The sequence below is a fragment of the Celerinatantimonas yamalensis genome, from assembly GCF_046054155.1.
Lineage (GTDB): Bacteria > Pseudomonadota > Gammaproteobacteria > Enterobacterales > Celerinatantimonadaceae > Celerinatantimonas > Celerinatantimonas yamalensis.
Map to the genome: position 1 here is coordinate 1 of NZ_JBEQCT010000002.1, position 57,671 is coordinate 57,671.

At 45.1% G+C, this 57,671-nt stretch carries 46 protein-coding genes and 2 tRNA genes; 15 read left to right on the forward strand and 33 right to left on the reverse strand.

What is annotated here, in order from left to right; genetic code table 11:
- On the reverse strand, window positions 1–2,828 hold a 2,828-nt coding region (gene smc, locus ABUE30_RS04650), incomplete at its 3' end, for a chromosome segregation protein SMC (protein ID WP_408622543.1).
- A 97-nt stretch (window positions 2,829–2,925) separates the two neighbouring features.
- Between smc and cysZ the strand changes: the two genes are divergently transcribed.
- From cysZ to crr, 5 genes are all read left to right on the forward strand, one after another.
- Window positions 2,926–3,708 (forward strand): sulfate transporter CysZ, encoded by a 783-nt coding sequence (gene cysZ / locus ABUE30_RS04655; RefSeq protein WP_408622544.1) that lies wholly within the window; start codon window positions 2,926–2,928, stop codon window positions 3,706–3,708.
- A 115-nt stretch (window positions 3,709–3,823) separates the two neighbouring features.
- On the forward strand, window positions 3,824–4,789 hold the full coding sequence (gene cysK, locus ABUE30_RS04660; RefSeq protein WP_408622545.1) for a cysteine synthase A: 966 nt from the start codon (window positions 3,824–3,826) through the stop codon (window positions 4,787–4,789).
- 468 nt (window positions 4,790–5,257) lie between these two features.
- A complete protein-coding gene (locus tag ABUE30_RS04665; RefSeq protein ID WP_408622546.1) occupies window positions 5,258–5,515 on the forward strand; it encodes an HPr family phosphocarrier protein in 258 nt (85 codons plus the stop codon).
- A gap of 43 nt (window positions 5,516–5,558) precedes the next feature.
- On the forward strand, window positions 5,559–7,286 hold the full coding sequence (gene ptsI, locus ABUE30_RS04670; protein ID WP_408622547.1) for a phosphoenolpyruvate-protein phosphotransferase PtsI: 1,728 nt from the start codon (window positions 5,559–5,561) through the stop codon (window positions 7,284–7,286).
- 40 nt (window positions 7,287–7,326) lie between these two features.
- The gene (gene crr / locus ABUE30_RS04675) at window positions 7,327–7,836 is read left to right on the forward strand and encodes a PTS glucose transporter subunit IIA (protein WP_408622548.1); all 510 of its coding nucleotides are present in this window, start codon (window positions 7,327–7,329) and stop codon (window positions 7,834–7,836) included.
- 511 nt (window positions 7,837–8,347) lie between these two features.
- On the opposite strand, the gene ABUE30_RS04680 is transcribed toward crr, so the two are convergent.
- On the reverse strand, window positions 8,348–9,625 hold the full coding sequence (locus ABUE30_RS04680) for a transporter permease (RefSeq protein WP_408622549.1): 1,278 nt from the start codon (window positions 9,623–9,625) through the stop codon (window positions 8,348–8,350).
- A gap of 482 nt (window positions 9,626–10,107) precedes the next feature.
- Here ABUE30_RS04680 and ABUE30_RS04685 point away from each other — a divergent pair, with 482 nt between their 5' ends.
- Window positions 10,108–10,362, forward strand: coding sequence for an Lpp/OprI family alanine-zipper lipoprotein (locus ABUE30_RS04685; protein WP_408622550.1), 255 nt, complete (start codon window positions 10,108–10,110; stop codon window positions 10,360–10,362).
- 44 nt (window positions 10,363–10,406) lie between these two features.
- Here ABUE30_RS04685 and ABUE30_RS04690 read toward each other — a convergent pair whose 3' ends face one another.
- Window positions 10,407–11,450, reverse strand: coding sequence for a L,D-transpeptidase family protein (locus ABUE30_RS04690; protein WP_408622551.1), 1,044 nt, complete (start codon window positions 11,448–11,450; stop codon window positions 10,407–10,409).
- A gap of 33 nt (window positions 11,451–11,483) precedes the next feature.
- Window positions 11,484–13,631, reverse strand: coding sequence for a polyribonucleotide nucleotidyltransferase (pnp, locus tag ABUE30_RS04695; RefSeq protein ID WP_408622552.1), 2,148 nt, complete (start codon window positions 13,629–13,631; stop codon window positions 11,484–11,486).
- A gap of 270 nt (window positions 13,632–13,901) precedes the next feature.
- Here pnp and ABUE30_RS04700 point away from each other — a divergent pair, with 270 nt between their 5' ends.
- On the forward strand, window positions 13,902–14,087 hold the full coding sequence (locus ABUE30_RS04700) for a YgaP family membrane protein (protein WP_408622553.1): 186 nt from the start codon (window positions 13,902–13,904) through the stop codon (window positions 14,085–14,087).
- A gap of 72 nt (window positions 14,088–14,159) precedes the next feature.
- Here ABUE30_RS04700 and rpsO read toward each other — a convergent pair whose 3' ends face one another.
- The 13 genes from rpsO to rlmE form a co-directional block, all read right to left on the reverse strand.
- Entirely contained in the window at window positions 14,160–14,429 is a 270-nt protein-coding gene (gene rpsO, locus ABUE30_RS04705) for a 30S ribosomal protein S15 (RefSeq protein ID WP_408622554.1), read from the reverse strand.
- A 93-nt stretch (window positions 14,430–14,522) separates the two neighbouring features.
- On the reverse strand, window positions 14,523–15,461 hold the full coding sequence (gene truB / locus ABUE30_RS04710) for a tRNA pseudouridine(55) synthase TruB (protein WP_408622555.1): 939 nt from the start codon (window positions 15,459–15,461) through the stop codon (window positions 14,523–14,525).
- Window positions 15,461–15,859: a 30S ribosome-binding factor RbfA gene (rbfA, locus tag ABUE30_RS04715; protein WP_408622556.1), complete on the reverse strand. Its 399-nt coding sequence runs from the start codon at window positions 15,857–15,859 to the stop codon at window positions 15,461–15,463. Before rbfA ends, truB begins: the two co-directional genes overlap by 1 nt.
- 68 nt (window positions 15,860–15,927) lie before the next feature.
- Window positions 15,928–18,651: a translation initiation factor IF-2 gene (gene infB, locus ABUE30_RS04720; protein ID WP_408622557.1), complete on the reverse strand. Its 2,724-nt coding sequence runs from the start codon at window positions 18,649–18,651 to the stop codon at window positions 15,928–15,930.
- A gap of 26 nt (window positions 18,652–18,677) precedes the next feature.
- Window positions 18,678–20,174: a transcription termination factor NusA gene (nusA, locus tag ABUE30_RS04725; protein ID WP_408622559.1), complete on the reverse strand. Its 1,497-nt coding sequence runs from the start codon at window positions 20,172–20,174 to the stop codon at window positions 18,678–18,680.
- A gap of 12 nt (window positions 20,175–20,186) precedes the next feature.
- A complete protein-coding gene (gene rimP, locus ABUE30_RS04730; protein WP_408622560.1) occupies window positions 20,187–20,645 on the reverse strand; it encodes a ribosome maturation factor RimP in 459 nt (152 codons plus the stop codon).
- A 144-nt stretch (window positions 20,646–20,789) separates the two neighbouring features.
- Window positions 20,790–20,866 (reverse strand) — tRNA-Met (locus ABUE30_RS04735).
- 58 nt (window positions 20,867–20,924) lie between these two features.
- A tRNA-Leu gene (locus ABUE30_RS04740) sits at window positions 20,925–21,011 on the reverse strand.
- 7 nt (window positions 21,012–21,018) lie between these two features.
- Window positions 21,019–21,393 carry a preprotein translocase subunit SecG gene (gene secG / locus ABUE30_RS04745; RefSeq protein WP_408622561.1) on the reverse strand — a complete coding sequence of 125 codons (375 nt, stop codon included), beginning with the start codon at window positions 21,391–21,393 and terminating at the stop codon, window positions 21,019–21,021.
- Window positions 21,394–21,561: 168 nt separating this feature from the next.
- Entirely contained in the window at window positions 21,562–22,899 is a 1,338-nt protein-coding gene (gene glmM, locus ABUE30_RS04750; RefSeq protein ID WP_408622562.1) for a phosphoglucosamine mutase, read from the reverse strand.
- 4 nt (window positions 22,900–22,903) lie between these two features.
- Entirely contained in the window at window positions 22,904–23,728 is an 825-nt protein-coding gene (folP, locus tag ABUE30_RS04755; RefSeq protein WP_408622563.1) for a dihydropteroate synthase, read from the reverse strand.
- 65 nt (window positions 23,729–23,793) lie between these two features.
- Window positions 23,794–25,737 (reverse strand): ATP-dependent zinc metalloprotease FtsH, encoded by a 1,944-nt coding sequence (gene ftsH, locus ABUE30_RS04760; protein WP_408622564.1) that lies wholly within the window; start codon window positions 25,735–25,737, stop codon window positions 23,794–23,796.
- Between the two features lie 235 nt (window positions 25,738–25,972).
- Window positions 25,973–26,602, reverse strand: a complete 630-nt coding sequence (gene rlmE / locus ABUE30_RS04765) for a 23S rRNA (uridine(2552)-2'-O)-methyltransferase RlmE (RefSeq protein ID WP_408622565.1) — start codon at window positions 26,600–26,602, stop codon at window positions 25,973–25,975.
- Between the two features lie 177 nt (window positions 26,603–26,779).
- On the opposite strand from rlmE, the gene yhbY reads away from it, so the two are divergent.
- Window positions 26,780–27,076, forward strand: coding sequence for a ribosome assembly RNA-binding protein YhbY (gene yhbY, locus ABUE30_RS04770; protein ID WP_408622566.1), 297 nt, complete (start codon window positions 26,780–26,782; stop codon window positions 27,074–27,076).
- Between the two features lie 49 nt (window positions 27,077–27,125).
- Here yhbY and ABUE30_RS04775 read toward each other — a convergent pair whose 3' ends face one another.
- From ABUE30_RS04775 to carA, 4 genes are all read right to left on the reverse strand, one after another.
- Entirely contained in the window at window positions 27,126–28,043 is a 918-nt protein-coding gene (locus ABUE30_RS04775; protein ID WP_408622567.1) for a formate/nitrite transporter family protein, read from the reverse strand.
- Window positions 28,044–28,625: 582 nt separating this feature from the next.
- Window positions 28,626–29,105: a transcription elongation factor GreA gene (gene greA, locus ABUE30_RS04780; protein ID WP_408622568.1), complete on the reverse strand. Its 480-nt coding sequence runs from the start codon at window positions 29,103–29,105 to the stop codon at window positions 28,626–28,628.
- A 132-nt stretch (window positions 29,106–29,237) separates the two neighbouring features.
- Window positions 29,238–32,459 carry a carbamoyl-phosphate synthase large subunit gene (carB, locus tag ABUE30_RS04785; protein WP_408622569.1) on the reverse strand — a complete coding sequence of 1,074 codons (3,222 nt, stop codon included), beginning with the start codon at window positions 32,457–32,459 and terminating at the stop codon, window positions 29,238–29,240.
- An 18-nt stretch (window positions 32,460–32,477) separates the two neighbouring features.
- Window positions 32,478–33,605 carry a glutamine-hydrolyzing carbamoyl-phosphate synthase small subunit gene (gene carA / locus ABUE30_RS04790; protein ID WP_408623182.1) on the reverse strand — a complete coding sequence of 376 codons (1,128 nt, stop codon included), beginning with the start codon at window positions 33,603–33,605 and terminating at the stop codon, window positions 32,478–32,480.
- 784 nt (window positions 33,606–34,389) lie between these two features.
- Here carA and ABUE30_RS04795 point away from each other — a divergent pair.
- From ABUE30_RS04795 to ABUE30_RS04825, 7 genes are all read left to right on the forward strand, one after another.
- On the forward strand, window positions 34,390–35,619 hold the full coding sequence (locus tag ABUE30_RS04795; protein ID WP_408623183.1) for a dicarboxylate/amino acid:cation symporter: 1,230 nt from the start codon (window positions 34,390–34,392) through the stop codon (window positions 35,617–35,619).
- A 502-nt stretch (window positions 35,620–36,121) separates the two neighbouring features.
- Window positions 36,122–37,873, forward strand: a complete 1,752-nt coding sequence (locus ABUE30_RS04800; RefSeq protein ID WP_408622571.1) for an ABC transporter substrate-binding protein — start codon at window positions 36,122–36,124, stop codon at window positions 37,871–37,873.
- Between the two features lie 372 nt (window positions 37,874–38,245).
- Window positions 38,246–40,003, forward strand: coding sequence for an ABC transporter substrate-binding protein (locus ABUE30_RS04805; RefSeq protein WP_408622572.1), 1,758 nt, complete (start codon window positions 38,246–38,248; stop codon window positions 40,001–40,003).
- Window positions 40,004–40,010: 7 nt separating this feature from the next.
- A complete protein-coding gene (locus ABUE30_RS04810) occupies window positions 40,011–40,964 on the forward strand; it encodes an ABC transporter permease (protein WP_408622573.1) in 954 nt (317 codons plus the stop codon).
- Between the two features lie 9 nt (window positions 40,965–40,973).
- Complete coding sequence (locus ABUE30_RS04815) at window positions 40,974–41,861, forward strand: ABC transporter permease (RefSeq protein ID WP_408622574.1); 888 nt, start codon at window positions 40,974–40,976, stop codon at window positions 41,859–41,861.
- Between the two features lie 2 nt (window positions 41,862–41,863).
- Window positions 41,864–42,889 carry an ABC transporter ATP-binding protein gene (locus tag ABUE30_RS04820; protein ID WP_408622575.1) on the forward strand — a complete coding sequence of 342 codons (1,026 nt, stop codon included), beginning with the start codon at window positions 41,864–41,866 and terminating at the stop codon, window positions 42,887–42,889.
- Window positions 42,890–42,918: 29 nt separating this feature from the next.
- The gene (locus ABUE30_RS04825; protein WP_408623184.1) at window positions 42,919–43,905 is read left to right on the forward strand and encodes an ABC transporter ATP-binding protein; all 987 of its coding nucleotides are present in this window, start codon (window positions 42,919–42,921) and stop codon (window positions 43,903–43,905) included.
- A 78-nt stretch (window positions 43,906–43,983) separates the two neighbouring features.
- Here ABUE30_RS04825 and dapB read toward each other — a convergent pair whose 3' ends face one another.
- From dapB to ABUE30_RS04885, 12 genes are all read right to left on the reverse strand, one after another.
- The gene (gene dapB / locus ABUE30_RS04830; RefSeq protein ID WP_408622576.1) at window positions 43,984–44,805 is read right to left on the reverse strand and encodes a 4-hydroxy-tetrahydrodipicolinate reductase; all 822 of its coding nucleotides are present in this window, start codon (window positions 44,803–44,805) and stop codon (window positions 43,984–43,986) included.
- Window positions 44,806–44,961: 156 nt separating this feature from the next.
- A complete protein-coding gene (locus ABUE30_RS04835; RefSeq protein WP_408622577.1) occupies window positions 44,962–45,966 on the reverse strand; it encodes an ABC transporter permease in 1,005 nt (334 codons plus the stop codon).
- Window position 45,967: 1 nt separating this feature from the next.
- Window positions 45,968–46,849 carry an ABC transporter ATP-binding protein gene (locus ABUE30_RS04840; protein ID WP_408622578.1) on the reverse strand — a complete coding sequence of 294 codons (882 nt, stop codon included), beginning with the start codon at window positions 46,847–46,849 and terminating at the stop codon, window positions 45,968–45,970.
- A 302-nt stretch (window positions 46,850–47,151) separates the two neighbouring features.
- On the reverse strand, window positions 47,152–47,769 hold the full coding sequence (locus ABUE30_RS04845) for an FKBP-type peptidyl-prolyl cis-trans isomerase (RefSeq protein WP_408622579.1): 618 nt from the start codon (window positions 47,767–47,769) through the stop codon (window positions 47,152–47,154).
- A gap of 101 nt (window positions 47,770–47,870) precedes the next feature.
- A complete protein-coding gene (locus ABUE30_RS04850) occupies window positions 47,871–49,259 on the reverse strand; it encodes a phospholipase C (protein ID WP_408622580.1) in 1,389 nt (462 codons plus the stop codon).
- The gene (locus ABUE30_RS04855) at window positions 49,246–49,767 is read right to left on the reverse strand and encodes an iron transporter (protein ID WP_408622581.1); all 522 of its coding nucleotides are present in this window, start codon (window positions 49,765–49,767) and stop codon (window positions 49,246–49,248) included. Before ABUE30_RS04855 ends, ABUE30_RS04850 begins: the two co-directional genes overlap by 14 nt.
- A complete protein-coding gene (locus tag ABUE30_RS04860; RefSeq protein WP_408622582.1) occupies window positions 49,764–50,288 on the reverse strand; it encodes an iron transporter in 525 nt (174 codons plus the stop codon). Before ABUE30_RS04860 ends, ABUE30_RS04855 begins: the two co-directional genes overlap by 4 nt.
- Window positions 50,289–50,304: 16 nt before the next feature.
- On the reverse strand, window positions 50,305–51,693 hold the full coding sequence (locus ABUE30_RS04865; RefSeq protein ID WP_408622583.1) for a 4Fe-4S binding protein: 1,389 nt from the start codon (window positions 51,691–51,693) through the stop codon (window positions 50,305–50,307).
- A 60-nt stretch (window positions 51,694–51,753) separates the two neighbouring features.
- Window positions 51,754–53,241: a phospholipase C gene (locus tag ABUE30_RS04870; protein WP_408622584.1), complete on the reverse strand. Its 1,488-nt coding sequence runs from the start codon at window positions 53,239–53,241 to the stop codon at window positions 51,754–51,756.
- Window positions 53,242–53,574: 333 nt separating this feature from the next.
- Window positions 53,575–54,720, reverse strand: a complete 1,146-nt coding sequence (gene dnaJ / locus ABUE30_RS04875; protein ID WP_408622585.1) for a molecular chaperone DnaJ — start codon at window positions 54,718–54,720, stop codon at window positions 53,575–53,577.
- 88 nt (window positions 54,721–54,808) lie between these two features.
- Window positions 54,809–56,734 (reverse strand): molecular chaperone DnaK, encoded by a 1,926-nt coding sequence (dnaK, locus tag ABUE30_RS04880; protein ID WP_408622586.1) that lies wholly within the window; start codon window positions 56,732–56,734, stop codon window positions 54,809–54,811.
- Window positions 56,735–57,257: 523 nt separating this feature from the next.
- Complete coding sequence (locus ABUE30_RS04885) at window positions 57,258–57,638, reverse strand: peptidoglycan-binding domain-containing protein (RefSeq protein WP_408622587.1); 381 nt, start codon at window positions 57,636–57,638, stop codon at window positions 57,258–57,260.
- Window positions 57,639–57,671: the final 33 nt, after the last annotated feature.

The window sequence follows — 57,671 nt, forward strand, 5'->3', positions numbered from 1 at the left end:
TCTGCGGCTAAGTTCACCGCACCAATGCGTTTGATTTGACGCGCTAACGCATCTAATTCAGCGGCATAATCGATCGTCATGTCAATCTCATCCAGTGCTTGTGGGCTTAATGTCACTCCGGCCTCAGCTAATTGTTCAAGCAGGACACGTCGACGCGTTAATAGCTCCTGACTGGCTAACTGTTGTTGCTGAAATAATTGCTGTTGCTGCTCTTTTTGGCTTTGCAGCGTTTTGTGATCTAAACTCAATTGCGTCAATTGCTGTTGGTACTGCTGGCGTTTCCCCTCTAACTGCTCATGTTGAACTTGTTGCTCTAATTGCAATTGGCGCAGTGTTTCAGCTTGCTGAAGCAATTGCTCTAAATCAACGCCTTGCTGAGCAGATTCAGCAAGCTCAGCGAGTTCAGCTTGTAACTGCTTCAACTGTTCGCTTCTATCCTTGACCCATTCGCTGATTTGGCTGAGCTTTGCGTGTTGCTGTTGCAGCTTCAGTTGGAGCTGATGCTGATTACGCTCTATCTGTTGACTCTGAGCATTGAGCTGTTGGTGATGCTGCGTGCATTGCTGCGCGATTTGCTCGACGTTCAAATACTGTTGCTGTTGCTGTTCAAATTGCCACTGCAATTCTTCGAGCTGTTCAGCCAACATATCAACCTGCGCTTGCGACTCTTGCAATTCATCTTGTGCTTGTTGATATTGCGCGTGCAGCACTTCTTGTTGGGTTTGTTGATGAGCATGGCGCTGCTGCGCTAAAGCTACCTGCTGCGTTAGTTGCGCCTGCTGCGCACGGCCTGTTTGCAGCGCTTGTTGAGCGATTTCAAGCTCTGCTTCAATTTGTTGTAACTGTTCTTTGGCAACTGTAAGGGTTTGTTCAGCCTGTTGCTGGCTGGGCTCGAGGGTCTGCAATTGCTTGTCGAGTTGTTCTAAATGCGTTTGCTGAGCCAAAATCGACTGATGGTCATCGGCACCCAATACGTTTTGCCAATCACGCCCAAACCATTCACCTTGCGCGGTAATCAGCGATTGATGGGGAGCTAACTGATCTCGCTCTTGCAGCGCTTGCTGTTTGCTAGACACACAGCGAACCCCACGAAGCAGTATTATTGGCGCGCCTTGCACATGATGGACAAGTGCATTTTGAGGTTCATTATCAGGCACGCTTACATCAGCCCAAATCGCCAGATCCGCTTGCTCACGCTTTCGTTGATCAGTTTCAGCGAATAACCAAGGGCCTAATACTTTTTCAACTGCCAACTCCCACCCAGGCGTTATCGATAATCGCTCTCTAAGCGGATGGGATGCGACATATTGCTGTTTGGCTAGCGAATCGAGTAGTTGCTGCAATGACTGTCGCTCGGTACGTTGCTTAAACAGCTGTTGATTGAGCTTTAGTAAGTGTTCACTTTTTTGTTCAACCTCTGTTTGACAATTCTTCTGACACGCACTGAGCTGCAAAACGGTTGTATGTTGTTGCTGAACTTGTCGCTCAGCTTGTTGTAGTTGCGAGTCAAGCTCACCTAACTCATCTTCAAACAAGTTAGCGTGCTCATTGCATTGCACTGAGAGCTTTTGTAATTGCTGTTGTAATCGCTGCTGCAAGTGCTGGGCACCACGCTGTTGTTCTTGACGTGTTGCTAACTGCTGGCGCAGCTGTTGACTTTGATGATCGGCTTCACTTTTACGGGCGCTAGCTTGTTGCTGCGCGTCATCAGCCTGTTGCAAGGTGTCATTGAGTTCATCCAATTGCTGCTCACCAATGGCAAACTCTTGCTCTAGGGTGTCGATGTGCGCGGTTAGTTGCGGGACTTGCTGTTGGCGAGTGGCAAGTTCTTGTTGCAACTGTTCAATACGCTGTTGGTAACTCTGTTCTCGAGTTATACGCTGTTTTTGGTTGGCTTGTTGAAAGAGCAATTGCTCTTCACAGCGCGCGAGTTGAGCGGCACTTTGAGCTTGCTCTTGGCGAAAGCTATCCAGTTGCTCGATAAGTTCACGCTGCTCTTCACTGACCAATAAATGCTGATTATCAAGTTCGGTCAGCTTAGCATCCAACATAGCCAGTTGCTGGTTTTGTGTAGACTCTTCGCTATTTTTTTGATCAAGAGCTTGGTCCAAACGACGCAGCTGAGCTAATGATTGCTGCTGTTGTAATTGGCGCAGACGATCACGTAACTGACGATAGCGCATAGCCGCTTGTGCTTGCACACGAAGCTTGTCCACTTGCGCGGTTAATTCACTCTCGATATCATTCAATCGCAGCAGATTTTCTTCAGTATGACGAATGCGATTTTCGGTTTCTCGGCGGCGCTCTTTATAACGAGAAACACCAGCGGCTTCATCAATAAAGACTCTTAAATCCTGAGGTTTGGATTCAATTAATCGGCTGATCATGCCCTGCTCAATAATCGCGTAACTGCGCGGGCCAAGACCGGTGCCTAAAAACAGATCCGTAATATCTTTTTTACGACAGCGAGTACCGTTCAAAAAATACAGATTTTGGCCATCACGCGTCACCTCACGGCGCACCGCCACTTCATTGTACGCACCATATTCTCCACCTAATCGACCACTTTCATTATCAAACGCTAATTCAACAGAGGCTTTCGATGCAGCCGCTCTGCGGGTTGAACCATTAAAAATAACATCAGTCATGGCATCGCCGCGCAAGTTACGCGCCGAGCTTTCGCCGAGAACCCAACGCACAGCATCAATGACATTTGACTTCCCGCAGCCATTTGGCCCGACGACCCCAGTCAACTGCCGAGGAAACGGAATTTTCGTTGGTTCAGCAAACGATTTAAAACCCGCTAAGCGAATTGACTTTAAACGCATAACACCCTAATACATGTATATTCATTCGAGCGACTTTACCAGAGCCATCCAAGGTTTGTAATATGATAGTCCATTTTACTTAACGGAACTGCCCACAATGCAGGATTTATCCCGGACTCATCTCTCGGGTGCCCACTATTTCGTCCAAGGCTGGCGATTGGTGAGCCGACCTGGACTGCGACTTTTTGTCATCATTCCTCTATTAGTGAATACACTACTATTCGCAGGAGCATTTTACTGGCTATTTGATCGACTACAATACTGGATCGAACAAATTACCTTAGCACTCCCAACTAGTTTACATTGGCTGGATTGGTTGATTTGGCCGCTTGCAGTCATTGCAATTATCTTTGTATTTTCGTTTATTTTTGCCAGTGTCGGCAACTGGTTGGCCGCACCGTTTAATGGCATTTTAGCTGAACGAACTGAACTATTGCTAACAGGCCAGCCACTTCCAGAGGCTAAACTCAGTGAGCTGCTCACTGACATTCCTCGCACCTTGCTTCGAGAATGGCAAAAATTTTGTTACTGGCTACCACGTTCCCTCGTTTTAGTCTGCGCTTTTTTTATCCCCGGATTAGGTCAAACAGTTATTCCTGTGCTTTGGTTTGTGTTTAGTGCATGGATGATGGCTATTCAATATATTGATTATCCTTTTGATAACCATAAAATCGCCTTTCGACCGATGCGTGCACAGCTATCACGTAATCGCCTAGGGAACTGGCTGTTTGGTGCATTGGTCACGGTGGCAACGTGGATCCCACTGGTAAACTGGGTCGTTATGCCCGCTGCAATTTGCGGAGCAACAGCCCTGTGGGTGGACTATTATCGCGATGAAGAACAATCGCCACTTCGACGCGTTCCATGGCTTGAGCACTAGCTCAGCCCGTTATTATCTCTTTATTACATATGATTATAACTAAAGCTTCCTTCATTTATTAATTGAAGGCTTTATCCTAGGTAGTTATGTAAAGCATCATGAAAGGGTATGTCCAATGAGCAAAATTTATGAAGATAATACGCTAACCATCGGCCACACACCGTTGGTTCGATTGAATCGCGTCACTAAAGGCAATGTCTTAGCCAAGATCGAATCACGCAACCCAAGTTTTAGTGTCAAATGTCGTATTGGCGCTAACATGGTTTGGGATGCCGAGAAAAAAGGGCTATTGGGTCCGGGCAAAGAACTGGTTGAACCAACCAGTGGCAACACTGGGATTGCATTGGCCTTTGTCGCAGCCTCTCGTGGCTATCCAATCACTTTAACGATGCCAGCAAGTATGAGTCTTGAGCGACGTAAACTACTCAAAGCGCTTGGTGCAAATCTAGTGCTCACTGAAGGTCCTAAAGGGATGAAAGGGGCCATAGCCAAGGCTCAAGAGATTGTCGATAGTGACAGTAAATATATTATGCTCGGCCAATTTGATAATCCAGCTAACCCACAAATCCATGAACAAACAACTGGCCCTGAGATTTGGGATGACACAGATGGCGAAGTTGATGTGTTTATCGCTGGCGTCGGCACTGGGGGTACTTTGACAGGAACCTCGCGTTATATCAAAAAAACCCAGGGTAAAGCGATTCTCAGCGTTGCCGTTGAACCGACTACATCCCCGGTGATTACCCAAGCAAAAGCAGGTGAAGAACTCAAGCCTGGTCCACACAAAATCCAAGGTATTGGACCTGGTTTTATACCCGCGAACTTGGACTTAGACTTAGTTGACCGAGTCGAGCAGGTGAGTGACGAAGAAGCTTTTGCGATGGCACACCGACTCATGGAGGAGGAAGGGATCTTAGCCGGTATCTCATCTGGCGCAGCTGTTGTGGCAGCCGCACGCATCGCCGAAGAACCAGAATATGCTGACAAAACAATTGTGGTCATTTTACCCAGTGCAGCCGAGCGTTATTTAAGTAGCCCATTGTTTGCTAATATGTTTACTGAAGAAGAAAATCTGCAGTAATTTTATGCCAAATGATCAAAAGCCAATCCATCAAAGGGTTGGCTTTTTTGATCGAGCTCTCAATATTGTCATTTAATCTTTTAATTTTGCCACGTGAACATGGCGCAAAATGCCCGTTCCCATTCACTTAGCTTTATCACTCAAACTGTTTGTGATCACATTCAATAACCACTATACTTTTCGCCCAGCGGCAGGCACTACCTGCATTGTCAACAGCAGATAGGCTCGTCTACACAGACAATATGATGGGCTTCATCATTGTTGAGCAAAACAAAAAATTTGTTAAAAAATAACGTTTGCAGTGATTCAACATCGCTCATCGATTGCTTATATTTTGATGTAGATTAAGCACTACTAGGCTAAATATCGTTATTTTACTACATACTTTCTTACAGTTATGAGTTTGTCATGCTCAAATTGTTTGATAATAACATCAATATAGCCGATAACTAAAATAGAGGTACACCTATGTTTGAGAAAAACGTTGTTATTACCGCAGAAAATGGACTACACACCCGCCCTGCAGCCCAGTTTGTTAAAGAAGCAAAATCGTTTAGTAGCGATGTTTCTGTTATCAGTGGTGGCAAATCTGCCAGCGCGAAAAGCTTGTTTAAATTGCAAACTCTCGGGTTGACCAAGGGGACTGAAATTACGATTCGTGCCGAAGGTTCTGATGAAAAAGATGCAGTAGCAAAATTAGTTGCATTGATGGATGAATTAGAATAGTTCCTCCCATCTTTTTATCGTTCAGTTTATAAAGGTTTAGGTTATGATATCAGGAATTCCAGCTTCACCAGGCATTGCTTTCGGAAAGGCACTTTTGCTGAGTGAAGATGAAGTAGTTATTAATCAACACCCCATTAAGTCCAGTGAAGTCAAAGCTGAAATTAAGCGCTTCTTGGATGCCAGAGATAAAACAGCAGCCCAGCTAGAAGAGATCAAGACCATGGCTGGTGCAACCTTCGGTGCAGAAAAAGAGGCCATTTTCGAGGGACATATTATGTTACTTGAAGATGAGGAACTGGAAGAAGATATCAAAACCTTCATCCAAGATGAACTTGCATCAGCGGATCGCGCAATCAATGCAGTGATTGAACAAAATGCTCAAATGCTCGCCAACTTGGATGACCCTTATTTGCGTGAACGAGCAACAGATTTTCGCGATATTGGGTCACGTCTGGTTAAAAATGCGCTGGGAATCGATATTGTCTCTTTGAGTTCTATCAAAGAGGAAGTGATCTTAGTGGCTGGGGATTTAACCCCATCAGAAACCGCTCAAATCAATCTGAATAAAGTATTAGGGTTTGTAACCGAGCTCGGTGGCCGAACTTCCCATACATCAATTATGGCTCGTTCGTTAGAACTTCCTGCAATTGTAGGTACCAATGATATTACCAATAAAGTTAAAAATGGAGATATTCTGGTATTAGATGCGGTTAATAATGAAATACTGATTAACCCTAGCAACGAGCAGTTAGAATCTTATAAAAAACGCCAAATCGAATTTCTAGCCGAGAAAGAAGAGCTCGCTAAACTTAAAGATCTACCCGCAATTACATTGGATGGTCATCGAGTTGAAGCCTGTTCTAACATTGGCAGCCTTAAAGACGTCAAAGGTGCAGAGCGTAACGGAGCTGAAGGTATTGGCTTGTACCGCACTGAATTTTTGTTTATGGATCGTGATAGTCTGCCAACTGAAGACGAACAGTTCAAAGCTTATAAAGCAGTTGCTGAGAGCATGCCAAACCACCCGATCATTATCCGTACTATGGATATTGGTGGGGACAAAGATCTGCCTTATCTCAACTTGCCAAAAGAGATGAACCCATTTCTTGGCTGGCGCGCAGTACGAATCTTCTTTGATCGTCCTGAAATTATGCACACTCAGTTACGAGCACTACTTCGAGCTTCTGCATTTGGTAAAATTCGGATCATGTTCCCAATGATCATCTCTGTCGAAGAGATCCGTTTTTTAAAAGCCGAACTCAACAAACTGAAAGTACAACTGCGTGACGAAGGTAAATCGTTTGACGATACCATTGAAGTCGGTATCATGGTCGAAACGCCAGCCGCAGCGGTCATTGCACACCACCTGATTAAAGAGGTTGATTTCTTTAGTATAGGTACCAATGATCTAACTCAGTACACATTAGCAGTTGATCGTGGTAATGAACTGATTTCGAAAATGTATAATCCATTATCACCGTCTGTACTCAACCTGATCAAACAGGTCATCGATGCATCACACGCTGCTGGCAAGTGGACTGGCATGTGCGGTGAATTAGCTGGTGATGAGCGGGCGACTATTCTGTTACTAGGTATGGGCCTTGACGAATTTTCAATGAGTGCGATCTCTATTCCACTGATTAAAAAATTAGTCCGTAATACCAATTACGAAGACGCAAAACAGTTAGCCGAGCAGGCTCTTGCTGCCGCAACAGCAGATGAAGTAGCAGACCTGATGGATGAATTTATTAAACAAAAAGCGGTTTGCTAGTTGCCATTGATAAAATCGCATTGACTTGAGGAGCTTAAACATGGGGCTGTTCGATAAGCTGAAAAAATTAGTTTCAGAAGAGAATACCAACGAATCAGGATATGAAATCATTGCACCATTATCTGGAGAGATAGTGCCAATCGAAGATGTTCCTGATGTGGTTTTTGCTGAGAAAATTGTAGGTGACGGGATTGCAATTAAACCATCAGGGAACAAAATTGTTGCGCCTTGTGATGGAACGATTGGTAAAATTTTCGAAACCAACCATGCATTTTCATTAGAATCTGACAATGGTATTGAGCTGTTTGTGCACTTTGGTGTAGATACAGTTGAGCTCAAAGGCGAAGGATTTACACGTATTGCGCAAGAGGGCCAGAAAGTCAAACAAGGTGATACTATCATCGAATTCGACTTAGCTTTGCTCGAAGAGAAAGCAAAATCTGTACTGACACCTGTTGTTATCTCAAACATGGATGAAGTTAAAAGCCTTCAAAAAATGTCAGGCACAGTCACTGTTGCTGAAACTGTTGTGTTGCGTGTGACTAAATAATCAAAGAGTTCACCGATAGAACATATCAAGAGATACGATACAAATAATTTTAGTATCTCTTGATTCGTGGCATAAAAAAATCCAGTGCTTTTGTCACTGGATTTTTTATGTCTGCATAACGCCCACATTGGCGTTGCAAGACCCGTAAGCGATACGTATGGGTATCTTACCTTCAAATACATAGAACGCCTGCTGAGACCCTTTAGGACGATTTAACGAGCTAGCGCAAGCGTGCGATTTGCTTAGAACATGTTGCCGTTTCTCGATTAGATTTATTCGTTCTGACAACGTGCTGCCCGTGAAATGAAAACGATGTTGAGTGACTCCCAAGTGACGAACAAGTAGCAGGCAAAAAGAGTAAAAATAGATCCTTGTCAGAGAATCTTCAGGCTGTGTTTAGCCTGCATTCGATCTACCGTGATCACTCATTTGTTAACAGAAACGATCATACCGCCCCCGCCTTGCATCAAAATCCATCAATTGGCTGAAAAATCCTCTACATCAACACAGCCTAAAACACGGCCCAATTGACCATTGCAGCAGCTAACCACATCACGACCATATAACGAAAATTCAAACGCAACACGCTACGACTCGTCGTCTGATAACGACTGATCATCGCAAGTCCCACGCCAGATAGCGGGCTTGATGCTGTTCCTGTCCCCCACACCGATAAGAATAAAAACGCTAATTGATCGGGATTAGCACCTAGCGGCACAAGCAAAGGACTGATCAGTGACACACTCACAACTGGATGCACGCCAACCAACGACACTAAAATCATTCCGCCACTCACAATTAAAAACATCAGGGGAGTGAAAGCATTCGCGTCAAATTGTACCAAGCTGGGATAGACATGCAGAATAACCGCAACACCGCTGGAGAATACACCTGCAGCTAAAAAGAGAGCAAACTGACTGGCAACGTTAGATAAACGTCCTTGGATGTAGTCAGATAACACGCTTACACGCGACTGACCTCGCATAAACACAACCGCCCCTAAAGGCGCTATCAGCGTAATAAGAGTCAAAATATGCACTTGTTGGTAGAGATGATGCAACGCCAAGACTGCAATGGCTAGAATCACCGGCATCACTAAACTATCAGCACGTAGCGGATACCCTTTGAACTGCTCAATCTTATGACGACTCACCTCCCAATAGGTCATTAATATCATCGGAACAACCAACAAGAGCCCTGGAATCACTGTGTGCGACCACTGCGCGCCAGGGGCATATGTCATAGCAACCCCAGCGGCAACAAAAAAGGGCGACCAATACGCACCGGCACAAAATCCGCGCATCATCACTTGTACTTGTCGATCATCAAGCTTGCCATCGCGTGCAAGCCTATCGCCAACCACAAAGATAATCGATAGATTAATAATCGACCCCAGCAGATGGCACGATAATAAAGTCGACCAAAATCCCTGCTTCCCCATCGGCTGTGATTGATCTTGCTCGGTGGGGTTTGTTAATGACAAAAACGACACGGCGACAAACATGGCCAACAGTGGCAGATTACGTGTTACAGCTTGAAAAATCGCCAAAGAAGCCCCATGCATCGCCCCCCAAATGAGCATCAATAAGCCACTGCCCAAAAGTAGTCCAGATTGCTGATGCGATGACTTAGACAAAGTCGGCCAACACATAATGACCGCACTCCAAGCACATAGCGCTGATAACAATGCAGCACTGGGGAAAAATGAATGGCAAAGATAAAACACCGCGGTGGACAGAATCAGCCAACCGGCTAGCGAGGTTTGAAATAGTGAACGTGTATGCAACATAAATTTTTATTTAACCCGCCGAGGAAAGCCCGCAGACTCGTGTTCTAGCCATCATGAAAAATAACCGTTCTCACAACAACCATTCGCCTAGTATGAAAGAATTCATAATCGCTAATTATTCTTAAGCTTTCAATGACTTTTCGATCAACAAAAGTTCGAATAGGCATCATTTAAAAAGCTAATTTGACAACTATGCCAGTCCCGCGACTTTCGGTTTTAATAATAAACTCAAAAAATAGTAGATATTTTATGAAATTTGTCAGATTAGGCCGCTTAAAATTGACTTTATGCGCTAGAGCTATCATCATCTTAAGAGGCGCTGTTCACGAGGAAACATGCACGAGGGTTATTATCTATCGATTGTGACTCATTGCTTATCACCGGTGAGGTCAAAGCAATCGTGATGAAAATCATGAATAACCTGAAGTAGGCCTATTCATATTTAATGGTACATTAAGCTTTTTGATAAAGGATAAAAAACAATGAAAAAGACTATATTAATCGCCATCGCACTGGCAGCTCCTCTATTATTAGCAGGTTGTTCAAATACATCTCAAATCAAAGCAATGAACAGCAAACTTGACTCACTGTCCGATCAAGTATCAGCACTGCAAGCTGAACAGAGTACTCTGTCAAGCGATGTAAATGCAGCAAAAACCGCAGCCCAAGAAGCAAAATCAGAAGCTGCTCGTGCCAACCAACGTATCGATCATATTGCTAAATCATATACTAAATAGTTCGGCAATTCAGCGTGTTAGCCATCGGCTAACACGCCCATTTTTTAATCATTCACTGCACGACCAACTAGCTCAGGATACCCTGAACGCTGCGTAAGAACTTTCACTAGCTGTTGTTGATCAATACCTTTCTTAGTAAGAAATTTTAAAATTTTCGGGTCAGTGGGAATGCTCACTGCTTGGGTTTGATCGGCTTTTGCCTGACTTAATGGCCGAGTCACCTCAAGATATAATTGGCCGTTTGGCTCACGACTATATTGTACTGGTTGATTGATGATCCGCACCATCATACCGACATGAGCTTGTGAAAAAAGATATTGAATATTACGAGGAAACAATCGAATACATCCTGAGCTAACTCGCAGCCCTACCCCAAAGCTTTTATTAGTACCATGAATAAGATACTCACCATTACCATAGCCTAAACGCATCGCATAATCGCCCAGCGGGTTATTGGCTCCTGCTGGCACCACTTGAGGAAGAATAACTCCTTTCATTGCATATTCTTGACGAATATGTTCGGTTGGCGTCCAAGTTGGATTGGGAATCTTTTGCGCAATATGTGTCGTTGTGACTGGTGTATTCCACCCAATGCGACCAATGCCAATTGGAAAAACATCGACTTGATGAAACTTAGGCCGAAAATAAAATAGTTGGAGCTGAGCAATATTAACAACAATGCCTTGCTGCTTGCCTTCAGGTAATAATGTCTGCAATGGGATCAATAACTTTTTCCCCACCTTAGGTAAAAAAGGGTCAACACCAGGATTTGCAGCCATTAACGCCAAAAAGCCAATATCATAATGGTTGGCAATAGACGCAATCGTGTCACCCTGATGAACCACATACTGGGTATTTGTACCAATTAAACGACTATTGTCTATCGGTAGTGTATAGGTTCGAGCAAACAGACAACTACTCCAAAGGGAAATCAAAATCAAACAAACTCGCAACAGCATATAGACACTCTCTTTATCGGGACCGAGTAATAGCGTTTTATCATATAGAATTAATGGTTTTTTCGCCACGCTAATTGCGCTAACAGCGGTGTAATAGATACCATATTCAGAGCAAAAAAAACCCGTCATAAAGACGGGCTTTTCAATTCGATACGCAATCAATTAGTCATTACTATTTTCTTCATCTTGATTGTCTTGCGGAGCAGTTGCTTCTTGCACAGGCTCAGGTTTTGGTGAAGCTTCTTTCATGCTTAAACGAACCCGCCCTTGACGGTCGACTTCCAGCACTTTCACTTTGACTTCATCGCCTACATTGAGGTAATCAGCTACTTTATTAACACGCTCATGAGCAATCTGGGAAATATGCACTAAACCATCTTTACCCGGTAAAATTTGCACAAAGGCGCCAAAGTCAGCTAAGCGAACCACTTTACCTTGATACAACTGGCCCACTTCCACTTCAGCTGTTAACTGCTCAATACGAGCAATAGCAGCTTTGGCTTGATCGTTATCAGTTGCTGCAATTTTGACTGTACCATCATCGCTAATTTCGATAGTTGTGCCTGTTTCTTCAGTCAACGCACGGATGGTTGCACCACCCTTACCGATGACATCTTTAATTTTCTCAGGGCTAATTTTAAGCGTATGAATGCGTGGTGCAAACTCAGATATATCATCGCGAGCACCGCTAATCGCTTCATCCATCACACTTAAGATGTGCATCCGCGCACCTTTGGCTTGGCTTAGCGCAACCTGCATGATCTCTTTAGTGATACCTTCGATTTTGATATCCATCTGTAAGGCAGTTACGCCATCAGTTGTCCCAGCGACTTTAAAGTCCATATCGCCAAGATGATCCTCATCACCAAGAATATCAGACAGAACCACAAAGCGATCGTCTTCTTTCACAAGCCCCATGGCAATACCTGCCACTGATCCTTTAATAGGTACACCAGCATCCATCAATGCTAACGATGAACCACATACAGATGCCATTGAACTAGATCCATTAGATTCTGTAATCTCGGAAACGACACGGACTGTGTATGGGAATTCATCAGCACTTGGCATTACTGCCGCAACACCACGCTTCGCTAACCGGCCATGACCAATTTCGCGGCGTTTTGGTGATCCCATCATGCCTGTTTCACCAACACAATATGGAGGGAAGTTATAGTGCAACAAGAAGTGATCAGTACGTGTTCCTGTGAGCTCGTCGATCATCTGTGCATCGCGCTGAGTTCCCAACGTACAAGTGACTAATGCTTGCGTTTCACCACGAGTAAATATGGCACTACCATGTGTGCGAGGCAGTACACCTGTTGCCACATTCAATGCACGAACCATATCAGCTTCACGACCATCGATACGTGGTTCACCAGCTAAAATACGGTTACGTACTACAGCTTTTTCAACTTTAGCCAGCTCATCGCCAATCTCCATTGCATCCAGTGTTTCATCTTCACTGGTCAGCTGCTCAATCACTGCTTTTTTAATTTCGCCAACCGCTTCGTAGCGGGCAGCTTTTTCAGTGATGCGATACGCTTCACCTAACTTTTCTTCAGAAAGAACTTTAACTTTATCAGCCAAAGAAACATTTTTCTCTGGTGAATGCCAATCCCAAGCTGGTTTCGCAGCTTCGCTAGCCAGTTCATTGATAGCCTGAACAACTACTTGCAACTGCTCATGGCCGTACATAACGGCACCCAACATGACATCTTCTGGCAATTCTTGTGCTTCAGATTCAACCATCAAGACTGCATTTTTGGTCCCAGCAACTACCAAATCTAACTGACTTTCAGTCAGCTCTTCGACAGTTGGGTTAAGAATATAGTTGCCATTGATAAACCCAACACGCGCAGCACCAATTGGGCCATGGAATGGGATACCCGATAAGGCTAATGCAGCTGATGCACCAATTAAGGCTGGAATATCAGGTTGAACAAGTGGATTAACCGACATAACGGTTGCAACAACTTGAACTTCGTTGACAAATCCTTCTGGGAATAATGGTCGAATCGGACGGTCAATTAAACGCGCAATCAGAGTTTCGCCTTCCGATGGGCGACCTTCACGTTTAAAGAAACCGCCTGGAATACGACCTGCTGCGTAGGTCCGTTCTTGATAATTAACTGTCAGGGGGAAGAAGTCTTGTCCAGGCTTCGGTTCCTTTTTGCCAACGACAGTAACAAAAACCGCTGTGTCGTCAACGGTAACCATGACCGCGGCATCTGCCTGGCGAGCGATTGCGCCCGTTTCCAGAGTGACAGTATGCTGGCCATATTGAAATTTTTTAACAATAGGATTCACGTGAATTTCCTTCGTTTGCGCTTTAATCTTTCTCTCATTTCGCGGCTAGTATAATGCATCTATTGGATAAAAGATAATCTTAACCACGATTGCCGTTTCCATATATTGTATCAACACCATCTGCTGCATTGATAGCATTACAGTGGTTGTCACGATAAATGCCACATAGCACATTTTCTAACCATAACGATATAAATAAAAACATTAAATTAGAAAATTCTTATATAATGAAGACTGAATAGTACTGATACATCACAACAGGACAAGAAGATGATACAAGCAAATGTCGGTGGTTGGGATAAATACTTGCGGATTGTAATCGGTGTCGTATTGATAGGCTTAATGGCGCTCGGCTATATTGGTCTATGGGGTTGGATTGGCGTCGTACCTATCCTCAGTGCAGCCTTTAACTACTGCCCATTGTACCAGTTAATTGGGTTTTCAACCCATCACTGAAATACAGATCAAAATAATTCATTAAAAAAGAGGAGCTCATAGCTCCTCTTTTTAATCCGAAAGGGGCGCAAATTAACGGCGCAGACCCAAACGCTCAATCAAAGTTTGATAGCGCGTATCATCTTTACCTTTCAGGTAGTCCAGCAAATTACGACGCTGACTTACCATACGCAACAAACCACGACGGCTGTGGTGATCGTGAATATGAGTTTTAAAATGACCTTGCAGATGATCAATCTGTGCAGATAATAACGCAACCTGAACTTCTGGAGAACCGGTATCGCCTTCACCACGTGCAAAATCAGCAACGATTTTTGCTTTTTCTTCAGTACTTAGTGACATGGACTAACTCCTAATTAAGTGAATCGATGTCAACGCCAATCACTAATTCAGCGCTAACAGGACGCAGTATTCTAGTCGCTTTGTACGCTTAGATCAAGACTCGAAGACAACCAATCGCTTAGGCGTCACAAGACCATCATCATTAACCTCACCAATCCCGATAAAACAATGACTGGGTCCCATATACATTCGCAACGGTTGCCCAATCGGAGCACTTGGCACCATCACTGCTTGACCATGTAACAGATAATCGCCCATGACCTCATCAACTTCAACTTGCGCTAAACGTGACACGGCACTATCCATTGGCAATAGTAATTGATCAAGCAACTGTTCGGGGACAATATCTTGTTGTTGCGCTTGCTCAAACTGTGAATTTAAATCTTCCAGACTAATCACTTGTTCTGCTGGATAATCCGCCACATGAGAGCGATGCAGCGCCGCCACATGCGCCCCGCAACCTAATAGTTCACCTAAATCATCCACGATAGTGCGAATATAGGTACCTTTGCTACAGTGGATATCCAAACGCAGCTCATCACCTTTAAAATATAGCTTTTCGATACTGTAGACGGTTATCGGCCGTGACTCACGCGGGATCTCAATACCTTCTCGAGCGTACCAATACAGTGGTTTACCTTGATATTTTAGAGCCGAATAGATAGATGGGATCTGCTCGATATCTCCCATAAATGTCGGTAAAGCTGCTTGGATATGCGCTTCAGTCACATCAACAGGGCGCGTCATTACCACGTCACCGTCAGCATCGGATGTATTGGTACGAATACCAAGTTTTGCAGTGACTTGATAGCGCTTATCCGAATCCAATAAGTACTGGGAAAACTTAGTCGCTTCGCCTAAGCAGATCGGTAACATCCCTGTGGCCAAAGGGTCTAACGCACCAGTATGACCCGCCTTTTGAGCAAAAAAAATCCGTTTGACTTTTTGCAGCGCAAAATTAGATGTCATACCTGATGATTTATCCAGTAACAGAATACCATTAACTTTACGTCCACGGGTCCTGCGTGCCATTAATTATCCTCGTCACTCGAATTATGCTGCTGCTTCTTACGACGATCATCACTCACCGCTTGAGTAGCTAGATTAGACATTCGCATCCCTTCAACGAGTGATTTATCATAAGCAAAACGCAATTCAGGAACCGCACGTAAACGCATCGCTTTGCCCAATAGTAAACGGATATAAGGTTTGGCTTCCTCAAGAGCCACAAGCCCTTGTTGAATACCTTCTTCACTATCATCTAAGAATGTTACAAACACTTTGGCATACGCCAAATCACGGGTTACATCCACCGATGATACAGTGACCAGCCCTAATCGAGCATCTTTTATTTCCCGTTGCAAAATCATTGCAACTTCTTTTTGTACTTGCTGAGCCACCCGCTGTGGCCGGCTAAATTCTCTTGCCATGGTCTTCACCTCAGACATAAATGGGGGCATTAAAGCCCCCATTTTTTTGCTCAATCGTCCAGTGTAGATTATAAACTACGTTGAACTTCAACAGTCTCAAAGACTTCGATCTGGTCGCCAACACGGACATCGTTGTAATTTTTCACCCCGATCCCACATTCCATGCCATTACGAACATCATTGACATCGTCTTTATATCGACGTAATGATTCCAGCTCACCTTCGTAAATCACCACGTTTTCACGAAGCACACGAATTGGGCTATTTCGTTTCACAACACCTTCAGTCACCATACAACCGGCAATTGCACCAATTTTAGGTGATTTGAACACATCGCGAACTTCAGCCAATCCGATGATTTGTTGACGAAATTCAGGTGATAACAGCCCTGTCATGGCTTTTTTCACTTCGTCGATGAGATCATAAATCACACTATAATAATGCAGATCAACGTGCTCGCTTTCAATCACTTTACGTGCAGCCGCATCAGCTCGCACATTAAAACCAAAGACTAAACCATCAGATGCAGCCGCTAATGTTGCATCTGTTTCAGTGATCCCACCGACGCCACGGCCAATGATATTCACTTTCACTTCATCAGTAGACAAGCCAGTCAATGAATCAGCAATCGCTTCAAGAGAGCCCTGAACATCCGCTTTAAGTACGATGTTCAGCTCTTGAACCTCGCCTTCAGTCATATTCGCGAACATATTTTCCAATTTCGCTTTTTGCTGACGAGCCAACTTCACTTCGCGGAATTTGCCTTGACGATACAGCGCAACTTCGCGAGCTTTTTTCTCATCGCGAACAACTGTTGCTTCATCACCTGCTGATGGCACACCAGAAAGGCCTAAGATCTCAACTGGAATAGATGGCCCAGCTGTTTCAATATCATTACCATGCTCATCTTTCATGGCCCGAATGCGACCATATTCAAGACCACATAAGATGATGTCGCCTCTATTAAGTTCGCCTTGTTGAACCAAAATAGACGCCACTGGACCACGACCTTTATCTAAGCGTGATTCGATCACGACTCCAGATGCAGGACCTGTTGAAATCGATTGCAATTCCAGCAAATCAGCTTGCAATAGCAATGATTCAAGCAATCCATCGATCCCTTCACCAGTTTTCGCAGAAACATGCACAAATTGGGTATCACCGCCCCACTCTTCAGGAATGACATCTTGCTGAGCCAATTCATTTTTAACACGATCGAGATCCGCTTCTGGTTTATCAATTTTGTTAACCGCAACAACAATTGGCACACCAGCAGCACGAGCGTGTTGAATAGCTTCAACAGTTTGTGGCATCACACCATCATCTGCAGCAACAACCAGAACGACGATATCTGTCGCTTGCGCACCGCGAGCTCGCATAGCTGTAAACGCAGCATGTCCGGGAGTATCAAGGAAGGTTACCAGTTGGCCACCGTCAGTCTTAACTCGATAAGCACCGATATGTTGGGTAATCCCACCGGCTTCACCCGCTGCGACTTTGGCACGGCGAATATAATCAAGTAAAGAGGTTTTACCATGGTCAACGTGGCCCATAATGGTCACAACAGGGGCACGTGCAGTCAGTACACCATCACCAGCAGAGGCTTCTTGAAGCACTTCAACTTCTAAGGCATTTTCTTTGACTAAGACCACTTTATGGCCCATTTCTTCGGCAACTAATTGTGCAGTTTCTTGATCAATCACCTGATTAATGGTCACCATAGCGCCCATTTTCATCATGGTTTTGATCACTTCAGTTGCTTTAACAGCCATTTTATTGGCTAACTCTGCAACAGTGACCGTTTCGCTGATACGCACATCACGTTCAACTGGTTGGGCCGGCTTATTAAAGCCATGTTGCATTGTGGTTGGTGCCACAACTTGGCGACTACGGCGTTTGCCGCCTTTGCGGTTACGCTGATTACGGCCACCATTATTACCATTTACAGGGGCACCGCCTTTGTTGTCTTCTTTAACTGGCGTTGCCGCTTTTTTCTTCTTACGTCGAGGCCGTTTTTCATCTTTCAGAGCCTCTTCATCTTCCGCTTCACGTGCATAAGTTGAGGTTGTGAAATGATAATCTGCACTTTCCTCAGCTTGTTTACGTTTTTTCTCTTCTTCTTCCCAACGTTTAGTGTTCTCTTCAGCTAAACGCTTGGCTTCTTCGGCTTTGCGTTTGGCTTCCTCTTCAGCTTTAGCGAGTGCAGCTTGTTCTTGTTCAGCTTTTAGTCGCTCTTGCTCTTCACGTTTTGCTTTCTCTGCTGCTGCCACTTCTGGATCAGCCTCCGCCTGTGCTTTATCGGCTTTTGCCTGTGCGTCTTTACGCGCCTTTTCAGCCTTCGCTTTAGCTGCTTGAGCTTCTTGACGCGCTTTTTCTTCTACTTCCCGTTTCACTTTGGCTTCAGCTTCCAAGCGAGTTTGCTCTTCTTTAGCTTTCGCTTCGGTTTCTAAACGTGCTTGTTCTTCAGCTTCCGCTTTTGCTTGCTCGTCAACAGCACTACGTTTTACATAGGTGCGTTTTTTGTGAACTTCCACTTGGACGTTACGAGCCTTACCGCCAGAACTTGGGATACTCAGAGTACTTTTAGTTTTACGTTTTAAGGTCATCCGGCTTGGTTGACTCTCTTCCCCATGTTTTTGCTTGAGGTGTTCAAGTAGCTTCGATTTTTCATCTTCAGCCACCATCTCATCAGCCGCCTGTTTTTTAATGCCGGCATCGGCAAATTGTTTAATCAAGCGGTCAACGGTTGTACCCACGTCGTCTGCGAGTTGTTTTACTGAAACTGCTGTCATATGGCGAAATTCCTCCGTCGACGTTATTATTCTTCATCGCCAAACCAACAAATTTGTCGGGCGGCCATAATCAATTCACCTGCTTGAGTTTCACTTAGCTCTTCAATGTCTGCGATCTCATCAACCCCTTGCTCAGCAAGATGTTCTAACGTTGTCACACCACGTAAAGCTAATTCATAAGCCAACTCACGAGACATTCCGTCCAATGCAAGCAGATCTTCACTTGGCTTATTATTCCCTAATGATTCTTCTTTGGCTAATGCTTCAGTCACTAATACCGCTTTAGCGCGATCACGCAGCGCGTTGACCATGTCTTCATCCATCCCTTCGATGGCAAGAAGCTCATTGACTGGTACATAAGCCACTTCTTCAAGCGTACTGAACCCTTCATCAACCAATACAGCTGCGAAATCTTCATCAACGTCTAAACGATTCTGAAATAACTCAACTGATTTTTGTGCTTCCGCTTGATGCTTGGTGTGCATATCTTCAACGGTCATCACGTTCAGTTCCCAGCCAGTCAACTGCGCAGCTAAACGGATGTTTTGACCATTTCGACCAATGGCTTGAGCCAAGCTATCCGGTTCAACTGCGATATCCATTGAATGATTATCTTCATCCATAATAATGGACGCAACTTCAGCTGGTGCCATTGAGTTGATCACATATTGCGCAGGATTATCATCCCAAAGGACAATATCAACCCGTTCATTGGCCAGTTCACTTGAAACAGCTTGAACGCGAGCACCACGCATCCCGACACAAGCACCAACAGGATCAATCCGTTTATCATTCGATTTCACGGCAATTTTAGCACGAGCACCAGGATCACGAGCAGCGCCTTTGAGTTCAATCATCTCTTCGGCTATCTCTGGCACTTCAATACGGAATAGTTCGATCAGCATCTCCGGCTTTGTCCGGCTTAAAAACAGCTGAGCACCGCGCGCTTCTGGTTTAACTTCATAGAGTAGGGCTCGGATTCGATCACCAGGGCGAAAAGCTTCGCGTGGAAGTAAATCTTCACGGTGTAAAACGCCTTCAGCATTGTTCCCTAAATCGACAACAACGTTCTCACGACTGACTTTTTTAACCACGCCAGTATGCAATTCACCCACTTGGTCGATGAACTGTTCAACGATCTGGGCACGCTCAGCTTCGCGAACTTTCTGCACAATAACTTGTTTAGCCGTTTGGGTAGTAATGCGATCAAATGTTACTGATTCAATCGAATCTTCGACATAACCACCGATATTTAGCTCAGGTTCGTCGACGCGAGCGGCATCCAGTGTAATTTCTCGATACGGGGCTTCAATTGCAGCTTCATTAGCAACGACTTGCCAGCGGCGAAATGTTTCAAAATCACCGCTTTTACGATCAATTTTAACGCGAACGTCAACGTCGCCTTCGTATTTCTTTTTAGTGGCGGTTGCAAGGGCTATTTCTAACGCTTCAAAGATTTTTTCCCGAGGGACTGCTTTTTCGTTGGAAACAGCATCAACAACCAATAAGACTTCTTTATTCATTCCCGAGCCTCTTTAATCAAACTGAGGGATTACATGCGCTTTTTGGACATTACTTAGCGCAATTCGTTGCTGCTTATTTTCTACATCTAGAGTGATTATTTCACCCTCAACAGCTAATAATTTCCCTTTCCATTTACGCCGGTTCTCGACAGGCATCCGCAATTGCACAAAGATATCATCACCGACCACATCTTGATAATGCACTGCTTTAAATAAGGGCCTTTCCAATCCTGGCGATGAAACCTCCAGGTTATACTCGGTGCTGATTGGATCCTCGACATCAAGGATCGCGCTCACCTGATGACTGACAGCTGCACAGTCGTCTACTGTAATGCCCTGCTCATGGTCGATATATAAGCGCAGTATGGAATGTTTACCTGCGTTAACAAACTCAACCCCTATTAATTCATAACCTAACGCATCTACAGCAGGCTCAAGCATTTCGGTTAAGCGTTGCTCAATCGTTGCCAAATTCCCCTCCAGAAAAGAAAAAAGGGCCAAAAAGCCCAGAGATAAGACACAAAAGCGCGTCAAGAAGATAACAAAAAGCCCCGAAAAAATACGGGGCTTAGAGTAACAACGAACTCTTTGTGCCTCCCGAGCTTACCTCGAGATTGGTTGCGGGGGCCGGATTTGAACCAACGACCTTCGGGTTATGAGCCCGACGAGCTACCAGACTGCTCCACCCCGCGTCCGAAACTGGCCGAATTATACCATTCTACCAGCCATATTAAAAGAGTTGTCTATATTTGGTGCCGAGAGCGGGACTTGAACCCGCACGCCCAATTGGGCACTACCCCCTCAAGATAGCGTGTCTACCAATTCCACCACCTCGGCTAGAGAATTACTCTGGTACTTGTTCAGCTGGCGAAGTTTTCTCTTTTTTCGAAGAGGTTGCCGCTGGTGCTTTGGTCGATGCAGCTTGAGTAACTTTTTGAGTGCTCACAGGTGTTTTACCTAGATCCTGCCACTCATTGCTACCCATTGTACTTTTTGTCGACAAATGCCCTAAAGCCAGACTAATTACAAAAAATAATGTTGCTAATACTGCGGTGCTACGAGTTAAGAAGTTTCCAGACCCTGACGAACCAAATACAGTATTTGATGCTCCGGAACCGAATGAGGCTCCCATGTCGGCGCCTTTACCCTGCTGAATCAACACTAAACCAATAAGGCCTAATGAGACAAGCAGATATACACCTAATAAAATGTTGTACATTGCTTATACCTTTTTATTGGACTTGCAAGCATCTGCAAGGCACTAACCAGCTATCCATATTGCTGATTACCGAAGCGGGCTGAATATTAACGAACCCAACGCACCTTGACAAGTAAATGTTGCAGAAAAATCTCAATCACACGTTCGTTCGATGAAATTATGTGCAACTTAGCCACAATTATGCGCAACAACCCCAGCAATAGCCTCGGCTAATCGAATAACTTGGCGTTGATCTTGCCCTTCAACCATCACCCGCAGCAGTGGTTCTGTACCTGATTTACGCAAAAGTACCCGCCCCGTTTCGCCCAGTTCACGCTCAGCTTTCGATACGGCGGCTAAAACATCAATACTCTCGAGCGGATTTTGCTCGCCTTTAAAGCGCACATTCACTAGCAGCTGTGGATAAAGACGCAGCGTTCCTAACTGCTCACGCAATGTGTGGTTGTCATGGCGCATCGCGGCTAATACTTGCAATGCGGCCACAATTCCATCACCCGTTGTTGTATGATTTAAGCAGATAATGTGACCTGAGTTCTCACCGCCGAGCATCCAGTTGTATTCCCCTAGACGCTCCATCACATAACGGTCCCCTACTTTGGCGCGAACAAATGGAATGTCTAATTGACCAAGCGCTTGCTCCATCGCCAAATTGGTCATTTGGGTGCCAACTACCCCGCCTTGAAGTAACCCTAAGCGCTGGTAATATTCGGCAATAATATAGATCAATTCATCGCCATCGACCTGTATACCCTGATGATCTACCATCATGACGCGATCCCCATCACCATCAAAAGCAATCCCTAAATCAGCTTGATGAACAAGAACCTGCTCACTTAATGCCCGCGTATCGGTGGCTCCACAGTTCGCATTAATATTCAAGCCATCGGGTTGCACGGCATAGGGAATCACTTGTGCACCTAATTCTGTAAATACGGAAGGGGCAATGTGGTAAGTAGCGCCATTGGCACAGTCGACCACAATTTTAAGCCCTTTAAGATTCATCACATTCGAAAAAGTGCTTTTACAAAACTCAATATAACGACCGGCTGCATCGACAATACGTGATGCTTTACCCAATTCAGCTGATTCGACACAGCTCACTGGTTTGGCTAGCTGTGCTTCAATGGCATGTTCAACATCATCGGGTAATTTAGTCCCTTGTGCAGAAAAAAACTTAATCCCATTATCATAATAAGGATTATGTGAAGCACTAATCACAATACCTGCGTCAGCATTAAAAGTACGCGTGAGATATGCGACCGCAGGCGTTGGCATCGGGCCCATAAAACTAGCATTTACCCCAGCAGCGGCAAGCCCAGCCTCGATGGCTGACTCTAACATGTAGCCGGAGATACGCGTATCTTTACCAATCAATACTCTACGTCGCCCTTGTTGACTTAATACCTGTCCTGCAGCCCAGCCAAGCTTAAGGGCAAAATCTGGCGTGATTGGAAATTCACCTACTTTGCCTCGAACGCCATCAGTTCCAAAATATTTTCTGCTCATTGTCTTAATTCAAATCCATACATTGATAAGCTACTTTTAATACATCTGCTGTTTCTCGAACATCATGAACGCGCAAAATAGCAGCACCTTTGCTCGCCGCAATACAGGCGCCAGCCAGACTTGCAGCGAGTCGTTCATCGACTCGGCGATCGAGCAACTGCCCAAACATACTTTTACGTGAAACGCCCACCAACAGCGGGTAACCTAGCTGATGAAAATTTTCAAGATGGCGCAACATTGCAAAATTATGCTCAACTGTTTTACCAAAGCCAAAACCCGGATCCAGAATGATATGTTCTGGGTTCATACCATTTGCGATCACCGCATTGCAGCGCTTTTCTAAGTAGTCTACCACCTCTGTAACAATATCATGATATTTTGGCGAATTTTGCATTGTTTCTGGGCGACCCTGCATATGCATCAGACAAACGGACACATTCGCTTGAATAGCCACATCAACAGCACCGGGCTCAAGCAGCGCATTAATATCATTAATCAGATCTGCGCCCGCCAAACAAGCTTGGCGCATCACTTCACTGTGACGCGAATCAATTGATACCAAGCAGCCTAGCTCTTGTTTGATCGCGTTGATTGCACCAATTGTGCGTTGCAGTTCTTGATCAATCGACACTTCTGCGGCACCCGGGCGAGTAGACTCCCCACCAATATCGATAATATCAGCGCCATCAAGCAACATTTGCCGCGCGTGGGCCACGGCGCGGTCTTGTGCTAAATACTGGCCACCGTCAGAAAACGAATCGGGTGTACAGTTCAAGATCCCCATCACCACTGGTCGCTCAAATGTCTGATTAGCAATCGTTAAATTCATTGATTAATTTCTCCAACAAAAAAGCCCTGTATAAGACAGGGCTTTCATAGCTGTTCAATATAAAACTATTGAACTAGATTTTCATCTGGTTTGTTATCGCCTACTGAAGGCTTGGCTGGTTCACTGTCATCTGACTGAACATCAGGTTTGGCACTTGGCGGCGGCTGATCGTTACCACTTTTATCTTCCCAATCAGCGGGTGGACGAGGTGTTTTATGCTCCATCAAATCATCTAACTGATGTGCATCGATCGTTTCATATTTCATCAGTGCATCTTTCATTGCATGCAATATATCAATATTACTTTCGAGCAATTTTTTCGAACGATTGTAATTACGATCAATAACCAGACGGATCTCTTCATCAATTGCACGAGCCGTCTCATCTGACATATGTTTCGATTTTGCGGCGCTGCGCCCTAAGAAGACTTCACCTTCTTCTTCAGCATATAACAATGGCCCCATTTTTTCTGAAAGACCCCATTGGGTGACCATCTTACGAGCAATCTCAGTGGCGCGTTCAATATCATTGCTTGCCCCCGTTGATACGCTCTCAACCCCATAAATAATCTCTTCGGCTAACCGGCCACCATACAAACTGGAGATCATGCTCTCTAAATGACGCTTACTATGACTGACGCGATCTCGCTCTGGCAAATACATCGTCACACCCAAAGCACGACCACGAGGAATAATACTCACCTTATAAACAGGATCATGGTCTGGCACTAAACGACCAATAATCGCATGTCCAGCTTCATGGTAGGCGGTCATCTCTTTAGACTCTTCAGTCATCACCATGGATCTGCGCTCAGCACCCATCATGATTTTGTCTTTCGCCTTTTCAAACTCATCCATTGCAACCGCGCGTTTATTCCCGCGAGCAGCAAACAGAGCGGCTTCATTGACTAAGTTCGCTAAATCAGCACCAGAGAAGCCCGGTGTTCCGCGAGCAATCACACTAGCATCAACACCATCACCTAACGGTACTTTACGCATATGCACTTTAAGGATCTGCTCACGGCCTCGTACATCTGGCAGACCAACAGTTACTTGACGGTCAAAACGGCCGGGACGTAACAATGCAGGGTCTAATACGTCAGGTCGGTTGGTTGCCGCAATCACGATGATCCCTTCATTCCCCTCAAAACCATCCATCTCAACGAGCATCTGGTTCAGAGTTTGTTCACGCTCATCATGACCCCCCCCTAAACCGGCACCACGTTGGCGACCAACGGCATCGATTTCATCAATAAAGATGATACACGGCGCTGATTTTTTCGCCTGTTCAAACATATCACGAACACGCGATGCCCCTACCCCAACAAACATTTCGACAAAGTCAGAACCAGAGATGCTAAAGAACGGTACTTTAGCCTCACCTGCAATCGCTTTGGCCAATAATGTTTTACCGGTACCAGGAGGCCCCACCAGTAAGACCCCCGTTGGAATTCGCCCGCCTAATTTTTGAAAGCGAGTTGGATCGCGCAAATAATCGACTAATTCAGCAACTTCTTCTTTTGCTTCATCACAACCTGCAACATCAGCAAAAGTAGTTTTAATCTGGTCTTCACCCATCAATCGCGCTTTGCTCTTACCAAACGACATCGCACCTTTGCCACCGCCGCCTTGCATTTGACGCATGAAGAAAATCCAGACCCCAATCAACAAAATCATTGGGAACCAAGAAATGAAAATAGATGTCAGTACGCTAGGCTCTTTAGGCGCTTGACCAATCACTTTTACGTTATGATTCAGGAGATCGTTTAGGATATCCCGATCCGGCATCGGCATAATCGTTGTAAATTGCTCACCAGTTCGTTTCACCCCTTGAATCTTTTGACCGTTAATCCGAACTTGCCGGATTTGATCTTGGGATACATTTTTGACGAACGTCGAGTAGTCCTCTTGTTGCGCGCTGGAGGTATCCGGGCTGAAACTTTGGAAAACTGACATCAGCACAACGGCTATGACCAGCCACAAAATCAGATTTTTCGCCATGTCACTCAAGACTAAGACCTCTGTAGGTAGGTAATGAATAAAACTACATCTGTTAATAACAATGTAGCCTACTATAGTTTGAATCCGCTAGCCATACTATCGGCTTTATGAAAAGACGTTTCCATCACTATTTAATCGCCTGATGGCCACTTTCACCATTATGGCACGGTAAATGACAATGATATCATGTTTAAATCGGTGAGTCTGGTAAGCCAAACTCATCGCCACGCATGGATCATGCAGGCTATAATTTAAACCCATTGGCAACAATATAAACTTCCCTTGAACGGGCCCGAGATGAATCCGGTTTACGTGTCTTAACACTGCTAAATAGTGCTCGAACATCACTCAGATACGCTTCAAATCCCTCGCCTTGGAATACTTTCACCACAAAGCTACCTTTAAGTGCCAATACATCACGACACATATCCAAGGCTAATTCGACTAAATACATTGAGCGCGCTTGATCCACACCTAAATTACCACTCATATTAGGCGCCATATCTGACATGATCAGATCAACTTTTTGCTCGCCCACTCGAGCTAAGATCGCGTTGAGCACTTGCTCATCGCGAAAATCACCTTGCAAAAAGTCAACACCGGCAATGGGGTCCATCGGCAATAAATCGCAGGCTATCACTCGGCCGGTCCCATCCAACTGCCCTGCGGCATATTGAGACCAGCCGCCTGGAGCTGCACCTAAATCAACAACGGTCATACCAGAGCTAATTAACTTATCCCGCTGTTGGATCTCTTCTATCTTAAACACTGCCCGCGAACGCAGCCCTTGTTTTTTCGCTTGTTGCACATAATGATCATCATGATGTTCACTGAGCCAGCGTGAAGAACTTGCAGAATGTTTTTTCTTTGCCATATTTTAACAGTACCAAAAACTTCCAGCGAGAAGACCAAACGAGCGCCATCTCAAACAAATATCGGTGTAGAATAACGTCTACTGATAGTGTAGCTCAAGCTTTGTATCGACTTTTCCAGTTGGATGTCTGTATAGATGGCGGTAAAATGCAATTTTTCAACCCTTACAAGTGAAAAGATGCCATTAACTAATAAGCAAAAACAGTATTTAAAAGGTCTAGCCCATACACTCAAGCCCGTCGTATTACTAGGCAGCAACGGCTTAACGGAAGGTGTGATCGCCGAAATCGACAGTGCACTCGGTCATCACGAGCTGATCAAAGTCAAAGTTCCAAGTGAGGATCGTGATCTTAAAACCCAGATTATCGAAACCATTGCAGTGAATTGCCAAGCGATCCTTGTGCAAAAAATAGGAAATATCGCAGTTTATTATCGTCCAAGCGAAGAGCCTAAAATCGAGCTGCCTCGCAACTAATGTGCCGCAAGGTGGCGGCAGTCCATTGACTGCCGCTTCTGGACAACGTTTACTCGAGCGATTGCGTCTTACGGATATGGGCATAATTGAGTAATGCGACAAAAACGCTGCCGCCGATCAGATTTCCGACCACGGCGACTCCAATAAAGCGCGCAACTTCACTCAGATGTAGCGAATGCCCAATTAAATATGCGGTAAAAATTTCCACAGAACCAGCAATCGAATGATGCAATCCACCAATACCAATAACAAATGTAACGATGTAGATCACCACGATTTGGCTAAGCATCGGTGCGGTAGACATAATTAACCATGCCCCTAGTGCCATGAGCCATCCAGCCAAAATAGCACTGACTAATAACGCACGGCTTTGATAAGCGACCAAATGGTGGCCGATTGCTAAATAACCATCTCGAGCATGGATAACCGGCTCAGCTGCATCTAAAAGACATGCAATTAACAGTGCCCCAGCGAGGTTTCCCAGTAAAACAATTGCCCAGAGTCTAATGAGACGAGCAATGGAGCTACGCTGATCTAAAACAGGATAGACCGCTGTCGCGGTATGTTCGGTAAATAGCTGCGTACCACTCATAATGCACATCACAAACCCAAGCGGGTAAACAAATGCAGTAATCAAACGCGCTGATATGGACCAATGCAAACTGTCAACTTGGTCTTGCACAATAGCGACCGACATCGCGGTAAAACCGAGAATTAAACCTGCAGCCATCGCTGACAAAAACAACGATAAAGATTGCCGACCCAGCTGCTCGAGCCCTTCATTAATGGCACTTTCAAGAATGTCATCGGGATGACGACGAGATTGGTCAGTGCGTTTAATAATCACTGGGACATAATCACGGTCTTCAACCAGTCGTTCGCGTTCACGCCCCGTATGGGTACGCCCTGCATCATCGCCAGACGTTGGCTGAAGGATCGGGTCATTTTGCTTTGAGGTATGATTCAAACACATCTCCTTAGGTTAACCAGTCCGTGCCAAATATCTATACCACTATCGCGCGCATCATGAAACATTGCCGACGCCCCGCCAGAGCAAAGAAACAGGCTAATGGATCAACATTGCTCAACGGTGAGCGCAATAGCATCTTCGCCCTCACAATATCAATATTAAATTGCAGTAGCGAATATACGAATCTCTGAATAAGCATAACCTCAGCGTTTCAATAGCGCCAATTTGATCATGAGGTTGCATTGGCATTTTGAAATGAGATTGGGCCGATTTTCGCTCGTTTTACTCGCAAAATGAGAAACGATGCTGAGTGAGCCTAAATGAGTAGAGCAATGATGACTAAAAGAGTAAGGGCAAAATCTGCGCAAAGACCCTTCGAGCAATATTTAGGGGCATATCGACTGCATTCTCATCCGTTTATGCCGAATAAAGATAAACACGAGCGTTTATTTACATACCAGCCCATCGACTCACAATACAGACGGCCCTGAACCATCAACACTAGATATAAAAAAACGCCATCAAAATGGCGTTAAGTTAAAAGGGCAAAAAAAACGGCCAAATGGCCGTTTTTATAGACTAAGCAATATACTGCACATCTGTAATTTCATATTCTACAACACCACCAGGTGTTTTAACTTCGACCACGTCATCGAGATTTTTACCAACTAAGCCTCGAGCAATCGGCGAATTCACTGAAATCAAATTTTCTTTAATGTTCGCTTCATCATCGCCGACAATACGATAAGTCACTTGCTGCTCATTATCTAGATTCAATAAGGACACTGTTGAGCCAAAAATGACTTTACCATTATTCGGGATCTTACTGATATCGATCACTTGTACATTCGATAACTTACTTTCGATCTCCTGAATACGCCCTTCACAAAAACCTTGCTGCTCACGCGCAGCATGATATTCAGCATTTTCTTTTAAGTCGCCGTGTGCACGAGCTTCAGCAATTGCCGCAATAATTTCGGGGCGACGAACGGATTTTAAGAAATCCAACTCTTCACGTAATTTCTGTGCACCTTGCACAGTCATTGGGATCTGATTCATGTTATGCCCTTTCTTATAAATACAAAAATCTGGAAGATGTTGCCATCTTCCAGATCAAATCTTATCAACTTGATAATTTAGTTTACCGTGAATCCGCGAGAGGGTGAAGCCCCCCCGAGGACGTGCATCGTTTTATGGTTTAATACGTTGATGCAATTCTTGAATCGATGTCACCTTAGAACGATTATCAGCATTATGAGCCAAGCACGTTGCAAATGCACCATTGAGGGTCGTCGAATAATTCACTTTTTCTTGCAAAGCTGCACGGCGCAACTGTTTCGAATCCAAGATCGCTTGGCGTCCTTCGGTGGTGTTCACCACGTAAGTATATTCGCCATTTTTAATTCGATCATGGATATGCGGCCGCCCTTCATGCACTTTGTTGACTAATCGCGGATAAATACCCGCTTCGCCAAGTGCAACTGCGGTACCGTGTGTTGCATCAAGCTCATAACCCAACGCTTGCAGTTTACGCGCTAACTCAACTACACGTCTTTTATCGGAATTACGCACCGATAATAATACCCGTCCGACAGTTTGGTTATCATTGCCAATACCAAGCTCAGCTTTTGCATAAGCTTCAGCAAAACTTTCACCAATCCCCATAGCTTCACCGGTTGAACGCATTTCTGGACCTAAAATTGGATCAACACCAGGGAATTTATTAAATGGGAGTACCACTTCTTTCACGGAGAAATAAGGTGGGATCACCTCTTGCGTAAAGCCTTGCGCACTCAGACTCTGTCCCACCATTACCCGAGCAGCAATTTTGGCAAGCGGCACGCCCGTTGCTTTGGAAACAAATGGGACGGTTCGCGCAGCCCGTGGATTCACTTCAATCAGATAGATATCCAACCCTTTCACGGCAAACTGAACATTCATCAACCCCACTACACCGAGTTCTAATGCCAAAGCTCTAACCTGCTCGCGCATTTGATCTTGAATCGAATGACTCAGTGTATAAGGCGGTAATGAACAGGCCGAATCACCCGAGTGGACACCCGCTTGTTCGATGTGTTCCATAATCCCGCCAATCACCACGAGTTCACCATCACACACCGCATCAACATCAACTTCGATAGCATCATCAAGGAAATGATCCAACAACACAGGCGACTCATTGGAGACACTAACCGCTTCATTAAAGTAACGACGTAAATCAGGCTCGTCATACACGATTTCCATAGCCCGACCACCTAACACGTAGGAAGGACGGACCACCAGCGGATAGCCAATGACTTGCGCTTTAGAAACAGCATCCGTTAACGCAGTGACCGTTGCATTTTCAGGTTGTTTTAAACCTAAACGATCTACGGCTTGCTGGAAGCGTTCACGATCTTCTGCGCGATCAATCGCATCAGGTGATGTACCAATAATTGGCACCCCAGCCGCCTCCAAGTCACGGGCTAGTTTTAGTGGTGTTTGTCCACCATATTGAACAATCACGCCAACAGGTTGTTCAACGCGCACGATTTCCAGTACATCTTCAAGGGTAATCGGTTCAAAGTACAACCGATCAGATGTATCATAATCGGTTGAAACCGTCTCTGGGTTACAATTCACCATAATGGTTTCATAACCATCCTCGCGCATTGCCAGCGCAGCGTGGACGCAGCAATAATCGAACTCAATCCCTTGACCAATACGGTTAGGCCCACCACCAATAATCATAATTTTTTTACGATCAGATGGATTAGCTTCGCATTCATCATCATAACTTGAATACAGATAGGCCGTATTGGTTGAAAATTCCGCCGCACAAGTATCAACCCGTTTATAAACAGGCAAGATCTCAAAGCGCTGCCGCAATTTACGAATTTCACCCTCACCCACGCCAGTTATAGCGGCCAAACGAGCATCACTGAAACCTTTACGTTTAAGCCGACGCAATGCTGACTCAGTGAGTCCGGTAAAACCATCTTTAGCGGCCGTAGCTTCATCAAGGATCAGATCTTCAATTTGTACTAAGAACCAGCGATCAATTTTAGTCAGTTGGAAAATCTCATCGACACTCATCCCGGCACGGAACGCATCACCGATATACCAAATACGCTCAGCACCAACGTCTGTCAGCTGATGGCGAATAATGCTCATCGCGTCAGGGGCGCTTAAATCGACTTTCGGGTCCAACCCAGCTGCACCGACTTCTAATCCACGCAGCGCTTTGTGCAGCGATTCCTGTTGGTTACGACCAATGGCCATCACTTCTCCAACTGATTTCATCTGCGTCGTTAGACGGTCATTACAACCGGCAAATTTTTCAAAGTTAAAGCGGGGGATTTTGGTAACAACATAGTCAATGGCTGGCTCAAACGATGCGGGTGTACGCCCTCCCGTAATGTCGTTTTGTAACTCATCTAAGGTGTAGCCGACCGCTAATTTAGCCGCAATTTTAGCAATCGGGAAGCCGGTCGCTTTTGAGGCGAGCGCTGATGAGCGAGAGACCCGTGGGTTCATCTCAATGATCACCATCCGACCATCATCAGGATTAATCCCGAATTGAACGTTTGAACCACCCGTTTCTACGCCAATTTCGCGCAATACTGCCAGTGAGGCATTACGCATTAATTGATATTCTTTGTCCGATAAGGTTTGCGCGGGAGCCACCGTGATGGAATCCCCAGTATGCACACCCATGGGATCAAAGTTTTCAATGGAACAGACAATAATGCAGTTATCCGCTTTATCGCGAATAACTTCCATCTCGTACTCTTTCCAGCCGATTAGGCTTTCATCAATCAGTAACTCACTGGTGGGTGATAGATCCAGCCCACCGGCACAGATCTCTTCAAATTCATCTTTATTATACGCGATCCCACCGCCGCTTCCGCCCATGGTAAATGAAGGACGAATAATACAGGGGAAGCCCACCTCAGCAAGCACCTGGTTTGCTTCGTCCATATTATGAGCCATCCCAGAGCGTGGGCATTCAAGGCCAATGGCACGCATCGCTTTATCAAAGCGAGAGCGATCTTCTGCTTTATCAATCGCATCAGCCGTCGCGCCAATCATCTCAACCCCATATTTGGCTAAGACACCATGGCGCTCTAAATCCAGTGCACAGTTAAGTGCGGTTTGCCCACCCATGGTAGGTAGCACGGCATCGGGCTGTTCTTTTTCTATAATACGCTCAACCACTTCCCAATGAATCGGCTCGATATAAGTGGCATCAGCCATATCCGGATCGGTCATGATCGTGGCAGGGTTAGAGTTCACCAAGACAACTCGAAACCCTTCCTCGCGCAGTGCTTTACACGCTTGCGCACCGGAGTAGTCAAATTCACAGGCTTGACCAATCACAATCGGGCCAGCGCCTAAAATAAGAATCGTTTTTAAATCATTACGTTTTGGCATGTCTAGTGTAATCCTCGCTTAAGCTGAGTGAGTCAGACGAGACTTATCAATCAACTCGATAAAATGGTCAAATAGGGGCGCGGCATCATGTGGACCAGGACTTGCTTCAGGGTGCCCCTGAAAACTAAAGGCTGGTTTATCGGTCCGGTGTATCCCTTGTAATGTCCCATCAAAGAGCGAAACATGAGTAATTTTAAGATTTTTCGGCAAGGTTGCTTCATCGACGGCAAACCCATGGTTTTGCGCAGTAATCATCACTCGATTAGCGATCAGATCTTTCACTGGGTGGTTGCCCCCATGATGACCAAATTTCATTTTCATCGTCTTTGCGCCACTAGCTAGCGCGAGCAATTGATGACCGAGACAGATGCCAAATACCGGTATAGATTTTTCTAAAAAGACTTTAATCGCAGCAATGGCATAATCACATGGCTCAGGGTCACCCGGACCGTTAGACAGAAAGATCCCATCAGGATTAAGTTTGAGCACTTCTTCAGCGCTAGTTTGCGCTGGAACGACCGTCAATTTACAGCCGCGATCAACCAGTAAGCGTAAAATGTTGCGTTTTACCCCAAAATCGTAGGCCACAACATGGTATTGATAGCTATCTGGCTGAGCAAACCCCTGCCCTAAATGCCAACTGCCTTCTTGCCAAGTGTAAGATTGTGCAGTCGTGACTTCTTTGGCTAAATCTAACCCTTTAAGCCCACCAAACTCGAGCGCTTTCGCTAACCCTTGTTCACTGGAAATATGATCATCTGCAATAATGCAGCCACGCTGCGCCCCTTTTTCCCGAAGGATACGAGTGAGTTTGCGGGTATCAATATCAGCAATGGCAACGACTTGTTTTTCTTTTAAATAATCGCTTAAAGATTGGGTTGAGCGGAAGTTACTAGCTAACAGGGGGAGATCACGGATAACGAGGCCACTAGCGGCAATTTGGGATGATTCTTCGTCTTCAGGGGTTGTTCCGTAATTTCCTATATGTGGGTAAGTAAGAGTAACAATTTGGCGGGAATATGAAGGGTCTGTAAGTATTTCCTGATATCCGGTCATCGATGTATTAAAAACGACTTCCCCAATGGCATAACCACCAGCACCAATAGCGGTTCCGTGAAATACAGTTCCGTCTTCTAAAACCAGCATTGCTGACTTGCTCAAGGCAACCTCCTAAATAGAGCGTCGACACGTATACATGAGCGTAATGCTCAAGCTATGAAATTCTATAAAAATCTGTGAAAATTTGGCAAATTGCGCGGACTATACATGAATAATACTCAAAAATCCATAGCTTATTCCTACCTTATTAGCTATTCATCCATCGCCCTAATAATACGAATTCTGCAAGTCAGTGTACCACAACACACTTGAATTTAAATTCAATATATTAATATAAATAATCAATTCATTAAGAAGCATTCTAGGGCTCTGATATCCATTTAAACAGAGCAAACAACCGCATAAAAAGCATCAACACGACAAAATCTATCTAAAAAAGCAAGTACGACTTCGAAAAAGTAGTGCAATCATAGAGTAAAATCATATTTTCATCTCTATCAATATGCTAAATTCCCCACGCCCGAAATTATATTGATAAAAAAGATAAACGTACGATCGACAAAAGATCCGCGGGTCATTGCAACGTCGTCATTTACACCATCAAAGATGGTCATTGCAGTGATCATCAGAAGCACTCATCGGCTCAACGATGAGCAAACCGGTCACGATCGTGGGATATTTAATGGATGATCTCATCTGTTATATCGGTTTATCTAAATTTGCCAAAGAGCACCGTTCCTTAAGAACCAAAGGGATAGCGATCATCAGTGATATATACGTTGGGTCAATCTAGTGGAAAATTGAAACACACATTTTCTATTTTAAACACAACACAAACGAGGTAAGGGAAGTGTCTAAAATCAACTCTTTGATGGGCAACATCGGCTTTCAAGTCGTCATTGCTATGATTGTCGGAACGACTGTTGGCGCTCTCATGGGCAATCAAGCAGCTATATTTGCACCATTAGGAACTATCTTCATTAACCTAATTAAGATGCTTGTCATTCCATTAGTTGCCGTTGCGCTGATTTCTGGTGCAGCGGGTTTAGGTCATAGCTCAAATGCAGGTAAAGTCGGTCTAACAACCCTTGCCTATTTTGCTTTAACATCCGCAGCTGCGGTCGCTCTTGCTCTGGTGATGGGAGTCATTTTCAAACCAGGTTTAGGCATTGACGTCTCTGGTGTCCAAGGCATGTTTTCCACTGAATATGCAGCGCAAGGCAATTTGCCGACCTTCTGGCAAACCATCACAGGCATGATCCCAACCAATGTCTTCAAATCTCTCAACAACGCCAATATTCTGCAAATTCTAGTGTTCTGCCTATTTTTCGGCGTAGCACTCGCAAAGCAACCTAAAGAGCGTCGTGAACCAATCACAAACGGGGTCAATACAATTGTTGATTGTTTCGTGTGGATGATAAATAAAGTGATGATTATCGCTCCGCTTGGTGTATTTGGTCTCATGGCAGAAGCTGTAGGCACCTTCGGGTTTAGCGCGTTAACCGTGGTGCTAAAACTCTTCGTGGTCTATGTTTTGGCAATCCTCATTTTTGGTTTTATTGCTTACCCGCTGATGATTCAATTGTTCACTAAAACATCAGCAAAAAAATTCATCTTAGCGATGAAAAAACCGCAAGCAGTCGCGCTGTCTACTGCATCATCGATGGCAACGTTGCCTGTCAATATGGACACCGTTGAAAATGAACTTGGGGTGAAAAACTCGACAGTTGCATTCGTGCTACCACTGGGGGCAACAATCAACATGTCAGGCAATGCAATTTACTATGGTTTAGTTGCCATTTTCTTTGCCCAATTGTTTCACATTGATCTTTCTATGGGCGCTTATATCGCAATCATCCTGACATCAACACTCGGCGCGGTAGGTCAAGCCGGCGTTCCTGGTCCATCGTTTCTGGTAGTAGCGGTTTTATTAGCCGCGGGCATTCCAATCGAAGGTCTCCCGCTGTTATTTGCTCTCGACCGCATCTTCGACATGATCCGCACCGCACTTAATATCACTGGCGATGCGGCCTGTGCTCTGATTGTTGATGCGTTAGTTGAACAAGAAGTACAAGTCGAGCTGCAAAACCAAGAATCTTAGCCAGCTCATCTCTTTTAGCAAAAAGTCGCTCAATTGAGCGGCTTTATCAAGCGCGATTCAAGGCGCAATAGTTTACATCGTGCAGTCAGGTTCATCAGATAGCTGAGTTCATTGAACGTAGATATTCGCATATCAAGCCAAATTGCAATATAGTAACCACAGTGTTTAATTCCAGTTAAATAAAATTACTTTCTCACAAACAGGATAATCTCATTTATATAGTCATTTTAGGAGTAAATCATATTACTTCACAGCTCAAATCTTATCTATTTATCAATACAACCTTGCATCAACTTAGCTAATTATTAACAATGACCTCGATAAAACATCCAAGCTAGATAGGCTAATGGCCTACACATGCCCTATTTTATAAAATTTTATATTATTCAAATAATATATTGACAATATATAATCTAATTTGCTTAATAAAACAGCATAATAAAAATACATATCAACACAACATATGAGCCTCAACCGCTCAATAACATGGAAAGTATTGCTTATGAAACAAATGAAGCTCCTGCCACTAGCGCTGCTAGTGGCGTCATGCTGCGTTTTCGCGCAGCAGCCCAAGGTGTTAAAATTTGCCGGCGATAGTTCGCCGCGAAATCTTGACCCCATTCAATCGGGTACGCTTTATGCCACTGAGGTTGTCTCCGCAATTTACGACACGCTCTATCAATATAAATACCTGCAACGCCCTTACCAATTAGAGCCCGATCTTGCTGCAGCAATGCCACAAATATCTAAAGATGGACTCACTTACACATTCACCATCAAAAAAGGCGTCCATTTTGCCAACGACCCAGCCTTTGCTAATGGCAAAGGGCGTGAAGTCACCGCACAAGATTTTGTCTATTCAATAGAACGCAATTTTGATCCCAAAAATCGCTCGCAAGGCACATGGCTGTGGTCAGGTAAAATTGTAGGATTGGACCAATGGGCTAAAGATGGCGCTGACTATAATAAACCGGTCACTGGCCTCAAAGCACTCAATCGCTATACCATTCAAATCAAGTTAACGCAGCCTTACCCACAGTTAATGTATTCACTAGCAATGCCCTTCTCATCAGTTGTTCCTAAAGAAGCTGTGGATAAATACGGTAAAGAATTTGCCATTCATCCGGTTGGTAGTGGGCCATTTGAATTAGTCTCAACTAACACAACGAAAACGGTGTTGGTTCGTAATCCTAACTATCGTCATGAAGTCTTCCACCTCAAACAAGAAGGATACAACCCTAAAACACAAGCTCAATCAGGCGTCGCTGAATTGGATGGTAAAACGCTCCCTATCGTTGATCGCGTTGAAATCAGTTGGATCCCAGAGATTTCAGCGGCATGGAACTCATTTACCAAAGGTAATGAAGTGGTCAACGCCGGGGTATCTAACCAATATATGGATCAAGTCTTAGCCTCACGCGATCCGGTTAAACTCAAACCCGCCTTTGCTAAAAAGTATCATTATCGAGTTAAACGCGAAGAGGGCTTTGTCTATAACACCTTTAACTTTAACGACCCAAATTTAGGCTACTCGAAAGACCCTAAAGTCAACGCGCAAAATAAAGCGCTGCGCTGTGCCATCATCAAATCATTTAACTGGCCGCAGCGAATTAATCGCTTCTATATGGGAATGGGTCACGCTTATCCTGGCTTTATCGTCCCAGGAACCAATGGCTATGATCCCAAGCTCAGCAAAGCATCAGTGACACAAGATATTGCGGGTGCTAAAAAACTGCTTAAGCAATATGGTTGGAATAAACATAATCTACCCATGATCATCTATCCATCCACGGCCACTGTGGAAGATCGACAATTCTATGAACAATTTCGGGGAAACCTGTTAGAAATAGGTTATCCGAAAAACAAAATTAAGATGAAAACCTATGCCACCTTTGGGGATTTCAATCGAGATTTGACCAATAGTAAGACCATGATGGCACCCATGGGATGGAGCCTAGACTACCCCGATGCGCAAGATACACTGCAGCTCTTTTATGGCCCATTCCACTCACCAGGTGCTAACGCGGCGAACTACAACAACCCCAAATACAATGCGTTGTATGAAAAGTCGGCGAGCATGCAACCCAGCCCTGAACGTACTGCGATTTACAAAGAGATGAACAAAATCTTAATCAATGATTGCGTCGGTATTGGCTCATTCTCTCGGACAGGGATTGCACTGTGGCATAAAAATGTTGTGATGTGGCCGAATGCATTTGCCGGTAATATTTTCAAATATATCGATATAAAATAATCAGTTAAAGCATCAATCATCAAAAATAGGGCACGTCACATTGTGTTCTATTTTTTTCCATGGTTATAATCAACCGATGGTTGAAAAAAGTACCTCTTCATGGCTGCGTTTACGCAGCCATGAATCGTTGTGCAGTACATCGCCTACAGCGATGTATGTATTTTGCTGAGAGAAGGTGGTATATATAACACTTCACGGCTAAATTGGCATAAATAACTATTTAAATATTTATAAGCTATATTTAATTTTTAGAAATAAAACATTGACAACATAAAGTCTAATTTGCTTAATATCGTAAACAAACAGATTGCATTATTTGCATAGACAACATCAATGAGCCCTGAGAGCTCACAGAACAAGGACAGTGGATTTATGAAACTTCTTAAGTTACTCCCTCTCGCAGCGCTGGTGGCATCCTCCTGCGCGTTGGCGAATACGCCAAAGGTATTAAAAATATTGGGGGATAGCGCACCGCGAACGCTTGATCCAGTCCAATCGGGGACTATGTATGCCAACGAAATTGTGACCGCCGTTTATGACACGCTTTACCAATACAAATATCTGAAAACCCCATTCCAGCTTGAGCCCGATCTCGCGACAGGTATGCCAACCGTATCGAAAGATGGTTTAACCTATACCATTAAAATAAAAAAAGGGGTCCATTTTATCAACGATCCCGCCTTTGCTGATGGGAAAGGTCGTGAAGTCACTGCCCAAGATTTTGTGTACTCATTAGAACGTAACTTTGATCCTAAAAACCGCTCACAAGGAAGCTGGCTGTGGGCTGGAAAAATTGTAGGGCTCGATCAATGGGGTAAGGATGGTGCCGACTACAGTAAACCAATTGCAGGCCTAAAAGCGCTTGATCGCTATACCATCCAAATTAAGTTGATTAAGCCTTATCCGCAGTTGATGTACACCCTTGCAATGGGTTTTTCAGCCGTGGTACCGAAAGAAGCGGTCAAGAAATATGGGCGTGAATTTGCCATTCATCCAGTGGGCAGTGGCCCTTTTGAAATGGTTTCAACCAACACCACTAAAACAGTATTAGTGCGTAATCCAAATTATCGCCACGAAGTGTTTAATCTGAAACAAGAAGGCTATGACCCTAAAATTGAAGGGAAAGCAGGTCTTGCAGAGCTTGAAGGGAAAACACTGCCAATTGTCGACCGTGTAGAAGTTAACTGGATCCAAGAATCTTCTGCGGCTTGGAACTCCTTTACCAAAGGTAATGAAGTCGTCAACGCAAGTTTACAAAACGATCAAATCGATCAGGTGTTAGCGTCTAAATCACCCGTTACACTTAAACCTGCCTATGCGAAAAAATATAACTATCGTGTTACCACCGAAGCCGGTCTAGTCTACAACCTGTTCAACTTTGATAACGATTATTTTGGCCACTCGAAAAACCCTAAAACTGACGCACAAAATAAAGCACTGCGCTGCGCCATCATCAAATCATTCAACTGGCCACAACGGATCAGTCGCTTCTACCTAGGGCTTGGCCACGCATATCCTGGCTTTATTGTCCCTGGTACTGATGGTTTTGATCCAAAAATGGATAAAAGCTCTGTTACACAAGATATTGCCGGTGCGAAAAAACTCCTCAAAGAATATGGTTGGAATAAACATTCCTTACCTGTGCTGACTTATCCTGCCATGGCATCAGTGAAAGATCGGCAATTTTATGAACAGTTCCGAGGCAACTTGATTAAAATTGGTTACCCGAAAAATAAAATTAAGTTAAAAACGTATGCAACCTTCGGTGATTTCAACCGCGATGTGAAAAACAGCAAAACCATGCTGGTTCCGATGGGATGGGGTTTAGACTACCCAGATGCACAAAATACGTTGCAACTGTTTTATGGTCCGAACCGTTCACCAGGTGCAAACAGTGCCAACTATAACAATCCAAAATACAATGCGTTATATGAAAAAGCAGCTGACATGCAGCCAAGTCCAGAGCGCACCGCCATTTACAAACAACTTAACAATATACTTGTGAATGACTGTGTCGGTATCGGCTCGTTCTCACGCACGCATATCTATTTATGGCATAAGAATGTCATTATGTGGCCTCAGACTGATTTCTTAGGCAACTACTTTAAATATGTCGATGTAAAGAAATAGGTCCCTCATGGATTCATTGAAATATTCTCTGCGGAAGCTGTTGTACGGCTTCCCCCTTTTATTCGGGGTTACGTTAATTAGTTTTGTACTGATGGTCTATTTTGGCCCCGACAAAACTTATGATTTATTAGGTCGTAATCCAACGGCTGCACAAATTGCAGCCATTCACCATCAGCTTGGATACGACCAACCCTTTTGGGAACGTTATATTCACTACCTGCATCAGATGATTACCTTTAATTTTGGTTATTCTGATTCAAGTGGTGAAAAAGTAACAGCCATGTTGTCACGGACTATCCCAATTTCCGTTGAACTGATTATGCCTGGCTTTATTTTAGGCAATGTAGTGAGTTTGGCACTTGGGTTATTGGCGGCGAATAACCGTGGTAAGTGGCTTGATAAGTTAGTGATGTCCTCATCGGTGGTGGGGATGAGTATCTCGTATATCATCATCATCATCGCGATGCAGTTAATTTTCTGCTCGAGTTATGGATTAAACTGGTTTCCAGTGTATGGCTGGGAAGTTCACTCCCTGCCTAGTTATCTCTATTATGTGACAGTACCAACACTGTGTTCAGTATTCGTCTCAGTGGGCTATAGCACCCGTTTTTATCGCGCTATTTTAGTCGAAGAGATGTCTAAGGATCATGTGCGTACAGCGCGCGCCTTTGGTCACTCACCACTGCGTATATTAATCAAACACGTCTTAAAAAATGCACTCATTCCAATTATTACGACCATTGTATTTTCAATCCCGTTTATGTTAGTTGGTGGTGCATTGTTATTAGAAACTTTCTTTGGTATTCCTGGTGTTGGGCTTATAAGTTACAACGCGATCACCACAGGTGACTTACCCGTTGTCAAAGCGATACTTACCTTAACCACCTTGCTCTTTATTGTCGTGGTTAGTATTGCAGATGTGCTCTATAAGCTTGTTGACCCACGTATCTCGCTAAAATAGGACGTTGTTATGACTGATATTGTAAATATGCCAGAGCAACAGCCAAAGCTTAAACGCGAGTCGCTGTGGAGTAAGGCATTTAAAAAATTTTCCCATGACCGCATCGGATTGATTAGCCTATTCGTGGTGTTAATCTATATGGGAATCGCGATTGCTGTTTGGCTCGGATGGCTTGGCAATGGTTGGGATCAAATGATCACCAACGGCTACCAAGGCCCGAGTGCGGCCCACTGGTTTGGAACCAACATCAATGGCCAAGATATCTTTGCACGGGCGATGTACAGTACTAAAACAGCCTTTTCGGTAGGGATTATTGTTGCCTGTAGCGCAACGTTCATTGGGGCAATTACCGGCGCTTTAATGGGCTATTTCAATAGCACAGTTATTGACGAGTTCATTATGTGGATCATGAACTGTCTCGATTGTATTCCTTTCTATCTGCTCGTTGCCGCGATTGCTTTTGCACTTCCCGACAACACGTACTCGATGCATATTGCGATGACCGCCACCTTCTGGACAGGCACTGCAAGGGTGGTTCGTGGTGAGATGATTAAACTCAAAAATATGGAGTTTACAGAAGCAGCACGAGCTTTAGGGGTACCCACCTATAAAATTATCTTCAAACATCTACTGCCAAATACTTCTCATATTATCTTAGTCAATATGTCGTTATTGTTTATCTCGGCCATTAAAGCTGAAGTTATTTTGAGTTTCTTAGGCATTGGGGTGAAAAATGGTATCAGTTGGGGGTTAATGCTCGCTGCCGCAGGTGGTGAAGTAACCGGTGGGCATTTTTGTAACTTCTTTGCAGCATCAGGGATGTTATTCGTATTAGTATTGGCCTTCAATATGTTCTCCGACTCTCTTCAAGATGCACTGGATCCAAGGACTGTTTAATCATGACGACTCATCCATCTTCAACGCCGCTGCTCAAAGTGGACAATTTAGCCGTTGATTTTTCAACTGACAAAGGCGTTGCTCGAGCTATCAATGGGATTAGCTTTGAAGTCATGCCGGGTGAAACACTGGCCATCGTTGGTGAATCGGGGTGTGGCAAATCAGTAAGTTCACTGGCGGTCATGGGGTTAATTCCCTCACCACCAGGTCGCATCGCCGAAGGCAGCATTAAGTTTCAAGGTAAAGAACTGGTCGGATTAAGCCATAAAGCGTATCGACAAATTCGTGGCAATGAGATCTCCATGATCTTTCAAGAGCCGATGACTGCGCTCAATCCCGTGCTTAAAGTCAGCACCCAGATGATTGACGTCATCCGAAACCATACTCAATGTTCAAAACGAGAAGCACTAAACAAAGCCATTGAAATGCTCGAAATTGTCGGCATTCCATCGCCAGAAAAGCGTGTTCATGTTTATCCCCATGAGCTTTCAGGGGGGATGCGTCAACGGGTGATGATCGCGATGGCCCTCTCATGTGGCCCCAAACTGCTGCTCGCTGATGAGCCCACTACGGCGTTGGATGTCACCATTCAAGCGCAAGTGATGCGGGAGTTAGTTCGTCTCAAAAAAGAGCTCGAAATGGCAGTTGTGCTCGTCACCCATGATTTAGGTGTGGTGGCAGAATCATGCCAACGTGTCGTGGTGATGTACTGTGGTGAAATTATTGAGCAAGGACGCGTCGATGAGATATTTTCCAACCCACAACACCCCTATACGCAAGGACTGTTAGCGTCTATTCCAGTGGTTCGTGATAAAAAAATTGCACGCTTACCAACCATTGAGGGTGTCGTACCTGATCTATTTAGCTTGCCAAAAGGGTGTCGATTCTCAACCCGCTGTCCCAAAGCCACATCCAAATGCCATGAAAGTGCTCCAAGGTTAAAAGAAGTATCAGACGATGGTGTACCATCAACGGCTCCGCTTGGCCACCAAGCGGCCTGCTTCTATGCTGAGGAGGTTAACGCATGACACAGCAGAAAAGTTCAACCTCATCCGAAATGGTCCGCGATGAGGTAATTTTAGAGGTTAATCACCTCACTAAAAACTTTATCATTGGCAATAGTTTTCTCAAACGTAATCGCGCCGTCTGTAAAGCGGTCAATAATGTCAGCTTTAAAATCCGAAAAGGTCAAACGCTGGGGATTGTTGGCGAATCAGGCTGTGGCAAGTCAACCTTAGGACGTTGTATTTTACGCCTTATTGAACCGAGTGAAGGTGAAATCATCATTGATGGCAAAAATATTGTCGAGATGAACGATGCGGAGCTTAAGGCCATGCGCAAAGATATGCAGATTATCTTCCAAGATCCATTTGCATCACTCAGTCCGCGCATGACCATTCACGATATTTTGCGTGAGCCGCTCGATACACATAAGGTCGGTACAGTCGCTGAACGTGAGCAAAAGATTGCCAGCGTGATGAAGATTGTGGGCCTTCGCCCTGAAGCGCTCAATCGTTATCCCCATGAATTCTCGGGTGGACAGCGTCAACGCATTGGGATTGCGCGCGCTTTGGTACTTGAACCGAAACTAATTATCGCAGATGAGCCCGTGTCAGCCTTGGATGTTTCAGTACAAGCGCAAGTACTTAACTTAATTGCTGACTTGCAAGAAACTCGCGGCATCTCATTTGTGTTTATTGCCCATGACTTGGCCGTGGTTCAGCATATTTGTGATGATGTGGCGGTGATGTATTTAGGACAAGTGGTCGAACAGGCGCCTGCCGAAGAGCTGTACCGTAATCCGCAACATCCCTACACGCAATCATTGCTTTCAGCCATTCCAGTACCTGATCCGACGCACCATTCAGAGACAATCATTTTAGAGGGAGACGTGCCCTCACCGCTCAATCCACCAAGCGGCTGTACGTTTCGCACTCGTTGTCGTTATGCAACGGAGCACTGCGCGCAGGTTAAACCTCAATTGCAGCAAACGATTACATCACCCGATCAAGAACATTTTGTCTCTTGCCATCTAGTGAGCTAGCCAGCAATTGTCGCACTTATTAAAAAAGGATAGTCAGTATTCACTGTCTATCCTTTTTATCACATTTATTGTATAGACTTAGACACGTAGTTTATCAATTCCCAACACATCACCCATGCCATACAAGCCATTTTTCTGGCCACTGAGCCATACGGCCGCTCGCACAGCCCCTTTGGCAAAGGTCATTCGGCTTGATGCTTTATGGGTAATCTCGATGCGCTCACCCACATCAGCGAACATCGCAGTGTGTTCACCCACAATATCACCAGCTCGAATCGTGGAAAAACCAATGGCTTGACGATCACGCTCCCCGGTATGCCCTTCTCGGCCATAGACCGCGACATCTTTTAAATTTACACCAAGTGTTTGAGCAATGGCATCCCCCATCGCCAGCGCTGTCCCAGAGGGCGCATCAACTTTATGCCGATGATGGGCTTCGATAATCTCAATATCGGTATAATCGCCCATGACTTTGGCCGTCATTTTCAACAGCTCCAGCAAGACGTTGACGCCAACACTCATGTTAGGCGCCATCATAATCGCCATCGACTCACTAGCGCGTTGAATTTGCTCTTTTTGCCGCTCACTAAACCCTGTGGTACCAATCACCATTTTCTTGCCGGTTGCCAACGCCCACTGCAAGTTTTGCATAGTAACGTCAGGACGCGTGAAATCAATAATCACATCCGTACTGTCTTGCACGGCATCAAGGTTATCGACAATAGCAACGCCGTGTTTGCCAAGCCCTGCGAGATCCCCTCCATCTAACCCGACTGAATCTGCGCCTGGGCGCTCAATCAAGCCACCTAAGATGGTACTGTCATGGGCCAATACGGCTTCTTGTAATACTTTCCCCATACGGCCATTACACCCTACAATGGCGATACGCACCTGCGCCATAACGCTCTCCTCTGTTTTATCCATTCAAGCAATTTTTTAATTGAATAGTCACTGTGTATTGAACAGTTTTCTCACTCATTTTTATCAATATATATACGACTACCAGTCGACTCACTGCTGCCCAATCTTACCTTGTAAAGGCAGGCTGGCGTTGATCTAACGCCAGCGAAACCGCCAAGCACCTACAATTAGGCACACCGAGGTAAAAGCTATTACATAGACAAGTCCTAACCAATCGTGGCTAGTCATCGTACCATAGAGCATCTCTTGACGAGCACTGCGGATGATTTGCGTCAATGGCAACAGATCAGCCACCCATTTTAGCCAGTGCGGCGCCCCCTCTAAGGAGAACCACACTTGCGATAAAAACATCATCGGCCAAGAAATTAGATTCACTAAACCAGAGGTTAATTCCTCACTTTGGCTGCGACTCGCAATTAACAATCCGAGGCTGATCATTGAGGCGCCGCCGAGTGTAAAAATACCAAATAATAAGACTAAGTTGCCGCGCATCGTTAAATGCAGCAGCGTGGTTGCGGCCACAAACAACACAACGGTCACCACCATCATCAAAACCAACCTTGATAACACTTGGGCCAGCAAAAACTCAATAGGTTGAACCGGCGTCGCGCTCAAGCGCTTAAGTACCCCATTTTTGCGATATCGAACAATCGAGTATCCGACTCCCCATAGCCCGCTAAACATCACATTCATGCCCAGCACGCCAGGTAAAAACCAATCGATATAGCGGATCGGCCGAGATGCCAGCTGCGCACGGCTTAGAGGTTGATGCACCAAGCCTTGCAGTACCTTCTCAGCCATCATACTTTTTGGCGATTTCGGGTTGACCCAGTAGCGTTGATGGCTAGGGTCTACCAACAGATCTAATTGATGACGCGCCAAATGCAATTGTGCAGTTTTTGCATCACTGTAGTGATCAAAACTTAAATACGGCATCTGCCACAAATCTTGCCAAACGGGTGTCTCGACTTGTTTGCCTATCACACCAATTTGATACTGCACCTGTCCTCGACCAGAAAAGAATAAGGAAAAGCCAACTAATAGCGCTAATGGAAAGAGAATATTCCAAGCGAGCGAACTGCGATCACGTATCCCTTCTAAAGTGCGGGCATGAAATATCGCCCAAATTCGTTGCCACATACTAGCTCCTCAACCGCCGCCCTGTGAGGGTCAAAAATAGATCGTCCAGATTGGGTCGTTGCACTTGAATATCTGCTTGGGTTAATCCGACTGCTTTCAGTTGATCAATCTGCTTCTGCGCATCATTGGTTTTCCAGCGGCACCACCCATATTGATTCTCAAACTGTATTGCGAGCTTATCAAGCAAGTTGTGGTGTTCACTGCTGACACTCAGATATATTCCTGGCAGATGCTCATCTAATAGCGCTTTGGGGGTGTCACAGGCGATCATCTGACCATGGTCGATAATGCCTATCTCATCACACAGGTAATAGGCCTCATCCATATAGTGAGTGGTTAATAACACGGTTTTACCAGACGCTTTAATTTGTTCAACTAACTGCCAAAAGTTCATGCGCGCTTGAGGATCAAGCCCTGTGGTTGGTTCATCTAAAAATAATAGTTTTGGATCGTTAATCAGAGCAATGGCCAAAAGTAACCGTTGGCGCTGCCCGCCTGAAAGGTGGTGGGTATCTTGCTCACTGAACTCACTGAGTTGACAGCTTTGCATCAAAGTTTGAAGTGGCTGGGGGGATTGATACAACTGCGCGAACAGCTGCAACGTCTCTCGCACCGTAAGACGTTCTTGGAGCGCGGTATTTTGGAATTGGATCCCAATAGCTTGGCGAAACTGCCGATCACGTGGCTTGCCCTGAAATAAAATCTCACCGCTGTCGGGAGCCAAGACCCCTTCGAGCATCTCAATGGTAGTGGTTTTGCCCGCACCATTAGGGCCTAATAATCCAAAACAGCCACCGCTGCGCAGTGTAATATTCAAGCCATCGACGGCAACATTGTCGCCAAATCGTTTGGTCAATTGACGTACATCCAGAATTGTACTCATAACGCTCCCATATTCACCCACATGATATGAGAATATCAGATGTTCCCCCTCGATGGGCAAACACATTGGTGATCATTTACCCCTTAAAGGGTATTGATGTGTCGGGCTTAGGCGATGTTCGTTCTAATACGTTTTACTGGCGAAACGAGAAACGATGTATAGTTATTCGAAATCAGTGACAAGTGACAAAAAATAGAGTCTTATCAAAGGAACGCTTTGCCTAGCATTGAGCGGCAAAACTCCCCCTGAAAATCAATACAGCCTAAACCGAAAGCCGCCAAAAGGCGGCCTAAGCATGAGAATTACATTACACCTAATAATTCAACTTCAAATACCAGTGCTGAATAAGGTGCAATTGCAGCCCCTGCGCCTTGCGCACCATAAGCAAGCTCTTGAGGAATATATAATTTCCATTTATCGCCCACTTTCATATTTTGCAGCGCTTCAGTCCAACCTTTGATGACGCCATTGACTGGGAATTCAATCGGCTGACCACGCTTGACTGAGCTGTCAAAGACGGTGCCATCAACCAATGTCCCGTGATAGTGAACCTTCACTTTATCTGTTGCACTAGGGGTTGCGCCATCACCTGCGCTAATTACCTCATATTGCAAACCACTTTCAGTGACTTGCACGTCGGCGCGCTGAGCATTTTGCACGAGGAAAGTTTCACCCGCCGCTTTGTTCGATTTATGCTGCTCTGCTTGTTTGGTTTCGATGCGTGCGCTGATCTGCTCAAACGCTGCGGCAACTAATGATTCATCAACTGCAGGCGCAGCGCTTGTCATCACATCACGGATACCGTTTAACATGGCTTCAATTTCAAGCCCTTCAAATGCGGCTTGTTTAATCTGTTCACCGATCTGCATACCGTAGCCGTAGCTGGCCTGCGCTTCAACGCTGCTATATTGTTCGCTCATAGGTTATCCCTTGCGTAAGTTACAAAGTCTGCCAGCGTAACAAAAATAGCTATCGATTTCGCCTCTTTTTCATCGAGATGCCCTCAGTTAGGGGCTCTTGACTATCCTTTTGGTTTAAAATTAAACATATTTAGTAGCGAGTGAGCATAATGATCGGCGGTGTGTGTGCCCAAGTATCCAAGCTGCCAATTCTGCTCGATAAAGCGCAGCACCGAACTTTGGTCCAGCATCTGGTGAGCCACATAGTTATGTCGCGCCCAAGGTGAGATAAGTAAGAAAGGTAATCGAGGGCCATAACCGCCGCCACTCATCCCTTGCGGTGCATTCGGAGGAGTCACGTGATCATACCAGCCATTGGCATTGCTCCACACCAACATCACAGCGCTTGACTGCCACTGTTTGCTCTGTTTCAGATGCGCCATTAAGTGACGTAAAAAGCGCTGCTCATCCAGCGGTGACGATGCCCCCACATGACCATTTTGCGCATGATTTGGAAAAACAAAGCTCACTGCAGGTAAATGTTGCTGACGCAGCGCTATCCACAACCAGTGCAGATCATATTGATGATTCGCCCGATCGCTACGACCTATCAGTTTGGCACTAATGGGCGCAAGATGATGGGCATTCGCAGTGCGTTGAAAATACTGGAATGGATCGTCATTAGGCTGATAGGCAGCCACTAAAGACCCAGACTGATTTAACACTCGCTGTTTGAATTCCCCTTTGCTATTTGGCGAAAAACCACCGACAAAAGCACCCCAGCGAAGGTGTCGCTGATTAAGAAGATCACCAATATTACGCCCTTCAAAATGCACTTTGAAACGGCCATGGCTGGCATCATCATATAGCGGTGGGTTATTGCCAAGCAGTTGATCGGTGTAACTCACGCCGGGTAAGACTTTAGGCTCAACCCCTTGCGTTGTCGCAGCAATCAAATTAATTTGCCCAGTGGTCGCAGTCGAATAATTTGTAGCAAATAGATGATCGGCCATCGCGTAATGCTGCGCATATCCCCACAGAGCCTGCAAAGTGTTGCCATCATAATAACCCATCACTGACTGCGGAAAACAACCATCATCATTAATCGCGGTGGGCCCTTGATCTTCTTGCCAGATAAACATGTTATTTTGACCCGCGTTATAGGCTCGCTTTTGGGCGATGACGCCATAACCTAAATCACATGTCGGCTCACCTGGAGCCATACGATAAGGGTTGCTCAAATTGGGATTATGCTTTAATAGCTTAGGGGTAAAACCAGCCACTTTAGCGGTATTAGCTATTGCCTTAAAAGGCGGCTCATCCATATTATTTTGGGCATGAGGATAGATGCCAAAATAGCGATCAAAACTTTCATCTTGCAGAACGACCACGACCAGATGGTGAATAGGTGTCATGGTTTTCACACTCGGCAAGGTACTGGCATGCGCCCATGAAATGGCGCTCACTATCAGTGCACATGACCACCTTGAAACGCTTTTAATAGCCGCCATGTTTGCCTGTCCCTAAAAAATCAAATTGATAATGACGCGTAAATGGCTTCCACCATGGATAAACGCCAGGGCCAGCCTGTCGGATTAAAAATAATCCGTTCTTACTCGGCGGCGCATAGTAGTTAGTGACCAAATAATGTCCAGGTCCATCTAATTTAATGTTACACCCATAATGGGGGCCACCTTGAGCGACCATCGGCAGATAATCAGCTGCGTAACGCCACTGACTCCCCGCTTTGGTGACTACAAAATGGATCTGTAACCCAGGTATCCATGCTGTTGCGGGAAATCCTTGCGGATTACCTGGCAGTGCATGGACATCGGTTTCCAAATGGATATCAGCGTGTTTTGGAGAACCTTTGAGCATCGGCGACATAATAATCCCTTGGATATAGCTGGCACCAATTTTCATGCCGTCAATCCCCACATCGGGGCCAAACACCACATCCATCGCAAAAACATGAGCGCTCAAAGCGAGCAGCATTACCATCCAACTGATACGTTTCATGGCTGCTCTCCTTGTTGTAGCTGTATCTGACTCAGCTGCCCTTGGTTATTGACATAAAAGCGATAATGCTGTGTAAATGCATGCCACCAAGGCGCAACACCCGTGGCTTTATCAATATGCCGATAAAAGCCATTGACGACAGGCGGTTGGTAATAAATAGAGAGCTGATAGTTACCCGCACCATGAAAATAGATATCTCTTCCATATTCTGGGCCATCAGAGGTTAATCGCATGGCTAACACCGCCTGTTGATGCCAATGGCTTTTCTCTTGCGTGAGCGTATAGCTCAGTTGACAAAAGGGAATAAAGTCGTTGGTAATAAAACCATTGGGGTTATAGGCCTGCGCGATCAAATGGCTCCATAACACCACATGACTGCGCTCACGGCGCACGCCCACTGAGATATGCATCCCATCTTGATCGAGGGTATTAAAGAGCGTCTCAGTACCAATAGATTCGGCGTGAATAGCGCAGCTGATATTCATCAATCCCACGAGTAGACCTAGACAATAAATGCGCATTGAATTAAACCTGTTCTCAAATAGATAGTGCCGGAAAAATGCTCCAGCCAGTGGCTAACACAAGACAAAGACAACCGCTTAATAAAACACTAAATGCCGCGATAGCACGAAGTGGACTCAAATTCTGTTGACGCAGCCAACGCTGTCCATGCAGTAGATTAAAGGCCAATGCAGCACCAACCAACACTAATAATAATGGCCTCTCGCCCCCACCAAGCTCACTTTTAAGCGAAGCAAACAAAGTGCTACCAAGGCCTAACAAGATGCATAACATCGCCATTGGTGCAAACTGATAACCAAATTCGCTTATACGCTGACTCATCAATAAATGCCGATGCCCCAAAAGCCTCGCACCAGCCATCGCCCCAAGCGCCAGCAAACCGGCTAAAATCAAAGCGCAAAGCAACATAAAAATGCCAATCGAAATCATATCAAGCCATAAATAGTGCTGATTTAAAGCGCTACTTTGCTCCATCAACCAGTTTGGTCCAGGTTGCAACCATGTGTACCATTGGTGTGATAACGCAAAGTGCCCCAGCCACTGCCGTAAGCTGACATAAATGGGTGAGCTACTCCAAACAAAACCGGCGACCGCAAGCCCAGGGGCTAACCAGATAAACCAAAGCTCAGAAAAACAAGGCGCGTGCTGCTCAATATGCTGAATTTCATCGCCGATGGGGCGCACTTCGATGGCCATGCCGCCACGTTTTTGTGGTGTCACGCAGCGCATACATTTGATGCAATGCCGAGAGCTTTGCTTAGTGCGAAGCTCAATCCCTGTCGGACATAATCCGTCAATACGATAGCCTTCGGTATCACCGTGCGGCTGTTTGGCCATTACGTTCAACTTACCTAACCGCGAAAATACTCCCAACACTGAGCCAATAGGGCATAAATGTCGACACCAGACCCGTCGCCCTTGACTATTATGGGAGCCAAACAGCAATCCGCAGCCGATGGCCAACACAAAAATAATTGCAAATAGAATGGCGGCCGAATGCAGGTCGTCACGCACATCTAAGGTTTGCGCCCAGATGGTCACCCAAACAAAACTTAACGCGGTGGTTGCGGGGTGTTTAACCCATTGCGGTAGACGCACTCGCATCCCAATGTGGCTGGCCCATTCACTCATTGCTCCTAGTGGACACAAGACACCACACCAAAGCCTTCCAACCAATAACACCGATAATAAGGTTCCCGGATACCACAGGGCCCACAGCACCCATTCACTGAACAGCTGCGCATTATTCCAAGGCGTTTGCCAAATGTACTTAGGGGCTTGGAAAAATAGCGGGATCACAAGCAGCGCAGCTAAAGCGACTAACATCAATAGTTGCCAATAAAGACTATAGTGAGCAAATTGTCGCAGGCGCAAACTTAACGATTTTTCAGAGGCGTAGGTCATAGTTAATCTTCATAAAAAAACCGATGCGCCAAACGACGCACCGGTTCATAGCTCAGCAAATTAAGACGCTGATTCGCCAGTAGTCGGATTCAAGATAAGTGCTTTGGTTTTGCCACCCTCTTTAAAATCAAACATATGGGTCAACGTACCAGCATGCGCATCCATTGAATTTTGCATGCGCCCTAACTGCCAGTTATTTTCGATAAAGCGAGCAATCGAACTTTGATCAGTCAAGGTGTGGTCAATGAAGTTAGGTTTCGCATAGGGCGAGATAACCAGTAACGGTAAGCGTGGCCCAAAACCATGGCGACCAGAGCGGTTGGCAAATTGGTTTTTCGGTGGCATCACGTGATCATAGTAACCATCGGAGTCATCATAAGCGATGACAATGGCCATGTTTTTCCACTGTGGCAGTTTTTCTAAACGATTGATGGTACGCACTAAGAAATGCTGCTCATCTAATGGATTCGAGTAGCCTGCATGACCATCTTCAATGCCTTTTGCTTTTAAGAAACTAACCGCAGGTAGATGACCTTGTTCAGCCGCACTCCAGAATGTTTTCAAACTATACTGATGGTTCGCCCGATCGCTATGCCCCACGTTGGCGAGACTACTTGGCGCTAAATGATGAGGGTTAGCCGTTGATTTAAAATACTGGAACGGTTCATGATGCGGAATATAGTCGTTCGCTTGTCCACCAAATACATTGGTACTTTTGGCGCTACAGCGCGCGATGCCATTGTGGTAGCTGGTTGGATCAAAACCACCTTCGAACCAGCCCCAAGTCACCTGTTTAGCATTGAGCAAAGTGCCAATATTATCGCCTTTGACATAGACCAAACCACTGAGTACAGACGTTGCAAGCTCAGCGCCTTTGGCTTTTTCAACATCCTTATAGGAACAGTCATCAAAGCGTGGATCCACATCGCTGACTAAGTTGCCCTGCTTCACCCCAGGAGTGTTGCTTGGATACGTGGTGCTAGTGCGCCCCGCTACTAAATTCAGTGCGCCAGGCGTAGATGGCCCAAAAATAGTGCCATACGAGTTATCGCTCATGGCAAAGTGCTGCGCATAATTCCACAGTGCTGTCACTGTATTCCCATCATAATAGCCCATCACTTGGCGCTGACAGACCTTAGAATGTTTGTTGCCTGTGGCGCTAACAAACTGATTGACTAACCCACCATTGTACGCATCTTGCTCCGCTTCATAGCCATGGTCTTGGTCACAAGGTTCTTGATTGCGCACCATGCGAAAAGGGTTATAACGGTTAGGATTGTGCTCAAGTAGCTCCGTGGTCAAACCATTAACTGCTGGTGTATCCGCTTTAGCGTGAAAAGCAGGTTCACCTGCAGGATTAGTCGCATGGGGATAGGTACCAAAATAATGATCAAATGAGATATTTTCATCAAATATCACCACCACATGTTTGATCGGCGTCGTCGTCGGTTGAGCTTGATTCATCGCAGTTTGCGGCGAATGACTCGCGCATCCTTGCAAAAGCGCACCAACGGCTAAGCCGGCGCAAGACAACTTAAAGAGTTTCATACAATATTCATCCATTTATCAGTATCGGGAAAAATGATCTGGCACAAACCTAATACGTTTGGATGAACTCTTTGTGACAGCGCTTAGTAACCCCTCTGCTATTTACATTAATTTACAAATTTGCAGCATATATAAAACAAAGCAATCATCGTCGACAGCGCTAAGCTCAAAATCGAATCCAAATGGGGAAATAATATCGTGGTATGACGGCAAAGCCGTAGAAGCGCGTATGACACAGCTTATATAGATAAAACATTCGGTTAGGTGATATCTCAGCCATTAAAAATCCGGTACATGTTAATGTACCGGATTAGATACAGCGATGAAACAAAGCTACTTGGTTAAATCATCAAAGAATTTCTTCACGCCATCTAAAAAACCCTCAGAACGAGGTTTATGCTTTTTACTGGACTTACTCGATTGACCACCTAATGACTCTTCTAATTGCCGCAACAAGTTACGTTGTTCTTCATTAAGGCTCACTGGTGTTTCAATCACAACTTTACAGATCAAATCGCCGACGACGCTTGAGCGGACTGATTTCACCCCTTTTCCACGAATGCGCAGCATCCGCCCAGTTTGGGTTTCAGCAGGAACTTTAAGTTTCACTCGCCCATCAATAGTGGGGACTTCAATCTCACCGCCTAGTGCAGCTTGAGTGAAGCTAATCGGCACCTCACAATATAAATTGTTCTCATCGCGAGTAAATATAGGGTGTTCTTTAACATTCACCTGTACATACAGATCGCCGGCTGGTGCGCCTTTCTCGCCAGCTTCACCTTCGCCGGATAAGCGAATGCGATCACCTGTATCAACCCCTGCGGGTATTTTAACTGAGAGCGTTTTACTGCGCTCATAGCGGCCTTCGCCATGACATTTAGGGCATGGATCGCTAATGATCTCACCTTTGCCATGACAGGTCGGACAGGCTTGCTGAACAGCAAAGAACCCTTGACGCATCTGCACTTGACCATGACCATGACAAGTTGGACAAGTTTTCGGTTTGCTACCAGATTTAGCACCCGTTCCTTTACATTGTTCACAGTGAACCAAAGTGGGTATCTGGATCTCTTTAGAAACGCCACGAACCGCTTCTTCTAAGCTCAGTTCCATGTTGTAACGTAAATCGGCACCACGCTGTGGCCCTCGACTACCACCTCGGCGTCCACCACCGAAGATATCGCCAAAGACATCACCAAAGATATCACCAAAATCAGCACCGCCACCAAACCCGCCTGCTCCAGCACGATTAGGATCAACGCCATCATGGCCAAATTGGTCATAGGCGGCTCTCTTTTGCGAATCGTTTAGTACTTCATAGGCTTCACTTACTTCTTTAAATTTATCTTCAAGCGCTTTATCACCCTTCGTCCGGTCCGGGTGATACTTCATCGCCATCCGCTTATAGGCCTTTTTGATGTCCCGCTCGCCGGCATCTTTACTGAGGCCTAGCACTTCATAGTAATCTCGTTTTGACATAGTGGTTTCAGTGTTTTTAAACGAAAACGGGCGCTGTAGAACTACAACGCCCGTTAAAATTAATTAAGTAAGAAACGATCAGGCGATATTATTTCTTATCGTCGTTTACTTCCTCAAACTCAGCATCAACGACATCATCGCCACTGGCAGATTTCTGTTGTTGCGCTTGTTCACCTGCTCCGCCTTGCGCTGCCTGAGCTTTCTGCTGAGCAATCTCCATCAACTTAGAAGAGGCTTCAACAACCACCTGAACTTTCGCTTCGATTTCAGCTTTGTCTTCACCGCGAGCCGCACTTTCCAATTCACTCACTGCCGTTTCGATTTTGCTTTTCTCATCACTTGGCAGTGCATCACCCGCTTCTTCAATCTGCTTGCGAGTACCATGTACTAATGCATCAGCTTGGTTACGTGTACTGACCAGTTCCTCGAATTTTTTATCATCGTCGGCATGGGCTTCGGCATCGGAAACCATTTTGCTGACTTCGTCATCTGACAAGCCAGATGAAGCATGAATGGTAATCTTCTGCTCTTTGCCAGTATCTTTATCTTTTGCTGATACATGCAAAATACCATCCGCATCCACATCGAAAGTCACTTCGATTTGTGGCGCACCACGTTGAGCTGGACGAATACCTTCTAAGTTGAACTGTCCCAGTGATTTGTTATCACCAGCACGTTTACGTTCACCCTGTAGGACATGGACTGTCACCGCTGATTGGTTATCATCAGCAGTTGAGAAGACCTGTGACTGTTTAGTTGGAATAGTGGTGTTTTTATCGATAACTTTTGTCATCACACCACCCATTGTTTCAATTCCCAATGACAGCGGAGTAACATCCAACAACAATACGTCAGTTTTATCACCAGAAAGTACGCCACCTTGAATCGCTGCGCCCATCGCTACTGCTTCATCTGGGTTAACATCTTTGCGAGGTGCTTGACCAAAGAACTCTGTAACGACTTTTTGAACCATTGGCATACGGGTTTGACCGCCGACCAAAATCACTTCATTCACTTCAGAAACCGACAAGTCAGCATCTTGTAGCGCAATACGCATTGGTTCTAATGATTTTTGAACCAGATCTTCAACTAGTGATTCAAGTTTAGCGCGAGTCACCTTGATGTTTAAGTGTTTTGGACCTGAACCATCAGCGGTGATGTACGGTAAGTTCACATCAGTTTGCTGCGCTGAAGACAACTCAATTTTAGCTTTTTCAGCAGCTTCTTTTAGACGCTGCATGGCCAGTGGGTCATTACGCAGATCCACACCTTGCTCTTTATTGAACTGATCAACTAAATAGTTGATTAAACGGTTATCAAAGTCTTCACCACCTAGATGTGTATCACCATTAGTTGCTAATACTTCGAAGGTTTTTTCACCGTCGACTTCGTCGATTTCGATAATAGAGATATCGAATGTACCACCACCTAAGTCGTATACCGCAACAGTAGTATCGCCTTTCACGTGATCAACGCCATAGGCAAATGCCGCAGCAGTTGGCTCGTTGATAATACGTTTAACGTCTAAACCAGCGATTTTACCCGCATCTTTAGTTGCTTGACGCTGTGAATCATTGAAGTAAGCAGGCACTGTAATGACCGCTTCAGTCACTTCTTCACCCAGATAATCTTCTGCTGTTTTTTTCATTTTTTTCAGCACTTCAGCTGAAATTTGTGGGGGTGCTTTTTTCACATCACGAACAGAAACCCACGCATCACCATTGTCAGCTTTTACGATATCAAAAGGCATAATTTTAATATCGCGCTGAACTTCATCATCACCAAAGCGACGACCGATCAAACGTTTAATAGCATATAACGTATTCTTAGGGTTCGTGATCGCTTGACGTTTCGCTGGCTGACCAACTAATGTTTCACCGTCTTCAGTAAATGCGATGATAGAGGGTGTTGTCCGATCCCCTTCAGCATTTTCAATCACTTTAGGACGGTCGCCATCAAGGATAGCAACACATGAGTTGGTAGTTCCCAGATCGATACCAATAATTTTACCCATATTGATGTCTCCAATTCCAAATTCAGTACTCATTGACTTTGAATCTAAGATGGGGCTCGGATTTTCCTTTTCAAGGGATAATTTGAAAAAATTTTAATTAAAGTATTTTTTCCACAAGCACTGCCTCAACTCATTGATCAGTTAACTCGTTGCTTCTTAGCACTTGTTTGTTAATGACACAAAGGATCCGCCCTAGAGACCCGCCAAATAGATGAGCACCACCAACGGCACATCAAAGTGAAGAGATGTCAGACCAACGATGAATAAGCAACAAGGTAGTTCAGCGCCATTGACGCATAAACAACGCGCAAAGCGGCATCACTTAGAAAAACGTAAAAGAGGGGGGTTATCTTAGCCCATGCTAGGAAAACCACGTGGTATATCCTAGTCGAAAAACCGAGGCCACATTATACTTGAACACACAATTAATCAATACTTCGTACGGCCATGGCGACCCAACAAAATAACCAAGTCTCTTGGCTGATCAGCGATAAACGTCAGCACAAGAGACTTGTATTTGCGATTACTTGGCTGCTTTAAGCTCAGTAAGTAACTGTGCTGAAACTTTGCCAGTCATACGATGATGATGGTCTTTTTGGAATTTACGAATCGCTGCACGTGTTTTTTTACCAGCAAACCCATCGGCTTTGCCCACATGATAGCCTTTATGGTTTAATTCCATTTGGATCTCAGCCACCAATTTGTGCTGCGCAACACTGCGAGAATGCGCCGCTTTCATTGGTTTTTTTGTCATAGCTTTTTTAGCCATAGGTTTTTCAGCTTTTGGTACAACAACCGCAGCAGCTGGCTGAGTTTCGGCTGGTTTAGCAGGTACTGTATTATCGGCTAGTGCCAAAGGGCTTGCCATTAATCCAAACAAAGCTGCAATTAACGTTTTTTTCATTACTTTCTTCCTTTTAAATAAACTTCGCCGCCA

Bases quoted from the DNA above. Each gene is read 5' to 3' on its own strand.
- cysZ (WP_408622544.1), top strand. From the start codon at position 2,926: ATGCAGGATTTATCCCGGACTCATCTCTCGGGTGCCCACTATTTCGTC.
- glmM (WP_408622562.1), bottom strand. From the start codon at position 22,899: ATGAGCAGAAAATATTTTGGAACTGATGGCGTTCGAGGCAAAGTAGGT.
- dapB (WP_408622576.1), bottom strand. From the start codon at position 44,805: ATGGCGCAGGTGCGTATCGCCATTGTAGGGTGTAATGGCCGTATGGGG.
- rlmE (WP_408622565.1), bottom strand. From the start codon at position 26,602: ATGGCAAAGAAAAAACATTCTGCAAGTTCTTCACGCTGGCTCAGTGAA.
- dnaK (WP_408622586.1), bottom strand. From the start codon at position 56,734: ATGGGTAAAATTATTGGTATCGATCTGGGAACTACCAACTCATGTGTT.
- ABUE30_RS04865 (WP_408622583.1), bottom strand. From the start codon at position 51,693: ATGACCTACGCCTCTGAAAAATCGTTAAGTTTGCGCCTGCGACAATTT.
- ABUE30_RS04840 (WP_408622578.1), bottom strand. From the start codon at position 46,849: ATGAGTACAATTCTGGATGTACGTCAATTGACCAAACGATTTGGCGAC.
- ABUE30_RS04885 (WP_408622587.1), bottom strand. From the start codon at position 57,638: ATGAAAAAAACGTTAATTGCAGCTTTGTTTGGATTAATGGCAAGCCCT.
- ABUE30_RS04690 (WP_408622551.1), bottom strand. From the start codon at position 11,450: ATGACGGGTTTTTTTTGCTCTGAATATGGTATCTATTACACCGCTGTT.
- carB (WP_408622569.1), bottom strand. From the start codon at position 32,459: ATGCCAAAACGTAATGATTTAAAAACGATTCTTATTTTAGGCGCTGGC.
- folP (WP_408622563.1), bottom strand. From the start codon at position 23,728: ATGAATTTAACGATTGCTAATCAGACATTTGAGCGACCAGTGGTGATG.
- ABUE30_RS04685 (WP_408622550.1), top strand. From the start codon at position 10,108: ATGAAAAAGACTATATTAATCGCCATCGCACTGGCAGCTCCTCTATTA.
- ABUE30_RS04795 (WP_408623183.1), top strand. From the start codon at position 34,390: ATGGGCAACATCGGCTTTCAAGTCGTCATTGCTATGATTGTCGGAACG.
- crr (WP_408622548.1), top strand. From the start codon at position 7,327: ATGGGGCTGTTCGATAAGCTGAAAAAATTAGTTTCAGAAGAGAATACC.
- ABUE30_RS04835 (WP_408622577.1), bottom strand. From the start codon at position 45,966: ATGTGGCAACGAATTTGGGCGATATTTCATGCCCGCACTTTAGAAGGG.
- ptsI (WP_408622547.1), top strand. From the start codon at position 5,559: ATGATATCAGGAATTCCAGCTTCACCAGGCATTGCTTTCGGAAAGGCA.
- truB (WP_408622555.1), bottom strand. From the start codon at position 15,461: ATGGCACGCAGGACCCGTGGACGTAAAGTTAATGGTATTCTGTTACTG.
- ABUE30_RS04860 (WP_408622582.1), bottom strand. From the start codon at position 50,288: ATGCGCATTTATTGTCTAGGTCTACTCGTGGGATTGATGAATATCAGC.
- ABUE30_RS04815 (WP_408622574.1), top strand. From the start codon at position 40,974: ATGACTGATATTGTAAATATGCCAGAGCAACAGCCAAAGCTTAAACGC.
- ABUE30_RS04820 (WP_408622575.1), top strand. From the start codon at position 41,864: ATGACGACTCATCCATCTTCAACGCCGCTGCTCAAAGTGGACAATTTA.
- infB (WP_408622557.1), bottom strand. From the start codon at position 18,651: ATGACAGCAGTTTCAGTAAAACAACTCGCAGACGACGTGGGTACAACC.
- rbfA (WP_408622556.1), bottom strand. From the start codon at position 15,859: ATGGCAAGAGAATTTAGCCGGCCACAGCGGGTGGCTCAGCAAGTACAA.
- ABUE30_RS04665 (WP_408622546.1), top strand. From the start codon at position 5,258: ATGTTTGAGAAAAACGTTGTTATTACCGCAGAAAATGGACTACACACC.
- nusA (WP_408622559.1), bottom strand. From the start codon at position 20,174: ATGAATAAAGAAGTCTTATTGGTTGTTGATGCTGTTTCCAACGAAAAA.
- rpsO (WP_408622554.1), bottom strand. From the start codon at position 14,429: ATGTCACTAAGTACTGAAGAAAAAGCAAAAATCGTTGCTGATTTTGCA.
- ABUE30_RS04800 (WP_408622571.1), top strand. From the start codon at position 36,122: ATGAAACAAATGAAGCTCCTGCCACTAGCGCTGCTAGTGGCGTCATGC.
- dnaJ (WP_408622585.1), bottom strand. From the start codon at position 54,720: ATGTCAAAACGAGATTACTATGAAGTGCTAGGCCTCAGTAAAGATGCC.
- ABUE30_RS04805 (WP_408622572.1), top strand. From the start codon at position 38,246: ATGAAACTTCTTAAGTTACTCCCTCTCGCAGCGCTGGTGGCATCCTCC.
- ABUE30_RS04810 (WP_408622573.1), top strand. From the start codon at position 40,011: ATGGATTCATTGAAATATTCTCTGCGGAAGCTGTTGTACGGCTTCCCC.
- secG (WP_408622561.1), bottom strand. From the start codon at position 21,393: ATGTACAACATTTTATTAGGTGTATATCTGCTTGTCTCATTAGGCCTT.
- ABUE30_RS04680 (WP_408622549.1), bottom strand. From the start codon at position 9,625: ATGTTGCATACACGTTCACTATTTCAAACCTCGCTAGCCGGTTGGCTG.
- ABUE30_RS04700 (WP_408622553.1), top strand. From the start codon at position 13,902: ATGATACAAGCAAATGTCGGTGGTTGGGATAAATACTTGCGGATTGTA.
- carA (WP_408623182.1), bottom strand. From the start codon at position 33,605: ATGCTGGTTTTAGAAGACGGAACTGTATTTCACGGAACCGCTATTGGT.
- ABUE30_RS04845 (WP_408622579.1), bottom strand. From the start codon at position 47,769: ATGAGCGAACAATATAGCAGCGTTGAAGCGCAGGCCAGCTACGGCTAC.
- ABUE30_RS04870 (WP_408622584.1), bottom strand. From the start codon at position 53,241: ATGAAACTCTTTAAGTTGTCTTGCGCCGGCTTAGCCGTTGGTGCGCTT.
- greA (WP_408622568.1), bottom strand. From the start codon at position 29,105: ATGAATCAGATCCCAATGACTGTGCAAGGTGCACAGAAATTACGTGAA.
- ABUE30_RS04850 (WP_408622580.1), bottom strand. From the start codon at position 49,259: ATGGCGGCTATTAAAAGCGTTTCAAGGTGGTCATGTGCACTGATAGTG.
- yhbY (WP_408622566.1), top strand. From the start codon at position 26,780: ATGCCATTAACTAATAAGCAAAAACAGTATTTAAAAGGTCTAGCCCAT.
- cysK (WP_408622545.1), top strand. From the start codon at position 3,824: ATGAGCAAAATTTATGAAGATAATACGCTAACCATCGGCCACACACCG.
- ABUE30_RS04825 (WP_408623184.1), top strand. From the start codon at position 42,919: ATGGTCCGCGATGAGGTAATTTTAGAGGTTAATCACCTCACTAAAAAC.
- ABUE30_RS04855 (WP_408622581.1), bottom strand. From the start codon at position 49,767: ATGAAACGTATCAGTTGGATGGTAATGCTGCTCGCTTTGAGCGCTCAT.